The organism is Lysinibacillus sp. NPDC094177, assembly GCF_050279145.1.
Taxonomy (GTDB): Bacteria; Bacillota; Bacilli; order Bacillales_A; family Planococcaceae; genus Lysinibacillus.
The window spans coordinates 288,358-346,028 of record NZ_JBNNTW010000002.1 but is presented as its reverse complement, the minus strand read 5'-3'; the positions used below and the strand labels follow the sequence as shown (position 1 = coordinate 346,028).

The window sequence follows — 57,671 nt, the reverse complement described above, 5'->3', positions numbered from 1 at the left end:
AGCAATATTATTACCAATAACGTCTAGCTTTGTTTGGAAGTTTTTAAGACCTGAAATACCTGAATACATAGAACGTAACATAATGTCGTTCTCCCTTCATTTAAATTGTGTGCCTCTATCAATCAGCACACATAGGCTTCCTTTCAAAGGTCCAGCCCTTATAGCACTATTGTGCCGTCAATATTTGTAAATATTTGTTGTTTTGCTTCCGTGCGGTCCATTGCTGTAATGACAGTTGCGTTTTTAGCACTGACAATTAGAGCTGCTTGATCCATCAAGACTAATGGTTGTTTGACACCTTTTGAGTGCGCTTCAAATACCTTGTCCGATACAGCCTGCCATTCTTGTTCAGAAATCGCTATCTTACGCTCGATAATACGTTCATGTGCATGCTTGCTCACTTTTAATTCTTGTTGACTGGTAGCCTCTTGTAAATGAGCTTTAAACGATTGCTGTGAGTTTATTGGCTTAGGTTGTGTCTGGCGAATAGATGGATGCAATGGTACACGATGAATTGAAAACTTATCCATCATTCTTCTCCACCTTTATTCGCTTATTACAGTAAAATCTTTATCTGTTAATTTTTTGTCATTATCTAATACATAATAAATAAGGCCATCTTTATTCGTTACAGAAACGATTTTTCCTTGCAGTTCTTGTTCGCCATCCTTATACGTAACATTTTTACCAATTAGTTTGCTTGCTTGTGCAAGTGAAGATTCTGGTACTACATTATCACTTGAACCGCCTAATATAGCTGAGATATTACCAGGAGTTAATTCCTTACCATCGGTTAGTACAAACACCGCATTACCGTCGACAAACTTCACCGATTTAATTGTGCCTGTCCCCTCATTAATAACAGGTTTGCCTTCTTCATCTTTCTTATCTGTTACCTCATGCCATTGTACTTCCTTACCAACAAATGTTGAATAACTCATAAGCTGCGTTTGTTGCTGTGAGGCAAGTAATGATTCCATCGCTTTTGTCATATTTTGCATTTGCTCTAAAGAAGAGAATTGTGCCATTTGAGAAATGAATTCACGGTCGTCCATAGGATTTGTTGGATCTTGGTGTTGTAATTGAGTAATTAATAATTTTAGAAATGCATCCTTTCCAAGATCACTATTACCCGTTTGCTTCGTTGGCTTCTTATAGTTGGAATAATAAAAGTCATCTGTTACATTTGCATTTACTGGTTTTGTATTAGTCGTTGCATCTGCCATAGTTACACCTCCTCACTTATTAAATAGTCACTAAACGATTTACCTTCATCATCATCGTCGTTTTTTTGCTCTTGCTCATCTTCCTGTTGTTGCTTAAAGAAATTATTGAAGAAGTTTTGATCGCGTTGTTGGCGATCTGCGTTTTGCAATGATTGGGCAATATCGAGACGATCAATTTGAATATTTTGCTGTACAAAGGCTTGCTTTAATTGATGTGCCTGGCTATCAAGTAATTCACGTCCTTGAGCTGTTGAAGCAAGTAGGCGTGCTGTGAGGACACCATCATTTTGCACAAGCTCGATACGTATTGTTCCTAGATTTTCCGGATACAGTTTCAATGTTAAGCGTGTAATACCTTGTGCATTAGAGATTTGGGCTCTATTGATGATTCCTTGCATCTCTTTCAAAAATGCCTCAGACTGTCCTGGTTTTGCTGCTGGCAATGTAATTTGGAACGTGTCTGCCTTTGTTTGGACTGTATTTGAAGTCACTATTTCATTAGCACTTGTGTCTGTCTGTTTTGTAACTTGAACTTGTTGAACTACCTTCTGAAAACCTGGCAACGGAAGCGTTACTGTTGTTTTAGTTGTTACCTGCTGTTCAGATTGAGTCGTCTCTACTTGTGTTTGTATCGTTGTTAAAAGACTCTTTATGTTAGTTAGCAAGTTTTCCTGTGGTGCTGTTAAGTCCGTTTTTTGCCCAACTAATTGTGCTAACTTTAACACTTGAAGCAATGGCGCTACTTCTTTCGGTGTCACTTGCCCTTCACCTTGTATAGCTGCTGCGACTTGTGCTTGAAGCATTGGTGCCTGAGCATCTACTATTGCTAAAAGCTCCCATACATCTTTTGCTTCTTTATCCTCTCCTAGCAACTGTTGTACTAATTTTTGAAGTTGCTCGGTATCAATCCCTAATGCATCCTTTAGGTTATCAAGATTTAACATCTCATCTAAAGCAACAGCTTTGCCCTCTTCACCAATTTGAAGCATTAACAAGCCATCGTCGTGTGGAATACCCAGTAAGTCTAGTACGTCTTCTATAGAATCAGCATTTAAAACTGCTGTCATATCAGAAGTGTCTTTTATATCTGTTGGCTGTGTTGGCTGCTGTTTTTGATTTGAAGAAGAAATAACCTGTCCAAAAACTGAACCAAACGTTGCTAAATTTTCTTTGCTCGCCGGTCCATTTACTTTAACATTGGAATCGCCTGGTGTTGCAGGTTTTGTAGCTGCTGTTTTAGTTGGTATAGCCTTAGACATCATTTGCATCATTGCCACATCCATCATTTCACCTCCTTTCAGATTTTCTTATTGTTTAGCCATCATTTCTGTATATTTCGCTGCATCTTGTGGATTCATTTTTTCTAGAATCGCTGCTAACTTATCTGGCTTTAAGTTTGTTAAAATACGTAGTGCTTCAGTATCGCTCATTTTAATAAGCACTGGCGCCGCTGCTTTAGGGGACATCTTATCAAATGTTTTTAAAATATCATTAAAGTCACGCTTTACGTCACTTTGCTCTCTATTTAATTTTTCAATTTCAAATTTCAGCTGTTCATTTTCTGTCGTCAACTTTTCTTTATCAGTTGTTGCTGTATCCATTTTCTTTTGCAACTGAGCGATTTCCGCATCTTTTTCTTGTACTTCAGCCTGTAAATTTACAACCTTCGAATCATTATTAACTACAGCATCTTTTGCTTGTTGTTCTTCTGAAGGAACGAATGGTAAGCTTTGAACTGCCTTCTTCCCTAAATCAAAGACATTCGTATTCATTAGGGTTGCAACAACAAGTAGAACTGCCGCCACAAACATGATAGGTATTACAAACCACGTAAAAAACTTTCGAAAGCCACCTGATTTACGTTTAGGCGGTTGTTCTACTAATTCTGTTTTAAGTCGATTGTCTGTTTTTGCCATGAAATCACCTGATTTCTCTCTTGTTATACGTAAGCGATGAAATTTCATCTAAAAAAATGCCTTCGATACGATCCTGTTCCTGCTGAAATACTTTAAAATCTTTTTCTCGCATTTTTTCAAATTTACGTACTTCCAAGTTTTTTTCTAATAATTTTTCTTCGTGCCAATTCATTTTTGCACGAGCTTGAACAACTTTCTGCTGTACATCAACAATTGTTTTTTCGAGGCTATCAATAAATCGTGCATAGTGATGAACCTCCTCTATTGATGAACCTACAGCTAAACGCTCCTGCTGAAACTCTATTAAATCTTCTTTCTTTTTTAACAAATCAAATAGCTTAGTTGCTACTTCTTCAAAAGAACGTACAGATTCTTTATAGGCAATTTCAGTTTCATTTTTTTCCTGTTCTCGAATGGTTAACACTTTTTCAAAACGATATATATAGCTGACCATCCTAGTTTCCACCACCGTTCGATAATGAAATTAACTCATTCATACTTTCCATAAGGGTCACTTTATCTAAATAGCCCTGCTTTAAATATGCGGTAATGAGAGGTTCATAGTAAATTGCTTCATCAATTTCTTTTGATGTACCTTTCTTATAAGCACCGATATTAATTAGATCCTCCGACTTGTCATATGTATAATAGAGCTCCCTTAATCGTTCTGCAGCCTTTTTATGTTCTGGTTCTGCCACATGATTCATCAAACGGCTGACGCTTTTTAATACATTAATAGCTGGATATTGACCTTTATTGGCAAGGTTTCGATCAAGAACTATATGACCATCTAAAATCCCTCGCACAGTATCTGCAATTGGCTCATTCATATCATCACCATCGACTAACACTGTATAAAAGGCAGTTATTGAGCCTTTTTCATTAGTACCTGTGCGCTCTAATAGTTTAGGTAAAATCGCGAATACAGATGGTGTGTATCCTTTTTGAGCTGGTGGTTCACCTGTCGCAAGACCAATTTCACGCTGCGCCATCGCAACACGAGTCACAGAGTCCATCATCAACATGACATTTAAACCGCGATTTCTAAAATATTCAGCAATTGCTGTTGCGGTAAAAGCTCCCTTAATGCGCATGAGTGCAGGCTGATCTGAAGTTGCAGCAACAACTATTGATCGACTTAAACCCTCAGGTCCTAAATCACGCTCTATAAACTCACGGACCTCACGACCACGCTCTCCAATTAGCGCAATTACGTTTAAATCCGCTTGCGTATTTCGCGCAATCATACCGAGCAATGTACTTTTCCCGACCCCAGAACCAGCGAAAATACCTACACGTTGTCCATTACCAACTGTTAGCATGCCATCTATTGCCTTGACACCTACTTCAAGTCTTTCATCAATAGGTGGACGTGTTAGTGGATTTGGTGGGTCCTGCTCTGTCGGAACGGACATTAATCCTTTTGGTAATACAGTTCCATCTATTGGATTTCCCATAGAATCAAGTACCTTGCCGATTAGCTCTGGGCCTACTTTTACCTCGAGTGGTGCCCCTGTACCTTCGACTAGGCAACCAATAGATATTTCTCGAAGAGAGGTAAAAGGCATTAAGACGACAATTTCATCTTTGAAGCCTACAACCTCTGCTAAGATGATTTGATGACCGTTTTTGGAAGTTTCCACATGAATTTTACAGACATCACCAATGGAACTATCTGGACCTTGCGACTCAATCATCAAGCCGACAACTCTAGTTACTCTACCAAATTTTTTAAAGGTTGGTATTTGAGGAATTTGTTCGATTAATTGAGCCGTTTTCATCTAGATCATTCCTTACTTTCTAATATTTCATGTAGCTTCAATCTTAGTTCATTTAATTGCTCATCAATACTTACAACAATACGGCCATAATTTGTTTCAATATAGCACTCTGTTTCATTTTCTAAATCCTCATTTACAAAAATCATAAATGGTACGTCAGTTGGGAACATTTCAGCCAGTTCATCTCGATTAGATGTAATCAGTGCATAGTAGGTAGGTGAAACGTAAATTTTTATTTCTTTCATTTCTCTCGCTTCTTTAAGCCCTCTACGAACGATTGAAACAAATAATTCATTGTCTCGCTCTAAAGATGCATCAATAATTCGTTCTGCTGCGGTTAAGCCTAGTTCTAAAATAATTGATTCCTGATCTTCGATATATTTACGGGCATTCTCCCTCGCATGAATGATTATTTCATTGGCTGTTTGGAGGGATTGTGCCATCGCTTCATTAGCTTTGTTTGTCCCATCCTCATAGCCTTGACCAAATCCTTCATCATAGGCCTCTTGCACTCGATTAGGTCGTTCTTCTTCCCAATCTTGCTTTAAATGCTCAATTTCCTGAAATAACATTTGCTTCTCTTGTTCAAAAGCCTCACGTTCAGCCTGTAAAGTAGCTCTAGCCTCTGCAAGTAAACGATCACGCTCTTCTAGCACTTCTTCTATAGTAATTTGTTTTTGAGGTGAAACTTCTCCATTTTCCACCTCATGCATCTCAAACATGTCACGAATTTGAATCTTTTTGACATGATCGCCATTGGACTGTGTATATACAGAACGGATGATTCTAGACAATGACGTCATCTCCTCCACCACGTGCAATAATAATCTCACCAGCATCCTCTAGGCGACGAATAACCGCAACAATTCGAGATTGCGCTTCCTCTACGTCACGTAAACGTACAGGCCCCATAATTTCCATTTCTTCCTTAAATGTATCAGCCATACGTTGTGACATATTGCGGAAAATAATATCTTTTACTTCTTCACTTGAAACTTTCATTGAAAGCAGTAAGTCTTCATTTTCACAATCACGAATAACACGTTGAATCGAACGGTTGTCGAGTGTAACAATATCCTCAAATACAAACATACGTTTTTTGATTTCTTCTGCAAGCTCTGGATCTTGAATTTCGAGTGCATCGAGAATCGTTTTTTCTGTTTGTCGGTCTACACCATTTAACACTTCAACAACTGCATCAACGCCACCCGTTTCCGTGTAATCCTGTGTCACAGTTGATGATAATTTACGTTCTAAAACAGATTCAATTTCACTAATAACTTCTGGTGAAGTTGATTCCATTACGGCTATACGTTTAGCAATATCCGCCTGTACTTCCTGTGGCAATGAAGATAAAATAACACCCGCTTGCCCTGCTTCTAAATAAGATAGAATAAGGGCAATTGTTTGTGGATGTTCATTTTGAATAAAGTTAAAAATTTGTGCTGGATCAGCTCTACGTGCAAAGTCAAAGGGACGCACTTGTAAAGAAGATGTTAGACGATTAATAATTGTTTGCGCCTGCTCTACACCAAGTGCTTTCTCCAATACTGTCTTCGCGTAACCAATACCACCTTGTGTAATATAATCTTGCGCAAGTGCAATGTTGTGGAATTCTTCAATAATTTCCTCTTTAACATTTGCTTCTACTTTTTTAACGCTTGAAATCTCTAATGTTAAACGTTCAATTTCCTCTTCTGTTAAATGTTTATAAACAGAAGCTGAAACCTCAGGCCCCAATGAAATTAACAAGAGAGCGGCCTTTTGTTTTCCGGTTAATTCTTTATCTTTCTTGGACACAGTCGAACCTCCTAGTTAGTCTTCCGCAATCCAACTACGCAGTAACTTCGCAAAATCGTCTGGCTTATCTTTTGCCATTTTTTCAAGCTGCTTACGACGCATTGTAGCTTCCGTTTCAATTTCTTCATTAATATCTTCAATCATTAGTTCTTCTTGTTCATCTAGGATACTAAGTTCTTCTTCTTCCTGCGCACGTTTACGTGAACGGATAATGAAGAATGCAAGCAATAATATTACAGCTAGTAATATGCCGCCGATTACCCAAACCCACCATGGAATAACAGATTTTTCGCTAGCTGTCTCTGTCGCTTTACCATTTAAAGGATGCACTGATACGGCTACTTTTTCATCGATTTGCTGTTGAGTGAGTTCAGCTGCTACATCTTTAGAAATCGTCGTACGAACAATAGTACTTAAAATTTTCTGGATATCCTCTTGGACCCCATTTGGTAACGTTCCCGCGTCAGTGGCTGTCGGTGGTTCAACAATTACTTGGATACCCATATCTTGAATTTTATATGGTGCCTCTTGAATTTCTTTGTTTATACGGTTTACTTCATTATTAATTGTCTCTTCAGTTTTTTCGTAATCCCCGTTACCATTTGCACCTTCGTTATACGTTGTGAAGTTATCTGTCGTCGTTTCAGCTTCAGGTGTACCAGTAGCTGCAGCTCCTGTACCAGAGTATTGTTCTGAAATACGTTGAGCACTTATAGCTATTCCTGCCATATTCTCTACGTCAACCGGCGTAACTAGTTTTTCTTCACGATTTTCTTTTTTGAAATCGATGTCTGTTGTCACAGAAACTACTACTTTGTCTTGTCCCATAAGTGTACCTAGCATACTCTGAACTTGTCGTTGTAGGTCACGCTCAATCAATTTCTTCGCTTGTAACTGACCTTCTGCTGTCGTTGTTGAAGTTCCATCAGTTGTTGCAGCATGTAGATCAAAGTACTCAGAAAACTGGTTAGAAATAACAATATTATCCGTATTTAAATTTGGAACACTTTTTGCTACTAAATTGTACATAGTCGCAATTTGTTGTTCTGTAAATTTATAGCCGGGGTCAGTATTCAAAACAATAGATGCTGTCGCTTCTTCTTTAACATCCTTTAAGAAAACTCCCTCTTCTGGAACGTTGATCATTACCTTTGCATCTTTTACACCATCTAGATTTTTAATGAGTTTTGCAACTTCTGTTTCAGTTGCTGCTTTTTTCAACAGATTAAATTCATTATCTGTCATACCAAACCCAGAGCTATTTGCAAAAGAGTAATCAATCGATCCTGTTTGCGGATATCCTTCCGATGCCAATTGCACTAACAATGAATCTACTTGATCATCAGGTACTAAAATTGATGTCCCTCCTGGTGCAATTTCATACTTTACACCTTGGGAGTCCAACGCTTCCTTCACTTGACCGATTTCTCTCGTCGATAAATCCTTATAAAGTGGTACATATGTAGTTTTTGTAGCAAAAAGTGTAATAAAGGTAGCAAGTGCTATAACCCCTAATACTGAACCAATCATTACAATTTTTTGTTTTTTACTACGACTTGTCCAAAATTGGCTGGTGTCGTTTTTTATTTTCGTCAATCGTTCATTCATTATGAATCCTCCGGTTATAGTGAATAACCTATCCATCTAATAATTCGCGAAAACAGTGATATCCCATAACATTCATTCATTATCACCATATCACCACCATAACGAGTTGATTTCCGTTCCGACTGGGCGCTTTCCTGGGGCCTCCAAAGAACCGCTTGAGCCAACAGATGTTTTTTGCGCGAAAGCGTAGTGCTAGCGAAGCGGCAGCAACACGATGTTGGTCACGAAGGCGTTATCACAGGACGTGATACTTTTAGCCTTAGTTCCCCTAAGTGCTCGTGCCGGGATCTCATCTGTAACGCTGATCCCCAAGGAGTCGCCCAGCCTTCATTCCAATCAACTTTATATACATGGCATACGTTTTAACAAATGTTATCCCAAACTTTTGGTAATGAACCTTTAAACATTCATTCAAAAAGTTGAAATTATAGGATATATTCTTTACTTCAATAGTGAATGTATCACTTGTTCAAATAAAGTTAGACACTCATTCGCATTATTTCTTGGTAAGCTTCAATCACCTTATTGCGAACTTCAATTGTTGCATTTAATGTAATGCTCGCTTTTTGTGATGCAATCATCACTTCGTGCAACTCTACATCTCCACCATTAATTAACTTTTGAGTAAGATTATCAGAAGTAATTTGTTGATCATTAACTTTCGATATTGCCTCTTTTAACGAGTTCGCAAAGCTTTGTTGTGCTTCATAAGGTGTCGTGTTAAGTTTTTTTGTTTCATTTACAACCTGCATAGGTGTCATTTGTGAAACGGACGAAATTGGCATTATGTATCTTCCTTTCTACTTATTATTTCCCAAGCTCTAAAGCCTTTGTCAGCATTGATTTATTTGCATTCAATACCGTTATGTTTGCCTCGTAAGAACGAGTTGCTGACATTAAATCTACCATTTCTTTCAATGGATCTACATTTGGCATATTTACATAGCCATCTGCGTTTGCATCTGGATGAGTTGGATCATACACAAGTTTGAAAGGTGTTTCTCTATCTTCTTTTATTTGTGTAACTTTTACGCCGTTGCCAACGCCACTTTTTGCGTTTTTACCAAGTGCGACATTAAAGAACTTTGAAAACTGTCCTTCTTGCGCTGATAACGTTACAGACTTCCGGCGGTATGGTTCCCACTCCCCATTCACTTGTCTAGAACGTGTTGAATCCATGTTTGCCATATTTGAAGAAATGACATCCAATCGTAAACGCTGTGCTGTTAAAGCTGAGGCAGTGGTATTCATTCCATGAAAAATAGACATCTATTACCTTCCTCCTTTAATAACCGTATTTAATGTATTTAACTTACCGTTCATACGTTCAACTAGTGCATTATAATAAATTTGATTTTCTGCTAATTTCGTCTGTTCAGCATCCATATCTACGGCGTTACCATTATTTCGATAACGTAAACCATCAATATTATACACACCAGGCGTTGATTGTCGAATCGCGAAATCATAATGTCTATTATCAGTACGATATGCCGAAATTGACATTTGTTTCTCATTCTCCAACATATCTTTAAAACTTACACTTTTCGCCTTATAGTTCGGCGTATCGACATTCGCAATGTTATTAGCGATTGTTTTATGATTCAAAGTTGCATAGGAAAGTCCTTTTTCCAGGCTACTAATAGTTCCTCCAAACAAATCCAAAACCTTCACCTCATTTTATGTACTTCTTATTTTATCCAATAATACAATTGTAATTAAGATGATACGTAGTGTCTATTGTCTTTTGTCACTTTTTACTAGTATATACGCCCTATTTTTCTTCCCAATTAACCAGGACAATACTTCCGCATCCCTTGCGCTGACTGGGTTCGCGGCAATTCATCTTCTTTCTAGTCAATTTACACTATTTCGACAGTGTTTACGATTTTATATTGGTTTTTTTCCTTTTTTTCAACATAATCAGTAGACACACTGTCTAAATTAGAGTTCCTTTTTACTATTTCAATTCAAGCTAGAAATATCCCATGATTTTCCTGAGGGATATTTCAAGACAGTCTTAACAAGTACCAATTGGAGCATACGATTTTTACATTTGTACTAATAGTAGCGCATATTCTAAAAATCTAATTTAGGGAGAAAGCAATAATGATAGCCTCCACGAGGGTTAAAAACTTACCTATCAAAAATAAGGAAAAGAATTAAAACATAGATGAATCCTCCCCCCTATTTAGTACTATATCATAGTTTGACTTAATTGAAGCAATGTAAATCAGCCGTGAACTCCGTCGAATCCTCGTCGAATTACGAAAAAGTTCAAAAAGGCATTTGGAATAAAATTATTCAAGATGCCTTCATGTTACTCATGAAATTTAGAAATCATATTTAATAAAGTATCCCCTTCGACAAAACGAAGAGTAATTCCCATTCCGACTAATCGCACTCCCAGGGGCGTCAGATGAACCGCTCGGACCAAAATGATGTTGGTCACGAAGGCGTTACCACAGGACGAGATGCTTTTAGACTTTGTTCCTTCACCGACTGACTCACTCAAGGATCTCCTTTGTGGCACTGTAATCCCCAAGCAGAAGTTCAGTCTACACAACAATCAACCCACTTGCTTAATTCGTATCTTTCTAGAATATCACTCACTCATATTTATAGTGATAAAATCGAAATTTCAGCAATAATATTTATCTCTGTTTGAAAGTACAATACTAACGTAGGAGGAATGGGCTCAACGCTCACCCACAGGAAAGCAAGAAGCCTGGCAGAGCACAACATTTACAAGGATTTCATTTTTTTGTTTTATTTAACACAAAAAAGGCATCTGGAACAAATTTATTCCAGATGCCTTACGCCGTTCCAAAAGAACGTTTTATTATTATTTCATTTTAATCTCAGCTAATGCATTTAAGAATTTATCGTTCAGTACTTTAATGTAAGTACCTTTCATACCTAAAGAACGAGATTCAATTACACCTGCAGATTCTAGTTTACGTAATGCGTTTACGATTACTGAACGTGTAATACCTACACGGTCTGCAATTTTCGAAGCAACAAGTAAGCCTTCATGTCCATCAAGCTCTTCAAAGATATGTTCAATTGCCTCTAACTCACTGTATGAAAGAGAATTAATTGCCATTTGTACAACAGCTTTGCTACGAGCTTCTTCTTCAATTTCCTCAGATTTTTCACGTAAAATTTCCATACCAACTACTGTTGCACCATACTCAGCTAAAATTAAATCATCATCCTCAAATTGTGAAGATAAACGAGCAAGAATTAATGTACCTAGACGCTCACCACCACCAACAATCGGAACAATCGTTGTTAATGCGTTTTGGAATAGCTCTTTGTTTTCAACTGGGAAAGCAGTATGTTCGTCATTGATATCTAAGTTTGAAGAAGTTTCAGAAATTGTAAACAAGCTATGTGTATATTCTTCTGGGAATTGACGCTCTTCGAACATCTTTTTCATACGTTCGTTTTCAATTTGTTGGTGAATTGAAATGCCTAAAAGCTTCCCTTTACGGCTTACAATATAAACATTACTGTCTATGATATCCCCTAATGTATCTGCCATTTCTTTAAAGTTTACTGGCTTACCAGCAGATGCTTGGAGCATCGAGTTAATTTTACGTGTTTTTTCTAATAAATTCATTATATGTTCCTCCTATAAATAATCCGAAGAGTATTTACTTAATATTCTAAAGGTTTTCACAACTGAATGAAACTATTCAGCCTTATCTTACAATATAAACTGTGACAAATCTTTGTTTTTTACTATACCTGCAAGTTTTTGATCTACATATGCAGCTGTAATCGGAATATTTGCAGGCGCAATTTCAGCAGCCTCAAACGATAACTCTTCCAGCAAGCGTTCTAAAATTGTGTGTAAACGTCGAGCTCCAATATTATCAGTCTCCTGATTGACCTCGGTTGCAATTTCTGCAATTCTTTCAATCGCGTCTTCCGTAAAGCTTATTTCCACACCCTCTGTTTCTAATAATGCTTTGTATTGCAGAATAAGTGATTGGTCTGGCTCTTGCAAAATACGTACAAAATCTTGTTTCGTTAATTTTTCAAGCTCTACTCGAATCGGGAATCGACCTTGCAATTCTGGAATTAAATCTGACGGCTTTGACATATGAAATGCTCCAGCAGCAACGAAAAGCATAAAGTCTGTTTTTACAGCACCATACTTCGTCGTTACAGTAGAGCCTTCAACGATTGGCAGAATATCGCGTTGTACACCCTCACGTGATACATTTGCAGAAGAGTTACCTTCCTTACTAGCGATTTTATCAATTTCATCAATAAAAATAATACCTGACTGTTCGGCTCTTGAAATAGCTTCTTGTGCAACTTCATCTGCATCTATGAGCTTACTTGCTTCCTCGATTGTTAAAATACGGCGCGCATCTTTCACTTGAACACGGCGTTTCTTCTGCTTTTTAGGCATCAAACTAGATAGCATATCTTGCATACCACTGTTTGCAGACATATCCATGCCCGTTCCTTGTAACGCATCAAAAATAGAAGGATTTTGTTCCGTTACTTCAACTGTAACCCATTCATTTTCTAATTTACCGTTACGTAAATCGATAGCGATTTGCGCACGTTTGGAGCGTACTTCAGTTTCTTCTGAGGAATCGTCATTGCCTTGCTGTTCTTTCCCACCAAATAACATTTCAAATGGATTTTGCATGGACTGTTTTTTTCGTAAGGAAGGAACCAATAGTTTAACTATAGCTTCGTTTGCTAATTCTTCCGCTTGGTCCTTCACAGACTCCATCATCTCTTCTTTTACAAGACGATGAGAAGCTTCTACTACATCACGTACCATTGACTCTACGTCACGTCCAACGTACCCTACTTCTGTAAACTTCGTTGCTTCTACTTTCACAAATGGTGCATTCGTTAGCTTTGCAATTCTTCTGGCAATTTCAGTTTTTCCGACACCTGTAGGTCCAATCATCAAAATATTTTTCGGAATTACTTCAGCCTTCATCTCATCACTTAATAGTGAGCGACGATATCGATTACGTAATGCAATAGCTACCGCTCGCTTCGCTTCATTTTGTCCAACGATATAACGATCCAAATGCTCAGTAATTTGTCTTGGCGTTAAATTATTTTGTGTCATTAGTTAAGCGCCTCCACGATAATATTATGATTCGTAAACACACAAATCTCAGCAGCGGTTTCTAATGCTGCTTCTGCAATTTCGCGAGCAGACATTGTATCACCCGCATATTTTTTCAGAGCACGTCCTGCTGATAATGCATAATTACCTCCCGAACCAATTGCCAAAACTCCATCATCCGGTTCAATTACTTCTCCCGTACCCGAAACAAGAAGGAGCGTACTTTTATCCATTACAAGTAGCATGGCCTCTAATTGACGCAGCATTTTATCACCGCGCCATTGTTTGGCAACTTCTACTGCTGCACGTTGTAAGTTGCCATTGTATTCATTTAACTTTCCTTCAAACATTTCAAAAAGTGTAAAAGCATCGGCAACCGATCCTGCAAATCCAGCAAGTACCTGCCCATTAAACAGACGTCTGACCTTCCTTGCTGTGCCCTTCATTACAACCGCATTCCCTAGGGTTACTTGACCATCACCTGCCATAGCGCAACCTCCATTATGATGAACTGCAAATATCGTTGTCGCATGAATTTGTCCCATTTGCCTTCCTCCTTAGCTCTATTATGCCCTTGGATGAGCATTCATATATGTTTGACGAAGATGCTCTTTTGTCACATGTGTATAAACTTGTGTAGAAGTTAAATGAGCGTGGCCTAATAACTCCTGCACCGTACGTAAATCTGCGCCATTATTCAATAAATGTGTGGCAAAAGTATGGCGAAGCATATGTGGATATATTTTCGTATGGAGCGAGGCCTTGTCAATCATTTCAGTTAAAATATGACGTACACCTCGAGGAGTAAGTTCCCCACCGCGCATGTTGACAAACAATTGCTGATGACTTGTTTTTTTCATCAATCGTGGACGAGCTTGTTCTATGTATTCCTGCATAGCTAAGCTCGCAAATTGCCCGAATGGAATAATTCGTTCTTTTCGCCCTTTCCCCATTACCCTAATAATTGAATAATGGAAATCAACATCTTCTACTTGAATTGAGGTGAGCTCGCTTACACGAATACCTGTTGCGTATAACAGCTCTAATATAGCCGTATTTCTTAATGATTTCAAATCATCGCCAACATTTGCATCAAATAGCTGCTTCAATTCCTCTTCGTAGAAAAAACTAGGTAAGCGTGATTCTTTTTTTGGATGATAAAGTGATCGAAACGCCCCATCATCTAATCCGTACTGTCTATTTAGAAAGCGAAAGAAGGAGCGTATTGAGGAGATTTTCCTTGATACAGATGATCTTGCTCTCTTTTCATCGTACAACTTCGTTACATAAAGACGTGCATGTATATACTCAACACTAGCTAAATCATTTACGCCTTCCGACTGCAAAAATGCTAAGAAATCTAGTAAATCCGATTCATATTCTCGCACCGTATGAACAGAGAAGTTTTTTTCAACCTGGATGTAAAGCATGAACTGTTCAAGTGCTTCTTGGGACGAAACTAACATTTAAGGATTCACCACCAACGAATTATTGATAACCTTCTCAAATTACGGCCTATCACCATAACGTGGGGTTGATTTCCGTTCTGACTAGGCGCTTTCCTGTAGGGCGTCCGATGAGCCGCTTGGGCCAAATGATGTTGGTCACGAAGGGGTAATCAGAACGTGATGCATTTAGCCTCCGTTCTTCTACTTGCTCTCTCCAAGGTCTAATCTATGACGCTATTTCCCAAGGAGTCCCTCAGCCAGCACTCCAATCAATTTATATACATGGCATATGTTCTAACAAATGTCATCCTCAACGTTGGGTAATGAGCCCAAATTACTTACACTTGCCATTAAAAGAATGTACTATTTTGTTTATCCCCTTTAGTTTGTCACTTTGGGTATCGTTAATGAAGATAAACATACATACTGACACTATACCTATCTTCATCATATAGCAAGTGAAAATGTTTATATTTTGAGAAAATCTTCATACAAAATAATAAAATACGTGTAAATTAGCATTTTTTATACAAAAAAGAAAAAGCCTCTAAGAGTATATCAACTTTTAGAGGCTTTTTGCAATTAAATTGTTTGTGAATTCACAAAATTACGAATTGCGCTTATTGCGCGTGTAGCATGCATCTCTGCGCGCTCTGGTTTTGAACGACGACCTGGCGGTAGTTCTGGGAAAATTCCGAAGTTGACGTTCATTGGCTGGAAGTTTTTCGATTGTGCTTCTGTTATATAACGCGCCATACTTCCTAACGCCGTTTCAAATGGGAAGATAATTGGTTCTTGTCCTAATACGAATCGAGCTGCATTAATACCAGCAATCAATCCACTACCAGCAGATTCAACATATCCTTCGACACCTGTCATTTGGCCAGCAAAGAAAATATTTTTTTGCTCACGAAGCTGATAAGTTTTCTCTAGAACCTTTGGCGAATTAATGAACGTATTTCTATGCATTACTCCATAACGAACGATTTCAACATTCTCTAATCCCGGAATTAATTGCAATACTTCTTTTTGTGGTCCCCATTTTAAATGTGTTTGGAAGCCAACGATATTGTAAAGAGTTCCTGCTGCATCATCTTGACGTAATTGAACTACAGAATATGGTCGTTTCCCTGTTTTTGGATCTTCTAGACCAACCGGCTTCATCGGTCCAAATAACATTGTTTTCTCCCCGCGAGCAGCCATTACTTCGATAGGCATACAGCCCTCAAAGTAAATTTCCTTTTCAAATTCTTTTAAGGGCACAACCTCCGCTTCAATTAAAGCTTGACGGAAACGATCAAATTCTTCCTTTGTCATAGGACAGTTTAAATAAGCCGCTTCCCCTTTATCGTAACGAGATTTTAAATAAACCTTTTCCATATCAATGCTATCTTTTTCAATAATTGGTGCTGCTGCATCATAGAAATATAGATAGTCTAATCCTGTTAAGCCCTGAATTTTTTCAGCTAACGCTTTCGATGTTAGTGGTCCTGTGGCAATCACAGTAATGCCTTCTGGAATTTCAGTGACTTCTTCATGAATTACTTCCACAAGAGGGTGATTTTTCACTGCGTCAGTCACATAACCTGCAAATTCATGGCGATCTACTGCTAAGGCACCGCCTGCTGGAACTGAACATGCATCTGCTGCTTTCATAATAACAGAATCAAAAATACGCATTTCTTCTTTAATCACACCTACGGCATTTGTTAATCCATTTGCGCGTAGTGAGTTCGAACAAACAAGCTCTGCAAATTTATCAGTATGGTGAGCCGGAGTTTGCTTCACTGGACGCATTTCATAAAGTTTAACTTTCACACCACGTTTAGCAATTTGCCAAGCAGCCTCACTACCTGCAAGACCTGCGCCTATTACATTTACTACTTGTTCAGTCATGTTCTTACCATCTTTCTATCATTGTGTAGGTGTCTCTTCATAGTCACATTTCGTACACTGAATTTGCACACCTTTTTTTATTTTTTTCTCTACTAATAATGAACTACATTTCGGACATGGTCTACTAATTGGCTTGTCCCAAGAAACAAATTCACACTCAGGGTACTGATTGCAACCATAGAATAAACGCTTTGTTTTACTCTTTCTTTCTACAATTTCGCCTGTTTCACAGGAAGGACATTTCACGCCAATAGGTTTCATAATAGCTTTTGTATTACGGCAATCTGGGAAGTTTGAACAAGCCATAAATTTCCCATATCGTCCAAGCTTATAAACCATCGGTGATCCACAAAGCTCACAATCCTCGCCAGCCGGTTCATCTTTTATAACAACCTTTTCCATAGCCTCATCTGCATATTTTACATGGACCTCAAAATCCTTATAAAACTCATGTACAACTTCTTTCCACTGACGATCGCCTTCTTCAATATGATCCAAATCTTGCTCCATTTGTGCTGTGAATTCGATATTTATGATATCAGGGAAAAACTCAAGTACGAGTTGATGCACGATTTCTCCTAGCTCTGTCGGCATAAATCGCTTTGCATCTAATACGACATAGCCACGGCGCTGAATTGTATCGAGGGTCGGTGCATATGTGGACGGGCGCCCTATACCTAACTCTTCCATTGTTTTCACAAGACGCGCCTCTGAATAACGTGGTGGTGGCTGAGTAAAATGTTGCTTTGGTTCAATTTCAAGAGATTTTACTTGATCGCCAACTTCCATTTCAGGTAGAAGCTTGGTTGTTTCTTCTGTTTGATCATCTGTACCCTCAATATATAGCTTCATAAAGCCCGCAAATTTAACTTGTGAGCCGTTTGCACGGAATAAAACATCACCATTTTGTAGATCAACAGCAACTGTATCAAGTACAGCCGGCGCCATCTGGCTCGCGATAAAGCGCTCCCAAATTAAACGATATAAGCGCAATTGGTCGCGACTAAGCACTGCTTTTAATTCCTCTGGAGTTCGCATCGTACTAGTTGGACGAATAGCCTCATGGGCATCTTGTGCATTTGATGCTTTTTTAGCCTGCTTCGTCTCTGTGGAGATGAATTCTTTGCCGTATTTGGATTCAATGTAGGCAATTGCCTCTGTTTTTGCTGTATCCGAAATACGTGTAGAATCGGTACGCATATACGTGATTAAACCGACTGTCCCCTCTTTTTTACCAATATCAATACCTTCATATAATTGTTGCGCAAGCATCATCGTTTTCTTAGCACGGAAATTCAACTTACGTGCGGCCTCTTGCTGTAAAGAAGATGTTGTAAAAGCAGGTGCTGCATTTCGTTTACGTTCTTTCTTAGATACATTGACAACCTCAAAGCTTGTACCTTTAACATTTTTTAATATAGATTTTACTTGTTCTTCATTTGTTAATTTAATTTTTTCTTTGCCATCACCATAATAAAGCGCATCGAACGTTTTCTTACCTTTTTCAAAAGAACCTTCAATTGTCCAATATTCTTCTGGTTGGAAGTTTTTAATTTCATTTTCACGATCAATAATCATGCGTAGTGCTACAGATTGTACTCGTCCTGCTGATAATCCCTTTTTAACCTTTTTCCAAAGAATCGGACTAATGTTATAACCAACAAGTCTATCCAATATACGACGTGTTTGCTGTGCATCTACTAAATCCATATTAATAGGACGTGGATTTTTAAAGGATTCTAAAATCGCATCTTTTGTAATTTCATTAAAAACGACACGACAATCTGAATGAATATCAATATTTAACGCAGTCGCAAGGTGCCAAGCAATCGCTTCTCCCTCGCGGTCTGGATCGGCCGCTAGAAAGACTTTCTTCACTTTTTTAGCCGCAGACTTTAAGTCCTGTAAAACAGGCCCTTTACCACGAATCGTAATATATTTAGGTTCATAATTATTTTCAGGACTAACGCCCATTTGGCTACGTGGTAAATCACGAACATGCCCGATAGACGCCTTTACTTTATATTTTTTTCCTAAATATCGTTCAATTGTTTTTGCTTTCGCTGGTGATTCTACAATCACTAAATAATCCGCCATCTATGTCTCCCCCTTAGCGAGGTCTATTGCTAATTTTTTAAGTTACCTGTTGCAAAATGTATAACAGATTTTAAGATAATGCAACTTTTTTTCAATTTTTGTTAGAAAAGAGAGCAAGTGTTTCAACGATTTCGTGACCATTGCACACTGGAATGGCTCCCTCTATTAGTAGTTTATTTGTACCTTTTGATTGCTCCGCATTAATTGGACCAGGTACAACAAATACATCTTTTCCTTGCTCTAATGCATACTCTGTTGTAATAAGCGTTCCACTTCTTAATGCTGCTTCGGTTACAACTAAAGCTCTGGACAACCCACTAATTATTCGGTTACGCATTGGAAAATGCCATTTCTCAGGCTTCATATATGGAGGATACTCTGTGACAAGTAACTGATGCTCCGCCATATGCTCAGCGAGAGACTGGTTTTCTTTAGGGTATATATAATTAAACCCGTGACCAAGCACTGCAATCGTGGAACCACCAACTTTTATGGTAGTCTCATGAGCTATAGTATCTGCCCCTCTTGCAAGCCCGCTAACAATTGTATATCCGTGTTCAACAAGAGGTGGAACGATTAGGTCCATCGCAGTCTTTGTATAAGCTGTAGCCTTTCTAGAGCCTATAATGGCTACTTGTTTTTCGTTCGTTAATAAAGAATACCGACCTTTCACATACAATACAGTAGGTGGACTGGATATTTCAAATAATTGCGCCGGGTAAAAAGGATGGTGAAAAGGTATAGGGGAAATATCGGCCCGTTCGTAGGCTTCTTCAAACGACAATGTCATAACTTGTCGGAATTTCCTGGATATTTCCAATGCACTGCGCGATGATATTTGCAGGGCTTTTGCAATCTCATAGGGGGGCGCTTCTTCAAAATAACTTAATATATCCACCGGGGACAATAATTGCTGAAGTTTTTGAAGTGGTAAAGGGTAAATATAATGTAAAGCTAGTAATCTCTGTGTATCGACTGAAAAAATCATTTAAAAACCTCCTTTTAATAGAAGAAATTAAATGACCGCATTTTTAATTTTCACAACAATAAACAATATGACACAGCTTTTTTAGGAAGGGTCCTTTTAAAATAGGTAAGTAGGAAGTTAGAAATTTCATCTCTTGAACAAAATTTCATTAGAACCATGTTAAGCAGCGTCTAAATAAGGAAAAAGAAAAGATGTAGCCACAATGTGCTACATCTTCCATTTTAATGGGTTTTACACTTTTCGTATAGCCCTTTTTCTTTTATTACTTTAATTAGCGTATCGCCAATGACAGATGGCGTTTCCGCTACTTCAATACCAGCAGCATTCATTGCCTTAATTTTCTCTGCGGCCGTTCCTTTACCACCAGAAATGATAGCACCAGCGTGACCCATACGTTTACCTGGAGGCGCTGTTTGTCCTCCGATAAAGCCAACGACAGGTTTCGTCATATTCGCTTTAATCCACTCAGCCGCTTCTTCTTCAGCTGTACCACCAATTTCTCCAATCATAACAACCGCATATGTTTCTGGATCGTTGTTGAACGCTTCCAAAACATCGATAAAGTTTGTACCATTTACTGGGTCTCCACCGATACCTACAGCTGTAGTTTGACCAATACCAGCTTGTGTTAATTGGTGTACGGCTTCATATGTTAACGTACCAGAGCGAGAAACAACTCCTACATGCCCTTTCGTATGGATATAACCAGGCATAATACCAATCTTACATTCATCTGCAGTAATAACACCTGGACAGTTTGGACCTACTAGACGTGTGTTTTTACCTTCCATATAACGTTTAACCTTAACCATATCAAGAACAGGAATATGCTCAGTAATACAGATTGTTAATTCTAATTCAGCATCAACAGCCTCTAAAATAGCGTCTGCTGCGAATGGAGCTGGTACATAAATAACTGAAGTTGTCGCACCTGTTGCAGCTACAGCTTCCATAACAGTATTGAACACAGGCACTCCTTCGATTTCAAGACCGCCTTTACCTGGTGTTACTCCAGCTACAATTTTAGTACCATACTCAAGCATTTGCTTCGTATGGAAAAGCGCTGTTTCGCCTGTAATCCCTTGTACAATTACCTTCGTATCTTTATTAATAAATACAGCCATTGTTCTCCCTGCCTTCCTTAGCCTACTAGTCCCACAATTTTTTGTGCACCGTCAGCCATTGAATCCGCTGCAACGATGTTTAAACCAGATGCATTTAAAATCTCTTTTCCAAGTTCTACATTTGTACCTTCTAAACGTACAACTAACGGCACAGCTAAGCCAATTTCTTTGGCAGCTGTTACAACACCCTCAGCAATAATGTTACACTTCATAATTCCGCCAAAAATGTTTACGAAAATGCCTTTTACATGTGGATCAGAAAGGATAATTTTGAAAGCTTCTGTTACTTTTTCAGCCGTTGCACCGCCACCTACATCTAAGAAGTTAGCAGGGCTTCCGCCATAATAGCTAATTGTGTCCATTGTGGCCATCGCAAGACCAGCTCCATTAACCATACAGCCAATGTTACCATCTAGTGAAATATAGCTAAGGTCATATTTTGACGCTTCGATTTCCTTTGCATCTTCTTCATCAAAATCACGTAATTCGACAATATCTTTATGACGATACAACGCATTTGCATCGAAATTAAATTTAGCATCTAATGCCATAACCTCTCCTTGTCCAGTTACAACAAGTGGATTAATTTCTACAATAGAAGCATCTTTGTCGATAAATGCTTGATACAAGCCTAACATTAATTTAACAGCTTTCCCTACTAGGTTAGCTGGAATATTCATATTGAACGCCATGCGACGTGCCTGGAAAGCTGTTAACCCAACAACAGGATCCACAACTTCTTTGAAGATTTTTTCAGGATGTGATTCCGCTACTTCTTCAATATCCATACCGCCCTCTTCAGATCCCATCATCGTTACACGGGATGTTGCGCGGTCTAATACTAAACTTAAATAGTATTCTTTTTGAATATCAGAACCCTCTTCAATATATAAGCGTTTTACTTCTTTTCCTTCAGGACCTGTTTGATGAGTCACTAAAATTTTACCTAATAATTCTTTTGCGTATGTACGCACTTCGTCAAGGTTTTTGGCGATTTTTACCCCACCCGCTTTACCGCGTCCACCTGCATGAATTTGCGCCTTGACTACTGTCACATTAGAGCCAAGTTCCTTCGCTACTTTCACAGCTTCATCAGGGGAAAAAGCAACTTTTCCGTTCGGTACAGCTACACCATATTTTCTAAGAATCTCTTTCCCTTGATATTCATGGATATTCATAATACATCCTCCCATCAAACATTTGCATAAAATTGTTTTACTAACATAATCTATTCTAACTAAAGATTCTGATAAAGTCTACACTTTGTCTTTTATTCATTTTTTATCTTTTAATATGACGTTTTATTCTACTTAGTGTACTAAAACAGAGTTTTGTGAAAATCAGAATTCTCTATCTTTTCTTTATTTTTGCGCATGTTGTTGATCTAATCGATAAATAAATGCAAAAACCTCAGCGACGGCTTCGTACAATTCTTCTGGAATGGACTCATTTAAATCTAATTGTCCAAGTAATTGAACAAGGTTAGGATCCTCATAAATCGGGACATCGTGCTCATTCGCGCGTGCTAATATATTTTCTGCTATTTTCCCTTTTCCTTTTGCTACTACCGTTGGACTATCAAAACGTCCTAACTTATACGTGAGAGCGATAGCCTCTTTTCGAGTAAATTTTTCTTCACTCATATGCGTAAATCCACCCCACTATGTTCCTCCTGCTGTTCTACTACAGGGGTTTTTTCAGGTTGGGCTTTTTCAAATTGTTTAATAAAAACTCCTGAAAGTTGATACTCTTTTTCAGCTAATCCTTTTTTTAAGACTGCTTTTAGAGGTTCTGCAAGCGGAATAATATCATTATTTTCATTAAATACTGTCACAGAAACTACACGATTTTGAACTTGCATATCAATAACCGTCTCTTTCATAGATTCCATTTGTAAATAAAATAATATTCGCGCATAATTGGCATCAATTTTACCATCTTCCTTCATGCGTCCATTCCACTGTAATGTTGCATCCATTTTCTTGCCGAAGAATTCCAATGGTACTTGCATAATAAGCTGGTGCTGATGGCCATTCTCTCCTGATGCTAGCTGCATGCCGTTCATACGTGCCATTAACATTTCCGCAGCTTCCTTCAACTGCGGAGTAACATGTGTTTCCTGCAATAATGTATGCAGCTGTGGTTTTAATTGATGTGCAATCTGCTGTAAATCTGCGGACTTATTACTTAATGCCGCTTCATAGCTAACCCCCAGATTTTTTAATACCGTTTTAAGTGCATGTTCCATTGCTTTATTGTTCATAGAATTTTGCACATGAGCATCCGCTTGCGTAACAATCTGCTGAATCATTGATTGCGGGGATTCAACACTATTTTTCATGAGATTTCGCATGAATGCTTCGTTTTGTAGTGGAGTAGTGGCTTCATGCTTTAAAAGAGATAATAAATGGTCCTTTACTGAAAGAGCATTGGCGTCTTGTGTAAATAGTCGCTCCGAGGAATTTGCTGCAAATGCTTTTATAAGTTGTTCTTGCATCTGTTTTGCAAAAATCTCTAGAGTTTGTTTAGTTGCTGGTAGCTTATTAAATCTATCGATAAATTGATTTATTTGCTGCTTTTGTTCATTCGTTAACAAACTTTGATTTGCTGTCCATAATTTAAGCTGATCGACAAGCTGACTTGTATTGTCAGGTTGTGCCGTTAGAATCGTTTGAATAACTTGTCCAGCCTGTTGAAGCTGATTTGGTTGAATAGACTTTAAAGCGCTGAGACTTGACCAGTTTTGCAAGGTTGCCTGCTGAGGTAGTATGCCTGCCTCCTTTAAGATATTCATGGCTTGAATCTTTTCACTCATAGAAGCCGCATTATTAGTTAATATTTGTATAGACTTAGCGAGTACTAAACCACCAGTTTCTACTTCAAAGGGCTTTGCAATTACCTGTACCTGTTGCATTAGATTTTGTTTAAGGTTTTCGGGTAAAGCTATATCCTTAGCTAAAAGTTGTGTAAAGTTCTCCATTACGGAAGTCATGCCTGTAGTTTTTTGTCCATTAATAAGAGCTTGAAAAACATCATTTGTCATTGGCATTTTAAGCTCTACCATTTTTTGAATGGCTTGCAGGGCATCCATTTTAGTAACACCCTCTGGTAATGCCTTTAACCACATTTCTGCTTGCATTAGCTGCTCTTTTGAAATCGGTAGCTGCTCCTTCATAAAATGAGCTAGAAGTTGCTGCATTTCAGCTGTTTTTGGCAAATTCATTGATTCCAGTAACTGATTGATTTGTTGGCTTTGGGAAGCCGTTTGCGCCATAGGACCCGTAACAACTTTTACTTCTGTTTGTGGGCTTGTACCAGTTACTTGAAAGAAATGGGCATCACCTGCTTTTAGCGGAACTTCAAGTTTAGCAATAAACTTCTGATGACCAACTTGTATTTCTGCCATTTGATCTGGATATAATTGTTTAATTGTTCCTTGAAATACTTGTCCTTGTTTTAAAGTAAGTGGCTGATTATTTGAGGTTAAAGCAGTTTGTTGCATTTGAATCGGATTAAAAGATGTGGCTGTCATATACATACTCCTTTCATCAATTACTCCTTGGCGTAATTGGCTTCTATTTTTATTTGGCTCATCACCATAGCGTAGAGTTGATTTCCGCTTCGCTTTCGCGCAGAGCAGAGCTTCCTGGAGGTGTCTGATGAGCAGCTTGGGGCAACAGGTGTTTTTTGCGCGAAAGCGAAGTGCTAACGTAGCGGCAGCAAAAGGGGGGCATTCTGTGCGAAAGCGTAGTGCAACGAAGCGACAGCAACAGCAGGATGTTGGTCACGAAGGCGTTATCACAGGACATGATGCTCTTAGCTTTCGTTCCTCTATTGCTGATCCCCAAGGAGTCGCCCAGTCTCCGTCCAATCAACTTATCCACATAATATACGTTATAGCAAATATCCTTCCTAACTTTTGGTGATCTGCCTTTTATTTTTTTGTATGCTATTATGTTTTCAAAATGCCTTAAAGCATTGATTTTATTGGCTCAAACGACTTACGATGATGGATGGTTGGACCGAATTCTTCAAGTGCTTTTAAATGCTGCTTTGTACCATACCCTGCATGTTGAGCAAAACCATACATAGGGAACTCTTTGTCCAATTGATCCATATAATCGTCTCGGGCCGTTTTCGCCAATATTGAAGCAGCTGCAATAGCTAAGCTTTTAGCATCCCCTTTAATTATTGAATCCTGCGGAATAGAGATTGGCAGCGTCATAGCATCAACTAGTACATAATTAGGTTTAATAGATAACGATTCTACACTTGTCTTCATCGATTGCTTTGTCGCTTCGTAAATATTTAATTCATCAATTTGTTGTGCTGGTTGAAAATGGATAAAATAACTTAATGCATGCTCTTTTATTAAAACGGCATAGGCATTACGTTTATCCTTTGATAATTGTTTTGAATCATTTAATCCGATTAGAGCCTCACAGTTTGCAGGTAAAATAACAGCAGCTGTTACTACTGGTCCTGCTAACGGTCCACGCCCTGCTTCATCTACCCCTGCAATTAAGGTATCTTCTCCTCCGTAGCTTAGATCGAAATCGACTTTCGCTTGATGTTCTTGTAGTAGCTGTTGTTTTTTTTCTTGACGCTTTTTCCAACTTTGCCAAGCCTTTTGCACACCTGCACGTTCATCAGTTGCTATTCCTGTCATCCAGTCCTGCCATTCCTCCGCTTCCTTCAATGCTGTTGTAATTTCTTTAATCGTTTTCATATATTTGCTCCCTTTTGGTTCTTAACAGTTAATAGCTAATCTTTCGTTCTAATACGTTTCCACGATGCTTCTTTCAAGTAGTTTATCAGTTTTTTGTTAGAGAGCTGAGGATTCGCCTTAACGCTTTGGCATCTCTCCCAATATATATCCCTTTTTATATAAATGGCTCATCACCAAAATATGTACTTGAATGTACATTCATTTCAGGAGAAAGTTTTCCGCGCTTGTGTGATCTGAACCTCCTCGTCGCTCACACTTTGCTCCATATGCTTTTATACTAACAATACTTTTTTATAAAGAACAGGTTTTGAATCACACTAAAATTTAAAATTACATTTAATGGTATTCATTGCACATATATTGGTTGGAGTGAAGGCTGAACGACCCTGGAAAGCGCCCAGTCGGAACGGAAATCAATCCTATGTTATATTGAAAATCTCCGAATTGATTCAAAAATATTTATTGCTTCTTTTTTTCGTTCTATGTCATTTATCGGCAAGAAGAAGTATTCCTAAAAGAAAAACTGTCATGCTCACGATTTATGGCGTGAGTATGACAGTTTTCTTTATTACTGCTCTGTTTCTTTTTCAAGTTGTTCGTCGACAAAGTCAAATGTTAGTTTGCCTAATTGTGACCCACGAATATCTCGAACGATTAGTTGAGCTACTTGATCATAATCAATTTCTCCTCCAGGACCGAAAACACGACGAAGTTTACCGATATGATCGAAGGTATCAACTAAATCTTCATGGATAAACTGGAATCCATAGCGTTCTTCCATTCGTGCTGGATAATGAGTGGATAAAAAGCGTAGACCATATACAGCTAAATCCTCCATATTAGTTATAGTATCCTTTATAGCACCTGTTAAGGCTAATTTGTATCCTACTTCTTGATCTTCAAACTTCGGCCATAAAATACCTGGCGTATCGAGTAATTCAAGCTCTTTACCAACCTTTATCCATTGCTGAGCCTTAGTCACCCCTGGAGTATTTCCTGTTTTTGCTATATTTTTCTTTACTAGTCGATTAATTAGCGTCGATTTCCCTACGTTTGGAATTCCAACAATCATTGCACGAATGGCTCTTGGTTTCATCCCGCGTGCCTTCATACGGTCAAATTTTTCTTTTAATATTTCTTGAGCAGCCTTTGTAACCTGCTGTAATCCTTTGCCTTCAAGAGAATTAATCGCTACTGCCTTATGGCCCCGTTGTGCAAAGTACTCAACCCACTTACGTGTTTCTTGTTCATCTGCCATATCTGATTTATTTAAGATAAGGAGACGTGGTTTTTGATTAATCACTTCATCTATCATCGGATTTCGGGAAGATAGAGGTAAACGTGCATCTATTAATTCAAATATAATATCAACGAGCTTTAATTTTTCTGTTACTTCTCTTCGGGCCTTTGCCATATGCCCTGGAAACCATTGTATAGTCATATCTATACCTCCTAAACTAAAAGAAAAAGGGAGTGTTAACCCTCCCTTTCAAGAACTACTTTACAATTTTAATATCACTAAACGGCCAGAAAATCAGACTTGTATTACCAATAATCTCTTTCTGATCGACAACTCCAATAATACGACTATCCTTACTGTATCGACGATTATCTCCCATTACGAAAACACAGCCTTCTGGAATTACATCTAGGTTTACATCAATATCTTTTAATGTAAAATCCTCTGTTAAAGTGCCTTCTGTAATTTTTGATTTGTAGTCATCTAAATAGGGCTCGTCTATCGGTTCACCGTTAATGTATAATTGATCATTTTTATATTCCAAAGTCTCTCCTGGTAGCCCAATAACACGTTTAATATAGTTTTTCTTCTCAGGAGCATGGAATACAACAATATCAAAGCGTTTTGGTTCACCTATTTTATAACCAATTTTATTCACAATCATACGGTCGCCATTTTCAAGGGTTGGCATCATGGATTGGCCATCTACTGCAATGGGTGTAAATAAAAAATAACGAATAATCGCTGCAATCGCAAATGCAATTAGAAGTGCCTTTGTCCATTCCCATAGTTCATTCTTTTCCTTTACCTGTTTTTCCATCGAGATTTGCCCCCCTTGTCTATCCTCATTTTAGTTGATAGCTATTTAAGATGACAAGCAAAAAGAAAAGGGGCTTGTTACACAAGCCCCTCACTTTTAAGTCATAATTATCGAATTTCTTTAATACGAGCAGCTTTACCACGTAGGTTACGTAGGTAGTAAAGTTTAGCACGACGTACTTTACCACGACGTACAACTTCTAAGTTAGCGATTTTTGGTGTGTGTACAGGGAATGTACGTTCAACACCTACACCATAAGAAATTTTACGAACTGTGAAAGTTTCGCTAATACCGCCACCACGACGTTTAATTACTACACCTTCGTATACTTGGATACGTTCACGAGTACCCTCTACTACTTTCACGTGTACCTTAACAGTATCACCAGGACGGAAAGATGGTAGATCAGTGCGAAGCTGAGCTTTTGTAATTTCTGTAATAATGTTTGACATTGTTTTCTCTCCTTAGACAGATGCTCTTGCACGCAATCTATGCCACAGCGGAACACCGTAATTCAGTACTTCACATAGAAGTACAGATTAGATGTTATCATAAATATAGATAGCAATCAAGCATCTTTATTGTTGTTTTTAAGTTTTTCTAAATACAATTTTTGCTTATCTGTTAATGGATAATTCTCGAGTAAATCCGGACGACGCTCAAATGTTCTTTTCAGGGATTCTTCCTCACGCCATTGTTCAATCTTTGCGTGATTGCCAGATAGTAAAATATCAGGTACTTTCATTCCGCGAAATTCAGCAGGACGTGTATAATGTGGGTGCTCTAGAAGACCTGTTGAGAACGAATCTTGTATGTGAGAATCCTCTTGGCCTAAAACCCCCGGCAGAAGTCGTACAACGCTGTCTATAACCGTCATAGCCCCCAGCTCTCCACCAGTTAATACGAAATCTCCAATTGAAATCTCATCTGTGACAAGATGCTGACGAATGCGTTCATCATAACCTTCGTAATGGCCACATAAAAATACTAGGTCGTTTTCCTGCGCTAGCTCTTCGGCTTTTTTTTGAGTAAAGCGCTCACCTTGTGGACACATCAAAATGATACGTGGATTTTTCCCTTCAGTAATGGCCTCGACAGCGCTAAACATCGGCTCTGGTTTTAACACCATTCCCGCACCACCACCATACGGATAATCGTCTACTTGATTATGCTTATTACCCGAAAATCCACGGATATCAGTTACTTCTATCTTTACAGCACCTTTTTCTTGCGCTTTCTTTAATATCGATGCACCAAAGACGCCTGTAAACATATCAGGAAATAAACTTAACACATGAATATTCATCATAACAGGCCTTCCATTACATGGATCACAATTTTCTTCTCATTAATATCAATTTCCTTGACGATGTCCTCGATATACGGGATGTAATGCTCTTTTTTAGCGCCCTTAACTACCCATACATCGTTAGCACCTGTTTGAAGAATATCGGTAATTGCTCCGATTGTTTCGCCTTCTTCAGATACAATTGTACAGCCAATTATTTCGTGGAAGAAATATTCATTTTCCTCTAATAAATCATCAGTCATTTGATCTTTCGTAATTTTGAGCATTCCTTCTTTGAAAGGCTCAACCAAGTTGATGTTATTCATTCCCTCAAAGGTTAACAAAATAAAGTTTTTATGACGACGCATCGATTCAATTGTTACCCATGTTGGCTTTTTATCGTCTTTTTTAAACGCCGCAAGCTTCATTCCTACTGCGAAGCGTTCTTCCTCGAAATCTGTTGTTGATAATATACGCACTTCACCTCGAATACCGTGCGTATTGACAATACGACCTACATTAAACCATTCCATTTAAAATCTCACCTCGTATCAAAAATGCTAAAACACACCTATCCCCTTCAATTCTCTCACTTTCCTCTAAAGAAGCAGATTAACCTTTGGTGGACGGTGTTATAGCTAAGACGTTGACCAGTCTTCCTCAATGTCATTATGTTCAATTACCTCTCAATGTAATTACGATAATGAAAAAAGGAAGGAACTGGCAAGCTCCTTCCTTTTAGTCCAGATTTTACGCTCTACCTCAAAGCCACTTCGAACCCCTAAGCGCATGTAAACATACCTATCAGGACTCTCCTGTGCTTGTTGCATGTAAAAGAGCGTGAAAATCTTTTCTATCAATCCAATATATCGACGTAGGTCTTTTTTTGATGGTGACTACCCGCCGCTGAATAAACAATTGTACGAATCGCTTTCGCTACTCGCCCTTGCTTGCCTATGACTTTCCCTCGATCCTCTGGATGAACAAAAAGTTTATAAACAATTCGATTTGCATTTTCATCCGTCTCTATACGAACTTCTTCTGGATAATCGACTAACGGTAAAACGATTGCTTCAATCAGCTGCTTCAAAGACGTCGCCCCCGATTATTTACTGAATTTTTGGTTATGGAATTTTTCCATGATACCTTGTTCTGAGAACAAGTTACGTACTGTATCTGATGGTTTTGCACCGTCAGCTAACCATTTAAGAGCTTTCTCTTCATCGATGTTTACAGTAGCTGGTTTAGTTAGTGGGTTGTAAGTACCAACTGTTTCGATTGAACGACCGTCACGTGGTGAACGAGCGTCTGCAACTACGATACGATAGAAAGGAGATTTTTTAGCTCCCATACGTTTTAAGCGAATTTTAACTGCCATTTTAATAGCACCTCCGAATAAGTTTCACACAAGATAGTATATTATCAATGTTTAGGTTGTTTGTAAAGTGTTTTTTCTTAACACCTATAAAATATTATTTAAACAATGAATCGAAGCCTGGTAGTTTCATCTTTTTCTTTCCTTTGCCACTCGCCATGCCTGTCATTTGCTTCATCATTTTTTTCATTTCTTCAAATTGCTTCAATAGACGATTTACCTCTTGAATTGATGTCCCAGAACCCTTCGCTATACGCTTTTTACGGCTACCGTTAATAATTTCTGGATTCGTCTTTTCAGCAGGTGTCATCGAATAAATAATCGCTTCTACGCGACCCATTTGCTTATCATCAACTTTAACATTGTCTAAGCCTTTGATTTTGCCGGCACCTGGTAACATTTTCAAAATTTCGTCAAGAGGACCCATTTTCTTTACTTGTTGCAATTGTTCAACGAAATCATCAAACGTAAAGGTCTGGGATTTAAATTTTTCCTCTAGTTCTTTAGCCTTTGCTTCGTCAACATTTGCCTGAGCCTTTTCAATAAGTGATAAAACGTCACCCATTCCTAATATACGAGACGCCATACGCTCTGGATGGAAAGGTTCTAGCGCATCCATCTTCTCACCCATACCGACAAACTTTATGGGCTTCTGTGTAACGGAACGAATTGATAGCGCCGCACCACCACGTGTATCACCATCGAGCTTTGTTAAAACAACTCCAGTAATACCGACCGCTTCATTAAAGCTTTCTGCCACGTTGACAGCATCCTGACCTGTCATAGCATCTACAACTAGGAATACTTCATCCGGCTCTTTTAACGCACGAATATCTTTTAATTCTTGCATTAAATCTTCATCGATGTGCAAGCGACCAGCTGTATCGATAATAACGACATCATGATGTTCTTCTTTTGCCAATTCAATTGCCTGACGTGCAATTTCTACTGGAGATACATCGGTTCCTAACGCAAAAACAGGTAGGGATAACTGCTTTCCTAATGTTTGTAACTGCTGAACAGCCGCTGGACGATAAACATCTGCAGCAACAAGTAATGGCTTACGATTATATTTTTTACGTAACACATTTGCCAATTTACCAGTAGTTGTCGTTTTACCTGCACCTTGTAAGCCGACCATCATAATAACAGTTGGTGGCTTTGTATTAAATTTAATTGGGCTTTGCTCGCCACCCATTAATTCTGTTAATTCTTCTTGTACGATTTTAATAACTTGCTGACCTGGTGTTAAGCTTTGCATAACATCTACACCGACAGCACGTTCACTGACCTTTTTAACGAATTCTTTGACTACTTTTAAGTTAACATCCGCCTCGATTAAAGCAAATCGGACTTCGCGCATCATTTCTTTAACGTCTTGCTCCGATACTTTACCTTTACCTTTAATCTTTTGGATCGTTCCTTGGAGTCGTTCCGCTAATCCTTCAAAAGCCATTGCTTTCGCCTCCTAATCCCATTCTTTCAACTGTTCTATAAGCGTTAGCTGCTCTTCAACGGTCATACTTTGTTCTGTAATCCCTGTTGTCAGTTGCGCAAGCATTTGTGTACGTTGTTGAAATTTTTCAAGTAAACATAGTTTTTCTTCATATTCTTCAAGCATCGCTTCTGTTCGACGAATATTATCATAAACAGCTTGGCGTGAAACCCCATACGATTCAGCGATTTCTCCAAGTGAGTGATCATCTAAATAATAGAGCTCCATATAACTTCGTTGCTTATCTGTTAATAATGCTTGATAAAAGTCGAAGAGAAAGTTCATGCGTGTTGTTTTTTCAAGTAGCATCGAATGTTTCTCCTCCCGTTATTAGTCATTTGTATCATAACGAAAAGCGCCCGTCTGTGTCAAGGTAATCTCCTTGTCTAAAAGCTTTAATTAACTGCTTTTTAGGCGTTTTTCACCTAAAGCTAGTATTTCTCTTTTAAACAATGCGATTCCCTGTTTACAGACAAGCACTTCAAATTGCTTGTGAGCTATTAGTCCTCACTATTTTGTAATTCTTTATCTAAACCATCAGCAAATAAGCCATACACATAGCGCTCTGCATCAAATGGTTGTAAATCATCCATTTTTTCACCAAGACCAACAAACTTCACAGGAATGTGTAATTTATTACGAATAGCTAGAACAATACCACCTTTTGCAGTGCCGTCAAGCTTTGTTAAAACGATCCCAGTTACATTTGTAACTTCCTTAAATGTTTGTGCTTGAACAAGTGCATTTTGACCTGTTGTTGCATCTAATGCTAAAAGTACTTCATGCGGAGCATTCGGAACCTCTCGAGAGATTACTCGATGAACTTTTTCAAGCTCATTCATTAAGTTTACTTTGTTTTGTAAGCGCCCTGCTGTATCACAAATTAACACATCTGCATTACGGTTTTTCGCTGCACGAATTGCATCATACATAACCGCCGCTGGATCTGAACCTTCCGATTGTTTAATCACTTCACAGCCTACACGGTCTCCCCAAACTTGTAATTGATCGATGGCACCAGCACGGAAAGTATCACCTGCCGCTAAAACAACTGTTTTACCTTGTGATTTTAAACGATGGGCAAGTTTACCGATAGTCGTCGTTTTCCCAACACCATTTACCCCTACGAATAAAATTACCGTAAGATCACCTTTAGGTTGCATATTAAGCTCGATTAAATCCTCTTCTCCTTGCTCATAAATTTCCACAAGTTTTTCAGAAATAATCGTTTGAATACCGCTTGTATCTTTTATATTTTTACGCTGAACCTCGAAGCGTAATTTGTCCATTAACTCCATTACTGTTTCAAAGCCAACGTCCGCCTGTAATAATAAGTCTTCTAATTCTTCAAAGAAATCTTCATCCACTTTTCGATAACGAGCAACTAGGTCGTTTACTTTCGAAGTAAATGAATTACGCGTTTTTTCAAGTCCAGCCTTGAACTTTTGTGTAATAGACCATGCAGAAGGTTTTTTCTCTTTTGCAGGTTCTTCTACTATCACGACCTCTTGATCTTCTTGTTGCGCTTGATCTTCTAATGCTACAGGAATTTCTGTTTCAATTGAGCGTTCTGTTACAGAAACTTCTTCTACTTTTTCAACTTCCTCTACAGATGTTTCAATTTGAGCAGGTTCTGTTGCTTCAATTGGAGTAGGCTCTGTTGCTTCGTCTTGCTTCTGTTCAGCAGCAGCTTCTTCTTCATTAATCGCTCCTATTTTTTCTTCCTCGGCTGGGTTGCCCATTAATTTATCTTTTAAACGTTTAAAAAAACTCATGCTTGTTCGCTCCTTTGCTCCGCAAGTACGGGTTCATCTTCTAATTTTACTGATACAAGTTTAGATACGCCAGATTCCTGCATTGTAATACCATACAACACATCCGCTCCCTCCATCGTTCCTTTACGATGTGTGATCACAATAAATTGCGTATCACGGCTAAATTTCTTCAAATATTGGCTATATCGATCAACATTTGCCTCATCTAAAGCCGCCTCTACCTCATCGAGAATACAAAATGGTACAGGTCGTATATTTAGAATGGAGAATAATAAAGCGATGGCAGTTAGTGCACGTTCACCACCTGAAAGCAAACTTAAATTTTGTAATTTTTTCCCTGGTGGTTGTGCTACAATTTCTATACCTGTTTCAAGCAGGTTTTGAGGGTCCAATAACACTAAATCTGCCTGCCCTCCACCAAACAACTCACGGAATACACGTTTAAATTGCTCTCGAATGGCATAGAAGGTTTCGCTAAATCGTAGCGTCATTTCTTCATCCATTTCTTTAATAGCCTCATGTAATGTTTCCTGTGCAGCAAGTAAATCTTCTCGCTGCTCTGTTAAAAATGAATGGCGTTCAAGTACACGATCGTATTCCTCAATGGCGCTTAAATTAACAGGGCCTAGCTCCTCAATAGATTTCTTCAGTAATTTCACTCGACGTCGCATATGCTCCTCATCTTCAATTGTAAGGGCTAGCTCCTCAGCTTCCTCAAATGTAAGCTGATAGTTTTCTTCTAACTGTTCATTGAAATTATTGATTTCAAATTCTACGCGACTTCGTTTCAATTCATTTGCACGTATCGCTTCAAGGTAGCCTTTATGTGTACGCTGTAATTCTTTCAGCTGTTCTTCTAAAGTAGTAAGCTCTTGTTGTTGTGCTACTTTTTCATCTTTTTTCTGTGAAATAGTATCCTGCAGCGAATCTCTTCTAGTTTTCCACGTAGCAACTTGCTCATCCACTTCTTCATCACTTAAAAGTTTTGTCGATTCATCAGATTGAAGCCAGATTATTTCCTGAGAAATATTGTCGACTTTTTGACGACCTTTGTTTAATTGTAGGGCTAACTCGGCTGTAGCAATTTGTACTTGTGACATTTGTTCCTGCATAACCGCTAACTGCGAGCGTTTTTCTGCTGACTGCTCACGAAGTACATCTTTCTCCGTTTCACTTTGTAACTTTACTTTACTTAGTTGTTCCACGGTTTCGTTTATCTCTAACAGTTCTGTTGTTAGTGCTGTTAAACGCTCTGTAGCCGCTTCCTTTTGAGCTAACAATGCTTCTTCACGAGTTTTTACATCTTGTGTTTCATTAGAAGCAAAAGAAACTCGTGCAGATAAGCTTTTCTCGACAACCTCTAGTTCGCGTATGCGACTCGCCTGCTGCATTTCATCTTTTCGTAGTTGCTCACCATCAAGCTTCAATTGCTCTACTTTGTCACGCAATGTTGCAAGCTTCTCTTTTTCAGTTGAGACAGCCTGTTCAGCACTATAAATAGATGCTTCCAACGATTGTAGCTTTACTATTAAACCATCTAATTCTGCTTTTCTTGTAAAGAGTGAAGATTGCTGCTTCGTTGCACCACCTGTTAATGAACCGCCTGCATTGACGATATCACCTTCAAGTGTTACAACACGATATCGAAACCCACATAATCGAGCAATTTGACTTGCACCTTCTAAACTTGATGCAACGATGACATTGCCAAGGAGGTTCTCAACAATTGTGCGGTTGGCTTCATCGAACGTTACAAGTGCATCAGCCATTTGGACAAATGCTGGGTGCTCAGTGGCTAGCTGAATCGCAGATAGATTGATTTTACGTGACTTGATAACTGTTTTGGGTAAAAATGTTGCGCGCCCAGCTCTCTTTTGTTTTAGCCAATGGATTGCCTGTTGAGCATTTTGTTCATCGGTTGTTACAATATGCTGAGAGGCAGCCCCTAATGCTGTTTCAATAGCTTGAGAATATTTCCCATCCACTTGAATTAACTCAGCAACGGCTCCTTCAATCCCGGCTAATTCACCTTTATCACGTGCTAATAATACTTCTTTTACTCCATGGAAAAACCCAGAGAAATCTGCTTCGAGCTCAGCTAGTGTATCTTTTCTAGCCTTAAGTTGCTGCTGATGTTGATACGCTTTATAAAGCATATCTTGCTTTTCATTAAACGATGCATTGACATTCTTAAGCTGTATTTGCAATGTTTCATATTGCTCAAGTTTTTCCTGCAATTCGTTAGTTGTTGTAGTATGAGCAACTACTAGCTTCTCTTTTTCTGCTAGAATTTGCGCAAGCTCTTGCCCGATTTCATCAGTTTGGTCTGACATTCGTGTCGCCATCGCTTTTTGCTGCGCTAACTGTTGTTCGATATTTTTTAATTCATTTTTAACTGTTGCTTCTTCGTTTAAAGAGTCGATATATCGGTTTTTTTGTTCTTCAATTTCTTGTTCAATTTCAGAAACCGAGCGATTTAAGGATTGCTCTAACTGCTTAATGCTTTGTTTCAGCTCTGATACCTCTTGCTGTTTTTCAGTGAACAATTCTTTTTTCTCTTGCTCTTGAGCTATAAGAGCCTCAACCTCATCTTTAGCTTCTTGTAATGCTGAATTCAATTGAATTAGTTGGTTTGAAGCATTCTGCCGTTTTTCAGCCATTAACGCTTTACGACCATCCCAACGCTCTACCTCCATCGTTGCATTGACAAACTCAGCCTGAGTCGTATCTAGATAGTCATCTAGCTCTTTTAAAAGCTTACGAATACTTGCAGTTTGCTTCTCTATCGATGAAATATTATGAGCTTGTTTTTGCTCTGTTTCATATAGTTCTGTGTATTCAGCTTTCAGAGCATGCAAAGATTGTGCACAATTTTTTAAATCGTGCACAAGGATGGCGATATCAAAATCCTTTAACTCTGTTGACATTTGCACATAATCTCTTGCACTTGATGCCTGAATTTCTAACGGCTCCAGACGACTGTCTAGCTCATGTAGAATATCTAAAACACGATACAAATTTTCATCTGTTTCAACAAGCTTATGCTCTGCCTTTTTCTTTCTTAGTTTATACTTTAACACGCCAGCTGCCTCTTCAAAAATTGAACGTCGGTCATCAGGTCGGCTATTTAAAATTTCATCGACACGGCCTTGTGAAATAATGGAGAAGGCTTCTTTCCCAAGTCCTGAGTCCATAAACAAGTCCGTAATATCCTTCAGGCGACACTGCTGGTTATTTAGTAAATATTCACTATCACCTGAACGGTATACGCGTCTTGTTACGCTGACTTCTGTATAAGAAAAAGCAAGCTGTTCATCTGTGTTATCTAAAATTAATGTTACCTCTGCAAAGTTTAGTGGCTTACGTGAGTCACTGCCAGCAAATATAACATCCTCCATCTTTGCCCCACGTAACGACTTTGCCGATTGCTCCCCTAGTACCCAACGAATGGCATCAGTGACATTACTTTTCCCACTACCATTTGGCCCAACCACCGCTGTAACTCCGGGTACAAAATCAATTCCAATGCGCTCCGCAAAAGATTTAAAGCCAATCACTTCGAGTCGTTTTAGGAACATTTATTAAGCCTCCTCTTTTGCAGTTTGCTTATGCATTGTACGCATTGCACATTGCGCAGCTTGCTGCTCGGCTTCTTTTTTTGATTTCCCACGACCAATACCAAGCTCCTGTCCATTTAATAGTACACTCGATACAAAGGTACGGTTATGTGCAGGACCCTTTTCATCAATAATTTCATAATGAAGAAGACCGTTGCTTGTTTGCTGTACCATTTCTTGCAATTGGCTTTTAAAATCCATCACATGCGAAAAAGCACCGACTTCTACTTTCGGGAATACGATTCGTTCTAAAAATGATACGACCGTTTGTAAGCCTTGATCTAAATAAAGGGCACCTACAAATGATTCAAATACATCTGCAAGTAGCGCTGGGCGTTCCCGTCCACCTGTTAATTCCTCACCTTTTCCGAGTAATACAAAGCGACCAAAGCCTAATTCATTTGCAAAGATAACAAGTGATGGCTCACATACTATGGATGCTCGTAGCTTCGTCAGCTCACCCTCACTCATATTAGTGAATTTCTCAAAAAGGTATTTAGAAACAGACAGTTCAAGTACTGCGTCCCCTAAAAATTCAAGACGCTCATTATCCGTAAACAATTTACGGCGATGCTCATTCACATAAGATGAATGCGTGAATGCTTGATACAATAAATTTTTATTAATAAATGTGATATTTAATTCATGCTGTAACAGCTCGAATTGATTGCGTACTTTTTCAGGAAGCACGCCAGATTTCTGCATAATTCCTTTTCTTTTCATAGCCATTGAACAATCTGCCTTCCTAATAGTTTCTACCGTTTAAGTGTACCTTTTTCAAGGCATTTATGCAAAAGTATTTCGGTTTAAATACAATGTTTTGGAAATTTAATTATTTAATTATTTTCCAAAATAAAAAAAGGGACGCCCACAGTTCGCAAAACGAACCATTTCGTCCCCTTTTTAAATACACCTCAGCATAGTACCTGCTCTTCACACATAAGAAAAACAAAGGTGATTTCTGCCAAATGCTATAACTTTCTTCAATCATAAACACTAATTGTATAATGACTGCATTCATGTTAGAACCTATAGAGGTGATCAATTTCTGCTAATAAAGTTAAACGGATTAGTTTAATTTACTTTCGATGTATGAAATTGCAGAACCAACTGTTGTGATTTTTTCAGCATCTTCATCAGAAATTTCCATATCGAATTCGTCTTCAAGCTCCATTACAAGCTCAACTACGTCTAATGAGTCAGCACCTAAATCATCACGGAAAGAGGCTTCTAGAGTAACTTCACTCTCTTCAACACCTAAACGGTCCACGATTACTTTTGTTACGCGTTCTAATACTGTAGACAAATCATTCACCTCCCCTCAATGATTATACAAAAAATCATTATCTATGACTATTTTAAATTACATTACCATGCCGCCATCTATATGTAACGTTTGGCCTGTCATATAGTTAGCATCATCTGAAGCTAGAAAAGCTACTGCCTTTGCGATATCCTCAGGCTGCCCAAGTTTTGCTAGAGGAATTTGAGTAAGCATACCTTGCTTTAGATCTTCTGGTAGTTGATCAGTCATTTCAGTTTCTATAAAGCCTGGTGCAATCGCGTTTACTAGAATATTACGTGATGCTAATTCCTTGGCAGTCGTTTTAGTTAATCCAATAACGCCTGCTTTTGCAGCTACGTAATTAGCTTGCCCTGCATTACCAGCTACACCAACAATCGATGAAATATTGATGATACGGCCAGCACGTTGCTTCATCATTTGACGTGTTACTGCTTTTGTACAAAGGAAAACACCTTTTAGGTTCGTCTCTAGAACATCGTCCCATTCATCCTCTTTCATACGCATTAACAAGTTATCACGTGTAATACCCGCATTATTTACTAAAATATCAAGCGAGCCGAATGTTTTTACCGCTGCATCCATTAATGCTGTAACTTCCTCTGTTTTTGAAACACTTGCTTGTACAGCTATAGCCTCGCCGCCATTCTCTTGAATCGACGCGACAACTTCTTCTGCCTTCGCCTGTGACCCACTATAGTTAACGACAACTTTAGCACCCTCATCAGCAAGCTTAAAGGCAATAGCGCGTCCTATTCCACGCGAAGCACCAGTTACAACAGCTACTTTACCCTCTAATTTACGCATTAATTGTCCACTCCTTCGCCGCTTCTAGTACAGCCTCTAATGATGCTTCATCATAAACACAATATGTCGCAACAGATCGATCAATTTTCTTCACTAATCCACTTAATACTTTGCCTGGTCCACATTCAATAAAGACATCCACACCTTGTGCAATCATTTCACGCACAGATGCTTCCCATTGCACAGCGCTATATACTTGTTCTACTAACTCATGTTGAATAGCTGGAACATCGTCTAATTCTTTCGCCATTACATTACCGATTACAGGAATTTGTGGAACTGACAATGATATATCAGCCAACGTTTCTTTTAATTTTTCAGATGATGGTCGCATTAGCTCTGAATGGAATGGACCACTAACAACTAAAGGAATTGCTCGTTTTGCACCAGCTTCCTTTGCCGCTAAAGAAGCCTTTTCAACGCCTTCCTTTGTACCAGAAATAACGATTTGCCCTGGACAGTTTACATTCGCTACTTGAACTGGATTACCTGCCGCAGATACTTTTTCAGTTACTTCATGCAGTGCATCAAGCTCCATCCCTAGAATGGCTGCCATAGCACCTTGCCCTGCAGGTACAGCTTCATTCATATAAAGCCCACGCTTATGCACAACAGAAACTGCATCCTCAAACGATAGCACACCAGCGATTACTAATGCACCGTATTCACCAAGTGAATGTCCAGCTGTATAATTTGGCGTAATACCTGCTGCACGTAATTTTTCTGCAACCATCACACCAGTAGTTAAAAGTGCTGGCTGTGCATGATAAGTCAATGTTAGCTCCTCAGCTGGTCCCTCTAACATAAGCTTAGACAATTCAAAGCCAAGTGATTGATTTGCACGATCATAAAATGCTTTACTTTCTGCCGCATTCTCGATAAACTCTTGCCCCATCCCAACTGCTTGAGAACCTTGGCCCGGAAAAACAAATGCTATTTTCGTCATTTTTTATTAATCCCCTTTTTAATCAATTATGCCTCGGCAAAATTTGCGCCCGGAGGCTTTAGGCCAACATGATGTTTTTTGTGCGAAAGCGCAGTGCTAACGTAGCGTCAGCAACATGATGTTTTCTGTGCGAAAGCGCAGTGCTAACGTAGCGTCAGCAACATAATGTTGGTCACTCAGTCGTTGCCACAGGACGTGGCGTTCTTAGACTGAGTTCCTATATTTCAGCGGGTGTTTGGACACCTGCCTGTCGCTACAGAAAACATTACTGAAAGAAGTTAATCAATTTCTAAGTGACGTACTGTATCTGTAATCGTCGAGATGACTGTATGCTCAACCATCGTATTTGCCTGGCGGATTGCACTGTATATTGCTTTGGCATTGGATGAGCCATGTGCCTTAATCACAGGTGCTTGTAAACCAAACAAACCTGCACCACCGTACTCTGTGTAATCCATTTTATTTTTTAGGTCACGCAAATTATTTTTCATAAGTGCTGCCGAAATTTTTGTTTTTGTTGAAGACATGAACGCCTCTTTTAGCATTGAAAATAACGCGCCAGCAGTACCTTCTATCGATTTCAGCACCATATTACCTGTAAAGCCGTCTGTTACAACAACGTCCGCTACCCCTTCAAGTAAATCTCGAGCTTCAACATTACCGATAAAGTTTAAATCTGCTTCTTTTAACAATCCAAAAGTTGCCTTCGTTAAGTCATTTCCTTTTTTATCCTCAGTACCGATATTTAACAAGCCGATACGTGGCTTTTGTAAGCCACCTACCTTTTTCGCATAAATATCGCCCATAATCGCATATTGCAATAAATGCTCAGGTCGTGCATCTGCATTTGCTCCTAAATCAAGCATTAAAAAGCCCTTACCATCTAAAGTAGGAAGTGTAGTGGCTAGAGCAGGTCTAGCAATCCCTTCAATACGCCCTACTTTAAATAAGCCTCCTGCCATTAAAGCACCTGTATTACCTGCTGAAAGACAAGCATCCGCCTTTCCTTCTTCAACCGCATCCATCATTTTTGCCATCGATGAATCCTTTTTACGACGAACAGCGCGTGCTGGATCGTCTGTTCCTTCAACAACTTCATCACAATGTACTACAGTTAATCTATCATGTATTTTTAAAAATGGTTCAAGCTTTTGCTGCTGACCATATAATTGAATTTCTAAATTTGGGATTTGCTCTAATGCTAATAAAGCACCTTCAACAACTGATTTTGGTGCGTTGTCTCCACCCATTCCATCAAGCGCTAATTTCATTGTTATTCACCTTTACCTTTCGTGCGGTACATATCAAATTCACCAACAAAAACTGTTTCACCGTTAACAGTGGACGTTAACTCTACTTTTGTACGATGATTATTGTCATCACGTCCGATAACGATTGCTTTTGTAATAACACGATCTCCAGCTCTAACAGGTTTCACAAAGGTAATGTTAGAATGTACTGTCAATGCTAATTCGTCGTCAATAACTGCTACCGCTAATGAATTTGCCTGCGCAAACAAATGATGTCCACGTGCGATGCCATTGCGCTGAAAAACATGTTCTTCTTTTACGTCAAAGATAGATAATGCACGATTATCCAATTCAATATCAATTATTTCTCCGATTACTTCATCAATCGGTAGTGATTTTACTTCATTTTCATAGGTTTTCGAAGCAACATCTTTAATTCGTTCTCGTAATTCTGGAATCGCTAATTCCATACGATCTAAACGAATTGTTTGGACACTAACCTGAAACTGTGTTGCTAGCTGTTCATCTGTGACGAATGGATTATCAGCTATCGTTTCGGATAATAGTCGCTGTCGCTCTTTTTTCGTTCGTCTCAACATCATTCGCCACCTTTTTTAGTTGTTATTAGCACTTGGTACTAATATCAGTATATAGAGTATAAAAAAAGAATGCAAGACTTGTTTTCAAAACAAGCGCTCACATTCCAAATTAGATATAAAAGTCAGTTAATCAAAGCGTTCTCCCTGTAAAACACCTGAATTTTCAAGCATTTCACGTAAATATTTGTACTCATCATCATGCCAAAAAGCATCAGTCTTAATCATATCCGTTGCATCATTTCTCGCAGTTTCAAGTATCCGATAATCGTGCACTAAATCCGCTACTTTAAAATCAGGCAAACCACTTTGTTTACGACCAAAGAAATCACCTGGTCCACGTAGTTCCAAATCCTTTTCAGCTAGGCGGAAACCATCATTCGTTTCCGTCATCGACTGCATTCGCTCTTTGCCTTCATCAGATTTCGGATCGGCTAGCAACACACAATATGACTGATGTTCGCCTCGTCCAACACGCCCACGCAGCTGATGCAACTGAGCTAAGCCGAAGCGTTCAGCGTCATAAATAATCATAAAAGTTGCATTCGGTACGTTAACCCCAACCTCAACAACTGTTGTAGACACGAGCACATGAATAGTTCCCTCACTAAAGGCTCGCATGACAGCATCTTTCTCATCCGCGGATAAGCGACCATGCATTAATCCGACATTGTAACGCCCAGTAAAATATGCTGCAAGCTGTTCATAGATTTCTACTGCATTTTGTACATCCAGCTTGTCTGACTCCTCGATTAGAGGACAAATAGCATAAGCTTGTCTACCAGCAGCAAGCTCTAATTCCAGCTTTGACATTACAGAGCCAAACTGCTCCTTTTTCATCCAATGTGTTTCAATTTGCTTACGCCCCGCTGGCATTTCATCAATCATTGAAACGTCCATTTCTCCAAATGCTGTTATCGCGAGCGTTCGCGGTATTGGTGTCGCCGTCATAAAGAGCACATCTGGATTTTCTCCTTTATCACGCAATACTCGACGCTGCTCAACACCAAAACGATGCTGTTCATCTGTTATAACAAAACCCAGTTTTAAAAAAACGACATCAGGCTGAATTAGTGCATGCGTACCAATTAAAATATCTATGTCTCCGTTTGCCAGTTCTTCTAAAAGTAAACGACGTTCCTTCGCTTTCGTCGATCCCGATAGTAATGCTACACGTACACCAAATGGCTCAAACCATTCCTTCAAATTCTCAGCATGCTGCTCAGCTAAAATTTCCGTTGGCGCCATCAATGCTCCCTGAAAACCAGCCGTTACAGCTGCATATAAACATATTGCCGCAACAACGGTTTTCCCCGACCCTACATCACCTTGAAGTAAGCGGTTCATACGATGTGGCTCTTTCAAATCTTTGCAAATCTCATTGACGACGCGTTTTTGAGCACCTGTTAATTCATATGGTAAAGACGCAATAAAGTCACGTAACTTTTGCAAATCAAACTGTATAACTGTACCGTGCTCACTGTCTTTTCGAATTTTACGTAACGCTTGAATACGTAGTTGAAAGTTAAGTAACTCTTCATAGGCAAAGCGTCTTCTAGCCTGCTTTGCATGTCCTGCATCAATAGGGAAATGAATTCCCTCAAGCCCATCACGCATTGTAGCAAGCTTATAATCTTCCCGTAAGTGCTGCGGAACAGCATCTGGTATCTCTGTACCAAACTCGTCTAGCACTTGTCGCATATATTTACGAAAACGTTTTTGCGGAATCAAACCTTTTAGACTATAAACAGGTTCGAAGTCGACCTGGTCTGTCTTAGGACCAAACGTTACAGACGTTCCATTAATAACTTGTCTGCCGCGGTCCCATTTACCCGTAACGGTTATAATAGCTCCAGGTACAAGCTTCTGCTTCAAATAGCCTTGATTAAAAAAAACAACCTTAACTAAATGTCGGCCTGCCAGCACTGTGACTTGTAATCGTGATTTATTGCGACCTAAGAACAATATTGTCGCTTCACGTTCCACCTTACACTCAACAGTGACACGTTCATTATGTGGTGTTTGTGCCAAATCCTTTAAACGAAAATCCTCATGTCGATGCGGGAACGTCCATAGTAAATCCGCTATCGTCTCGATACCCAATGCCTCTAAATGTCCTGCTGTTTCTTTCCCGATTCCCTTTAAATCAGTAACGGGATTCGTTAAATCAGTCACCTTGCACGACAGCTCCTCCAAAGTTTTTCACCACAAGTACTTTACCTGCAATCATTCGTATAACTATACTATTTTTCAGCATATGAGTTTTCCCCTTTCTTACGATTACTCTTAGCTTTCATAATATCGTTGCTTGTGTTAACACTTCTGAACAATTCATGATGTACATTTTTATATTCAATATTATTATATAACTTTTCATTTTCACTATGATAGCAATTCAATTCATTAATAATTGATTGATAGTTATTAGGTGTGTAGATTAACCATTTTTATTCTCCCTAGGCAATTAAAAGGCTCTGATTCCACTACGGGCTACTCGCTTTCCCGCGGGAAGCTTTGCTCTGCGGCTAAAGCGAAGCGACAGGAGCACTCGAGTAGCCCTACGCTACAATCAGTTAAAAATGAGAATATATTAGCAAAATAGCAACAAAAAAATCCTATAATCGCTCAATAATAAACCTATTTTTTTCCTAATCAACACGCCTGGTATAGTTATATCTTTAAGTAGCGTACATAAAGAACTTAAAGAACATAAACTTTTTGACCCTTATCAAATAAAGAAGCAATCACCTCAATGCCTTCTTTTGTGTTTCGAGCTTCAACTAAAGCCCACCGTTAATTGAAATACATAGCTTCACAATCTTTAGGTTTTTACTAGTCCGGTTAAATAAATGCATTTATTCCTTCTCAGCATATAATGTTGAAAAAAGGAGTGAAATCACTTGGGATTTTTTCCACCTCAAGGGACAATGCGACCACAAACACCTCCACCAAACGTCAGACCATCAAAACCTTCTGTGTCCTACATTATTGATTGTGTATATCAAAATACTTATGTATGGCTTAGAAACGGGAGAGAATTTTGGTTTTATCCTACTCGTATAGAAGTGGGTGAAGTATCTGGATATAGATGGAACGGTGCCTACTGGGCGTTCTACGGATTTGAGGAAGGATTGATCGATGCCGTTGCCTGTTATCCTACCCCTACCCTTTACTAAAATTCCAAAAGGCTTTTTCTTTTTTATTGGCTGTGATAGGGCTCATCACCAAAAGTAAGGGATGAGATTTATTCAAACGTATGCCATGTATATAGGTTGATTGAAGCGTCACAGATGAGAACCTGGAGCGCAAGCGAAGCGGCTCATCGTGACGCCCCTTAAAAGATCCAGTCGGAACGGAAATCAACCACACGTTATGGTGATGAATCTAGAATAGGAGTATCACCAGAAAATATATCCACTTTGCCCAAACTACCCTCTCATACTATTTCACCATTATTCTTTTCATTTTCACCGATAAAACACCTTTCCCATGTAGAACCTCAAAAAAACACGCTCCCTTAGGAAGCGTGTTTAATACTTTTATTTTTGCAGTGATTGGATACTCTCTAAATTGCCATTGTCAAATATAGCTTTGCTAATAGCTTGTCCTGTTGGTGTTGCAGCAAGGCCTCCACGTGCAGTTTCTTTCAAATTCGGACTCATAGATTGTCCAATTCGATACATCGCACCAATCACTTCATCACACGGGATGCGACTTGTAACCCCTGCAAGTGCCATATCCGCTGCCACAAGTGAATTTGCCGCTCCCATAGCATTTCGCTTAACACAAGGAACCTCTACTAATCCAGCTACCGGGTCACAAACAAGCCCTAGCATATTTTTGAGTGTAATGGCAAATGCTTCTGAACATTGCTGCGGAGTACCACCAGCCATCTCTACAATCGCTGCCGCTGCCATACCAGCAGCTGAGCCAACCTCAGCTTGACAACCTCCAGCAGCACCTGAAATCGAAGCATTATTGGCAACAACGAAGCCGAAAGCACCCGATGTGAATAAATAGCGAATCATTTGTTCACGTGTAGGATTTAGCTTGTTTTTCACCGCAAACAGTGTTCCTGGTACAACACCAGCTGAGCCTGCAGTTGGGGTAGCACAAATTGTACCCATAGCCGCATTAACTTCATTTGTTGCAACCGCTTTACTCACAGCGTCTAATAATAAATCCCCTGACAATGAATTGCCTTGCGCAATGTAGTTTTGAAGCAATACTGCGTCACCACCTGTTAAGCCCGTTACAGATTTCACACCATTTAGGCCTCTTTCAACAGCTTCCTCCATCACCGTTAAATTAACGTCCATTTGCTGTATAATTTCTTCTCTTGTGCGTCCAGTTATTAACATTTCCTGCTCAATCATAATTTCAGAAATTAGTTTTCCTTCTTGCTCCGCTCGTTCAACTAGCTCACGAACATTATGAAACAATACGTCCATATTGGGGCACCTCCTTAGTTATTAATTTTAGAAACCTTCGAAATATGTGGTATTAAAGAAATTTGTTGTAGTACTTTATCCTCGATGTTTTGATCGACTTCTATCACCATAAGGGCAGTTAAACCACGTTCAATACGTGAAACCTCCATATGTCCAATGTTGACTGCATGCATCGCTAAGCAATTTGCCACATTGGCAATACAGCCAGCACGATCATCATGTACAACAAGGATTGCTGGCATGCCACCTGTTAGACGAAGCTTGAAGCCATTAACTTCACTCACTTCAATTTTACCGCCACCGATAGAAATACCAACAACAGACATTTCTCCTTCATCATCGCCAATCACAAGGCGAGCTGTATTCGGATGCTCCATATTTGCTGTTTCTGGGATAAATTCATAAACTAACCCTGCCTTTTCTGCATCGGCAAAAGCTGTTTTAATCCGCTCATCGAATGTATCGTAATTTAATAGGCCCCCTACCAAAGCTACATCTGTTCCATGTCCTTTATACGTTTCAGCAAACGAACCATATAAGTGGATTTTCGCCCACTTTGGTTGTCTTCCAAATAAATCTCTGGCAACGCGCCCAATTCGTGCGGCACCTGCCGTATGCGATGAAGAAGGTCCAATCATCACTGGTCCGATAATATCAAATACTGAAGTAAACTTCATAATAACACCCCTTTATCCTATCCATATAATAATATCGATTTTTTATTTATATCATGCTTGATAGTTACTATAAAAGTAAAGCACTTCTTTATCAACTTTCAGAAAATTTACACGACTATAATTTACTCAATAGATTTACTGATTATCTATTGTCTACTCCAAAAATACAATGATTTCAAAACGCTGTAATTCCAGTATATTGAAGTGCATTGTCCTATGGATACATACATCGAATCATTTAATTTTAGCCAATTTACATACCTTATTATCCCCAATTCTCCTTGTACTATAAACAAAAGCAGTACACGGCGTGTGCACTGCTTTCTCTACTTATACGCAAAGAGTATTGAATTATTCTACTGAAATAATATATGGATATAATCCTTGTTTACCATTAAATAACTCTACTTCTACCTCTGGATATTTCTCTTCAATAAATTCCACTAATTCAGAGGCGTTTTCTTCCGTTGTATCCTCACCATAGATGACTGTTACAATTTCTGCATCTTCATCCACTAAATCAATAATTACCTTCTCAGCAGCATCTTTTAATGCTGGAGTAGATAATACAATTTTACCTTCCGCAAGAGCCATGAAATCATCCTTATGAATTTCCACACCGTCAATAGATGTATCTCGAACTGCATAAGTTACTTGACCTGTTTTAACATTTGCAAAGGCTTCTGTCATTGTTGCTTGGTTCATTTCAACTGCCGCCTCTGGATTAAACGATAGAATCGCTGCCATACCTTGAGGGATTGTTTTCGTTGGAACTACAGCCGCTTCAATATCTAAAAGCTCTACTGCTTGCTCTGCTGCCATGACGATATTTTTGTTATTTGGTAAAATCAATACTTTTTCAGCACCAATTTCTTGTACCGCCTTCACAATATCTTCAGTTGAAGGGTTCATTGTCTGACCGCCTTCAATAACATAAGAGGCACCAATTGAACGAAGTAATTCAGCAACTCCCTCGCCCATTGCAATCGTTACAATTGCATATGGATGCTTTTCTGCTTTTTTGGCTGAAGAAGGTGCTTTATGATCCTCACCAACAATAGCAGAATGCTGTTCACGCATATTGTCGACCTTTATTTTAATAAGACTACCATATTTTTGACCCATTGCTAAAACAGCGCCTGGTTGCTCAGAATGAATATGCACTTTGGCAATCTCTTCATCCGAAATAACGAGTAAAGAATCACCTAGAGGGTTTAATTCATTGCGGAATTGTTCCTCGCTAAATGGCTCTTTTCCTTCTTCAAAACGTACCATGATCTCTGTACAATAGCCAAACTCAATATCCGCAGTATCCATGAAATCTTGTGCTCTATGATGTTCCGCATTAATTAAATCATCTAAAGTTGCTTCGTTTTTCACAGGTAATGGCTCGCCCTTTAAGGATGCTAAAAATCCTTCATACACAAATTGGAGGCCCTGACCACCACTATCTACAACTCCGACTTCTTTTAGAACAGGTAGAAGTTCAGGTGTACGTTCCAACGAAGCCTGTGCTTCAGCAGTAAATGCTTCCATCACCGCAATGATATCGGTTTCAGTTTCTGCCACTTCTACACCTTTTTTCGCCGCTTCACGTGCAACCGTTAAAATCGTTCCTTCAACCGGCTTCATTACTGCTTTATAGGCAGTTTCTACGCCTGCTTGGAAGGCACCTGCAAAGCCCTTGGCATCAATTGTCGCTTCTTTTTCAATAAATTTACCAAAGCCACGGAATAACTGCGATAAAATAACGCCTGAATTTCCGCGTGCTCCCATAAGTAAACCTTTTGATAAAGCTTGGGCTGTTTTGCCGATATGTTCTGAAGCATTAAGCTCCGTTTCCTTTGCCCCAGATGTCATCGATAAGTTCATATTCGTTCCTGTATCACCATCTGGTACTGGAAATACATTTAATGAATCAACATAATTTGCATTTTGGAATAGGTGATGGGCACCCATTTGCACCATTTCAGCAAACTTTATTCCGTCTAAAGACTGCATTCGATTTAGTTCCTCCTCTTAATCATTCGCTACACGAACGCCCTGCACAAAGATATTGACAGATTTCACGCTCATACCTAATGTTTTATCAACTGTATATTTCACTTTCGATTGTACTTGATAAGCAACTTCCGAAATTTTTGTCCCGTAACTAACAATAATGTACATATCGATATGTAAATCGTCGTCCTGTTTTCGAATAACAACACCTTTTGCAAAATTTTCTTTACGTAAAATATCAGTTAGACCATCACGAATTTGATGTTTAGATGCCATGCCAACAATACCGTAGCATTCTACAGCAGCGCCACCAGCTATTTGTGCAAGTACATCTGTTGAAATATCAATTTGGCCGAATTCATTGTTTAATTCAATTGACATAGAAATGCCCCCTTGGCTCTTTTTGACTAAATTATATTGTAACACTTTCGTTACACATTAAGCAACCTTGGAAAGCCTAAAAGCGCACTGTATCAACGTTTTACTGACATTATAAAGATACATCTTCATCGAAATTTCCACTTTTGCTGTAAAAGTTGTTTCGACCTTTTTGTTTTGCTGTATATAATGCTTGATCGGCTAATTCACAGCATGTTTTCAATTGCTTGTTATTTGAGATCTTCGCATGACACATCCCGACGCTGACTGCCGCTAAAAAAATTTGTCTAAATGAAGATGCTAATTTGTCCTATTTTTATCGTCTACATAATAAAAAATACAAATAGTCTTTTGCAAAATTGTAGAAAAATGAGCGGAATTTGATCCACCTTTTAAAAAAGATCAAAAAACCTACCATATTGCTTGGCAGGTTTCGTAGTCAAGAACAAACTTCTATAGCAGGCATTTCACTTCGTTTCATAAAATATTTTCTAAAAAAAATAAAAAAGCTGATTCTTTATTATCAAAGATCAGCTTTCATGTTTTTGAAAAACTTTTGTGTCAATGAAATGAAGGTGTCATGTTAAAAAATATGATTCTTCGGCAAGCGATGGGTTGATTTCCGTTCCGACTGGGCACTTTTTTGCTGTCGCTTCGCTTTTTATGTCTTAAATTAAAATAGGCTTTTTATAAGCGTATCAATCATCACTGGCATTTCTTTAAATGCGCTATCCACATGTAACCTTTCAGTCTTTTGGTGGGCATCCTTGCCAAAAGGTCCAACGTTTAAAACAGGGCCTTGTAGTGCGGACATTGCTTCAAATGGAATACTGTAAGTGTCTCCCCAAACCGGTGTGTTGCGCTCGAATGCTGTCCATTCATTAGAGTCATCCGAATAATTGACATAGCTCAAATCACAAATACCATTAAAATAGTGAATTTGCTCCACTTCAATATCAAATGTTTTTGCTGTTTTCTTCATTAATTCAATCGATTGAATGACAAGCGGATGATCGGATGAATTGATCGCTGGATAATAAGGTGGTGCATATAATAGCACTGTCGCCGGTGTTAGCTCCTGGCAACGAATCATTAGCTGATCCACGATGCGAATAGATTTCTCTCGATCATCCCATGTACTATTTTCAAGAACTTGACTTTTTATTAAATTTACTTCCTCAGCGCCTAATTTCTTGATCGCATGCTCTAAAAGTGCCTCATACCGAAGTACTTTTACTTCACCTACGCCATGTACCTTTTCTCTTTCACAAATCCGCTTATATTGTTCATTACAAGCTGCCATAGCTTCCATTGCAACTTGTTCAAAAATATCCATTACTTCCGATGCTGTGCGCTTTAATAAAAACACATTATAAAGGGCTGCTGCACGATATGGTGTTTGTGTAGAATACTCCATTTTCAAATCTTTTAATTGTAAGGATACAGGTAATGGTGTACTTTCACCAAGGTCTGTTTCACGGAATATTGGATTCCACTCCATATGTTGTGTCATGTATGAAGCAATAAAATTTGCTGTCATTCCTTTTAATGGTTCACCTACATGTGTCTCTTTTCCGTAAAATAAGGTAGCCGGCATAATTTTACCGATCGTTCCTGAATAAATATATTCATTGGTATCAGCTGGGCCTTGTGAAAAAGAAGGCTCACTATTTAAAAATAGTTTATAAGATAATCCATACTGTTCACGAAGTCTTACAAGCTCAACAACTGCTGCACGCATTCCAGCAGAGTTTACTTCTTCATCTGGCACAGCCGTTAAAATAAGATTGATTGGCCATTCTTCGATACTTGCCTTTTCAATCAACTGCATATGCAAAGCTAACCCCATTTTCATATCCATCGTCCCACGTCCAAATAAATAGTTACCTGATTCTAAATCAATCCTTGCCGCTTCAGGTAAATCCTTTTTGTATTTAGGTTCCATTAGCTTTTTTGTCAACTCTTCTGGGAAGAAAGCTAATGGTTCCAGTTCACCATATTCTTCAGTATGGACAGTATCAAAATGACTAATTAGCACAACCGTTTCTGTTGCAGACGGGTGCTTATACAAGGCAGTCACAGCATTGCGTTCAAGGCTCGCATCATGTAATTCAATAAATTCCGGATTTTCCTTAAAATAAGAAAGCGTTTGCAATTTATTTTTTAGTTTATAGGCAAATTCATGTTCACCTTTTGTTAATGTCCTACTTTCCCAACTAACAATTTCACATAATAATGCACGTAGTTTTTCAGGTGTATTCCAAAGATAATCATTCATAAAAATTCTCCTTTATCCGATCTTCTCAACACCGAATACATATCAATGTATATCAAGTGATTCCTCATTTTTCATTTTAATCTCAGAAGAAACTATATTTGTTTTACTCAATTTTACTTTATAGAAAATCATGCAAGCAATAAAGAATCCAATACCATATAGTAAACCAACTCTTTGTGTTGGATCGAATGCTAAAAAGACAAGAATTAGCGTACAAAAACTAATACAGAACACTGGAATCAATGGATAAAATGGCGTCTTAAATTTCAATTCAGCCACATCCCCTCCTGCTTTCACATAACGATATCGGAACATCAATTGAGATGCGCAAATTCCCATCCATGAAATTGTTACAGAAATTCCGGCAATAGACATGAGTAAAACAAATACTGCATCTGCTTCCATCACGCTCGTTAATAAAGAAAGCAACGAGAAAAGCATTGTGAAAATGAGTGCATTTAATGGCACTTTATTTTTCGTTAGTCGTCCGAATAATTTAGGAGCCATTCCCTCTTTTGACATCGACCATAATAAACGTGTTGAAGCATATAGACATGAGTTACCTACTGATAATATCGCTGTTAAAATAACAAAGTTCATGATGCCAGCAGCATATGGAACGCCAGCTAAATTCATCAATGTGACAAACGGGCTTTCCAGTAGTCCAAGCTCCGATGAAGGGAATATGGCAGATAAAACAATAATAGAAGCAATATAAAAAACTATTATTCTAAAAAGAATTGTCTTTATTGCCCGAGGAATATTTTTCTCTGGATTTTCAGTTTCTCCTGCTGCAATACCGACAAGTTCAGAACCTTGATAAGAAAAGATAACATTCATCATTGTGACAAATATAATTGCAATACCTGCTGGGAATAAACCAGACGGTGCTAAATTCGTAAAATGTGGTGTTGGACGATCAGCTAACGGAATCAATCCAAAGATTGCTGCCACCCCTATTACGATAAATGCAATCACTGCAATGACTTTAATGCTTGCAAACCAGAATTCTGCTTCTGCAAAGCCCTTAGTTGTTAATGCATTTAAAGTAAATAACAAGACCATAAATACGGCACACCATATCCATATAGGGACATGTGGAAACCAATGTTGCATCAAAATGCCCGCTGCAGTAAATTCTACCCCTGCTGTGGCAGCTGACCCAACAAAATACATCCATCCTAAAGAAAATCCTGCTGAAGGACTAATAAAACGTGTTGCATAGGTTTGGAAAGAACCAGTTACTGGCATGTAAACAGCTAATTCTCCAAGACAATTCATGACCATATACAATATTAAACCACCAAATAAATAACCAATTAATGCGCCTCCGGGACCTGCTTGATTAATTGTGTAGCCGACATTTAAAAATAGGCCTGTTCCAATAACTCCACCGAGCGAAAGCATTAATAAATGGCGACTTTTCATAGAACGGTTTAATTGATTATCTTGCCGTTGTTCCCCTTTACTCAACATCCATCCCCACTCTCTAGTTGTTATTAATATGCTGAAAATTCTGATATTTTTTATTAAAGGACCCAATCAATTTATCTCCTATAAATTGATTGGGTATTGAATTAAAAACGTAATGACAGGCAGCTTAGCCCACCATCATGTTTCCTAAATTCAGACATTTCAAGCTCAATTGTTTGGTAGCCTAAATCATTTAATTTACGATTTGTTTCTGGATAGCCAGCTGGAATAATGACATAATCATTTACTTGAATACAGTTTGCTGAATACTCATCCTCTTTTGGAATAATAATTTTTTCATAGGTTTCGAATGCAGGGTGTTCGATAAACTCTCCTGCTACCACCATACGATTTTCGCCAACATATGCGATGCCTGTTTTTAAATGGAAAAATTCCTTTAGTGGAATAATCGTTGCCTCATAGCCTTCTTTTTCAACGATTTCTTTGAATTGTTGAGCTCCTGCTTCATTAGTACGATCAGAGATGCCGACATAAAATTTCTTTTCTGCCTGTAATACATCTCCGCCATCAAGTGTTCCTGGACCTTCGATATAATATAATTTTCCATAGAACTTTTTAACAGCTGGTTCGATTTCTTCAATCTCACGATTACGAGCTTCTGCCCCTGGATTTGAAATAATGGCAAATTCAGGTGTTAAAACAGCTGTATCCTCTACGAATGTTGAATCTGGGAAGGCTTCATTTGCTGGAAGCTGTGTAACCTCTACGCCACATCTCTTTAAAGCTTCAACATATTTTTCATGCTGCTCAAATAATACTTCTAAAATTGGTTTTCCTAAGTCACTTGTCGTTAAACCATTGACATAACTATTCCCTGGATTTTTTACAATAACGTTTTTAAACATTTAACTTCGTCTCCTTTTATCCTCTTATGACTGGGCAAGTTAGACATGTTGGTCCACCTGTCCCTTTTACCGTGATTTCATTTCCTTTATATTCATAAACTGTTACGCCTGCATTAAGTAATTGTTGTTTTGTAATTGGATTTCCATTTGGAACAAGACATACTCTAGGTGCAAGTGCTAAAACGTTACAGCCTAGCGCATCATACTCATCTTTCGGGACTTCAATTAATTGAATACCTCGCTCGATTAGAAGCTGTCGAAAAAAAACTGGCATTAATGGTGAATGTACAACCGCTAAATCCTTATCAACCATACTAATGAAGGACATTAAGTGTAAACATTCTGCTTCACCTAAATCGTGCGGTAGCTGTACTACAATGAATTCATCGACAATATCCGCAGTCATGTCCTTTAGCTGACGAATAGCTTCATCATTCGTTCGATAGCCTCGACCTACAACAAGTGTACGATCATCAAGCCAAACAATATCTCCACCATCTGATACTGCCTCTCCAGTCAATTCTCCGATAACTGGAATGCCCTTTTCTTGTAAAAATACTTTATAAACAGCGGCCTCTGGCTGTCTTAATTTTTTACCAGATTTTAAGATAATGGCACCATTTGGTGTGAATTTTACAGGGTCATGCGCATACAACGAATCTAACCCTACTTCATCTGATTGTGGTAAAAAATCAATTTTTTCAACATACTTTTCTAGAATACTCATAAATTCAGCATATTCTGTAAGAGCCTCATCATAGTTAGGCTCTGATAAGTAGTTAAATGTTTTCCATTTATCGCTAAGATGCTCTTGGTTTCGGAACGCATCTTTTGGATGTTTTACTATTACGTGTTTCAAAGGTGCAAACATTGATGAACAATAATGCATTCCCTTCACCCCCTTTTCCGTGTAGTGGAAAACGTTTCCGCATAGAGGAAAGTTTATATGAAAAATATATGCGTTTTAAGGTATACTGTCAATATATTTAGAAAAGTTTTTATATTCATTCTGTTCTGGATAAAAAGCGTAATTAAACAAAATCCGCCATTATGTAGCTAGACGTAGACCACGAATAAAAATAAAATAAATGAAGGAGAGGTGGGACAGGAATGCAATTATTAGAACGAGCTATGACAATCGCTAAAGTTTTGGCTTCTGATGCAAGTGAAAATAGCTTGTCCATTTCAGAGCTTTCAGCAAAATGCAATTTACCACTAAGTACATTACATAGAATTTTAAAAGCGATGATTAAAGAAGGAATGATTGAACAAGACGATCAAACTAAGCAATATCGACTAGGTACAATATGGATGGAACTTGGTTTACAAGTGTATGATACGATGGACTACATTAGTAAAATTAGGCCAGAATTAGAGCGTTTAGCAAGAGAAGTCGAGGAAAGTGTCTATTTAAGTAAGCCCGCTGGTTTAGATACAATTATTATCGAAAGAATAGACAGCCCAGCTAATCCAATTCGTATTTACGATCAGTTAGGAATTCGCATACCGATGCATATCGGGGCTGCAAATAAGGCCATTTTAGCCACAATGCCTGTTTCTCAGGCAAGGGAAATTATTCAACAGCTTATTCCTCATGAAGAAATCGCTGAATTAGAGGCACAGCTTGAGAAAATAAAACTACAAGGATTTGCCATTAGTCATGGGGAAAGAACTGCAGGAACATCCTCAATCGCAGTTTCCATTTTAAATGGTTTTAATGAAGTAGTCGGTGCAGTAAGTATAGGTTTTGTTAGCTTTAATGTTTCAACAGAACATATTAATACCCTTACAGAGCGTTTAATTGAAACTGGTAAACACGTTTCTATGAAGCTTGGCTACCGAGGAAAATAATATTGCAGGCGTGTTGAATGGGAAAAAACAGCTTTATTATGAAGCGATAAAAGGATTTTTTATTGCTATTTTGCTAATAAGTTCCTATTTCAACTGATTGTAGCGTAGGGCACACGAGTGCTCCTATCGCTGCTTTTGTCGTAGAACAAAGCTTCCCGCGGGAAAGCGAGACAGACGAGACCATGCACGAAGCAGATTTTTTCTGTGCGAAAGCGTAGCGGCAGCGACAAAGCGAGTAGCCCGTAACGGAATTCAGAGCCTTCTAATTAATCAAAGTGGATAAAAATGGTTAATTAACACGCCTTATATTATTGCAAACTTTTTAATTATATTAGCCTATATCTGCTGTATCTAGAAATTGATTCCCTCTTATCTGACAATTATTTATGTCTGTAAAGGTTTTTTTCTTGAAAGGTTATGTGAAAACTGTTGCACTGAACGTCATCGTATGTTAAATTATTATGGTATGTGAAATACCGAACTGAAATAATAATCTTTCAGCATTAACAGTAAGGAGGGAATACAACATGCCAAAACAATGTGTAATCACTGGACGTAAAGCTCGTACTGGTAACAACCGTTCCCACGCTATGAACGCTAATAAACGTACTTGGGGTGCTAACCTTCAAAAAGTTCGTATCTTAGTAAACGGTAAACCTAAACGTGTATGGGTTTCTGCACGTGCATTAAAATCAGGTAAAATCGAGCGCGTTTAATCGTTGCTTCCAAAAAATCGATTTCGCATTTGGCGCAAATCGATTTTTTTCTTTCTTAATTAACTGGGCAAACTACCAACCGCCTTTGTGAATATTTAGATAAAAGTAGAAGTTGTATTTAATCATTCGTTCTAGTGAGCGACCTTAAATACAATGAAATGACTAAGCCGCTAGTAATTACGTCTCATTGTAATTACTAGCGGCTTTCTTTACATATAACAGCCTCAATTCAGCATAACAATCGCCTTTTATCTATAAAAACCGCAGTTACATGGCTCTCCTGCAAAACAAAGGGTTGATTTCAGTTCCGACTGGGGGCGTCCGATGAGCCGCTTCGCTTCGCTGCAGGGTCACATCTGTGACGCTGATCCCCGAGGAGTCGCCCAGTCTCCACTTCAATCAACCATTTCACATAGTGTGTATCTTCTGACATAGCACTCTAATTTATAGTGATAGAAATGGAACTTCAGCGGCAAATGTTTTCTGTGCGAAAGCGTAGTGTTAACGTAGCTGTAGCAACAATTGTTCTCTGTGCGAAAGTGTAGTGTTAACGTAGCATTGTTTTCTGCGCGAAAACGAAGTGTCAGCGGCAACAGGTATACAATCACATCATTTTGTTTTTCAACACTAAAAGAAAAATCCGACTAGTGTTAGTCGGATTTTTTTACTTTCTTTTCTTTTTTAAACATGTTGATACACGTACGCGTAATACTACTTACAAATTTAGGTAGCTGGAACGTATATA

56 protein-coding genes (2 of these 56 only partly in view) are annotated in these 57,671 nt (G+C 38.6%); 3 read left to right on the top strand and 53 right to left on the bottom strand.

The window, feature by feature from the left end:
• From ACQKNC_RS05185 to ACQKNC_RS05070, 24 genes are all read right to left on the bottom strand, one after another.
• Positions 1–81, bottom strand: the 5' portion of a protein-coding gene (locus ACQKNC_RS05185; protein WP_427423795.1) for a flagellar hook-basal body complex protein. 888 nt of this gene lie to the left of the window's left edge; only the first 81 of its 969 coding nucleotides appear in the window; its start codon is at positions 79–81; its stop codon lies off the left edge, out of view.
• Between the two features lie 77 nt (positions 82–158).
• Positions 159–530 (bottom strand): TIGR02530 family flagellar biosynthesis protein, encoded by a 372-nt coding sequence (locus tag ACQKNC_RS05180; RefSeq protein ID WP_427423794.1) that lies wholly within the window; start codon positions 528–530, stop codon positions 159–161.
• Positions 531–545: 15 nt separating this feature from the next.
• Positions 546–1,226 carry a flagellar hook assembly protein FlgD gene (gene flgD, locus ACQKNC_RS05175; RefSeq protein WP_427423793.1) on the bottom strand — a complete coding sequence of 227 codons (681 nt, stop codon included), beginning with the start codon at positions 1,224–1,226 and terminating at the stop codon, positions 546–548.
• 2 nt (positions 1,227–1,228) lie between these two features.
• Positions 1,229–2,509, bottom strand: coding sequence for a flagellar hook-length control protein FliK (locus ACQKNC_RS05170; RefSeq protein WP_427423792.1), 1,281 nt, complete (start codon positions 2,507–2,509; stop codon positions 1,229–1,231).
• A 24-nt stretch (positions 2,510–2,533) separates the two neighbouring features.
• Positions 2,534–3,142, bottom strand: a complete 609-nt coding sequence (locus ACQKNC_RS05165) for a MotE family protein (RefSeq protein WP_427423932.1) — start codon at positions 3,140–3,142, stop codon at positions 2,534–2,536.
• A 4-nt stretch (positions 3,143–3,146) separates the two neighbouring features.
• Positions 3,147–3,596 carry a flagellar export protein FliJ gene (gene fliJ / locus ACQKNC_RS05160; protein WP_427423790.1) on the bottom strand — a complete coding sequence of 150 codons (450 nt, stop codon included), beginning with the start codon at positions 3,594–3,596 and terminating at the stop codon, positions 3,147–3,149.
• 1 nt (position 3,597) lies between these two features.
• Positions 3,598–4,923 carry a flagellar protein export ATPase FliI gene (gene fliI / locus ACQKNC_RS05155; protein ID WP_427423789.1) on the bottom strand — a complete coding sequence of 442 codons (1,326 nt, stop codon included), beginning with the start codon at positions 4,921–4,923 and terminating at the stop codon, positions 3,598–3,600.
• Positions 4,924–4,928: 5 nt separating this feature from the next.
• Entirely contained in the window at positions 4,929–5,717 is a 789-nt protein-coding gene (gene fliH / locus ACQKNC_RS05150; RefSeq protein WP_427423788.1) for a flagellar assembly protein FliH, read from the bottom strand.
• The gene (fliG, locus tag ACQKNC_RS05145) at positions 5,710–6,723 is read right to left on the bottom strand and encodes a flagellar motor switch protein FliG (protein WP_427423787.1); all 1,014 of its coding nucleotides are present in this window, start codon (positions 6,721–6,723) and stop codon (positions 5,710–5,712) included. Before fliG ends, fliH begins: the two co-directional genes overlap by 8 nt.
• A 15-nt stretch (positions 6,724–6,738) precedes the next feature.
• Positions 6,739–8,331: a flagellar basal-body MS-ring/collar protein FliF gene (fliF, locus tag ACQKNC_RS05140; RefSeq protein ID WP_427423786.1), complete on the bottom strand. Its 1,593-nt coding sequence runs from the start codon at positions 8,329–8,331 to the stop codon at positions 6,739–6,741.
• A 479-nt stretch (positions 8,332–8,810) separates the two neighbouring features.
• On the bottom strand, positions 8,811–9,116 hold the full coding sequence (fliE, locus tag ACQKNC_RS05135) for a flagellar hook-basal body complex protein FliE (RefSeq protein ID WP_427423785.1): 306 nt from the start codon (positions 9,114–9,116) through the stop codon (positions 8,811–8,813).
• A 22-nt stretch (positions 9,117–9,138) separates the two neighbouring features.
• Positions 9,139–9,600 (bottom strand): flagellar basal body rod protein FlgC, encoded by a 462-nt coding sequence (flgC, locus tag ACQKNC_RS05130; RefSeq protein WP_427423784.1) that lies wholly within the window; start codon positions 9,598–9,600, stop codon positions 9,139–9,141.
• 3 nt (positions 9,601–9,603) lie between these two features.
• On the bottom strand, positions 9,604–9,996 hold the full coding sequence (gene flgB, locus ACQKNC_RS05125) for a flagellar basal body rod protein FlgB (protein WP_427423783.1): 393 nt from the start codon (positions 9,994–9,996) through the stop codon (positions 9,604–9,606).
• A gap of 1,180 nt (positions 9,997–11,176) precedes the next feature.
• Positions 11,177–11,956 carry a GTP-sensing pleiotropic transcriptional regulator CodY gene (codY, locus tag ACQKNC_RS05120; protein WP_049668434.1) on the bottom strand — a complete coding sequence of 260 codons (780 nt, stop codon included), beginning with the start codon at positions 11,954–11,956 and terminating at the stop codon, positions 11,177–11,179.
• A gap of 87 nt (positions 11,957–12,043) precedes the next feature.
• On the bottom strand, positions 12,044–13,441 hold the full coding sequence (gene hslU / locus ACQKNC_RS05115) for an ATP-dependent protease ATPase subunit HslU (protein WP_427423782.1): 1,398 nt from the start codon (positions 13,439–13,441) through the stop codon (positions 12,044–12,046).
• Complete coding sequence (hslV, locus tag ACQKNC_RS05110) at positions 13,441–13,986, bottom strand: ATP-dependent protease subunit HslV (protein WP_049668432.1); 546 nt, start codon at positions 13,984–13,986, stop codon at positions 13,441–13,443. The genes hslU and hslV overlap by 1 nt, the downstream gene beginning before the upstream one ends.
• A 21-nt stretch (positions 13,987–14,007) precedes the next feature.
• Positions 14,008–14,907 (bottom strand): tyrosine recombinase XerC, encoded by a 900-nt coding sequence (xerC, locus tag ACQKNC_RS05105; protein WP_427423781.1) that lies wholly within the window; start codon positions 14,905–14,907, stop codon positions 14,008–14,010.
• 564 nt (positions 14,908–15,471) lie between these two features.
• Positions 15,472–16,785, bottom strand: a complete 1,314-nt coding sequence (gene trmFO / locus ACQKNC_RS05100; protein ID WP_427423780.1) for an FADH(2)-oxidizing methylenetetrahydrofolate--tRNA-(uracil(54)-C(5))-methyltransferase TrmFO — start codon at positions 16,783–16,785, stop codon at positions 15,472–15,474.
• An 18-nt stretch (positions 16,786–16,803) separates the two neighbouring features.
• A complete protein-coding gene (topA, locus tag ACQKNC_RS05095) occupies positions 16,804–18,882 on the bottom strand; it encodes a type I DNA topoisomerase (protein WP_427423779.1) in 2,079 nt (692 codons plus the stop codon).
• 91 nt (positions 18,883–18,973) lie between these two features.
• Complete coding sequence (gene dprA, locus ACQKNC_RS05090; protein ID WP_427423778.1) at positions 18,974–19,870, bottom strand: DNA-processing protein DprA; 897 nt, start codon at positions 19,868–19,870, stop codon at positions 18,974–18,976.
• A gap of 221 nt (positions 19,871–20,091) precedes the next feature.
• Entirely contained in the window at positions 20,092–20,994 is a 903-nt protein-coding gene (gene sucD, locus ACQKNC_RS05085; RefSeq protein ID WP_427423777.1) for a succinate--CoA ligase subunit alpha, read from the bottom strand.
• A gap of 17 nt (positions 20,995–21,011) precedes the next feature.
• Positions 21,012–22,172 carry an ADP-forming succinate--CoA ligase subunit beta gene (sucC, locus tag ACQKNC_RS05080; protein WP_427423776.1) on the bottom strand — a complete coding sequence of 387 codons (1,161 nt, stop codon included), beginning with the start codon at positions 22,170–22,172 and terminating at the stop codon, positions 21,012–21,014.
• Positions 22,173–22,355: 183 nt separating this feature from the next.
• Positions 22,356–22,637 (bottom strand): EscU/YscU/HrcU family type III secretion system export apparatus switch protein, encoded by a 282-nt coding sequence (locus ACQKNC_RS05075; RefSeq protein ID WP_427423775.1) that lies wholly within the window; start codon positions 22,635–22,637, stop codon positions 22,356–22,358.
• Entirely contained in the window at positions 22,634–24,526 is a 1,893-nt protein-coding gene (locus ACQKNC_RS05070) for a hypothetical protein (RefSeq protein ID WP_427423774.1), read from the bottom strand. The genes ACQKNC_RS05075 and ACQKNC_RS05070 overlap by 4 nt, the downstream gene beginning before the upstream one ends.
• 127 nt (positions 24,527–24,653) lie before the next feature.
• On the opposite strand from ACQKNC_RS05070, the gene ACQKNC_RS05065 reads away from it, so the two are divergent.
• Entirely contained in the window at positions 24,654–24,920 is a 267-nt protein-coding gene (locus ACQKNC_RS05065) for a hypothetical protein (RefSeq protein ID WP_427423773.1), read from the top strand.
• Between the two features lie 44 nt (positions 24,921–24,964).
• On the opposite strand, the gene ACQKNC_RS05060 is transcribed toward ACQKNC_RS05065, so the two are convergent.
• The 28 genes from ACQKNC_RS05060 to ACQKNC_RS04925 form a co-directional block, all read right to left on the bottom strand.
• Positions 24,965–25,723, bottom strand: a complete 759-nt coding sequence (locus ACQKNC_RS05060) for a ribonuclease HII (RefSeq protein ID WP_427423772.1) — start codon at positions 25,721–25,723, stop codon at positions 24,965–24,967.
• 568 nt (positions 25,724–26,291) lie between these two features.
• Positions 26,292–27,164 (bottom strand): ribosome biogenesis GTPase YlqF, encoded by an 873-nt coding sequence (gene ylqF / locus ACQKNC_RS05055; RefSeq protein ID WP_427423771.1) that lies wholly within the window; start codon positions 27,162–27,164, stop codon positions 26,292–26,294.
• A 55-nt stretch (positions 27,165–27,219) separates the two neighbouring features.
• Positions 27,220–27,783 (bottom strand): signal peptidase I, encoded by a 564-nt coding sequence (gene lepB, locus ACQKNC_RS05050; RefSeq protein ID WP_427423770.1) that lies wholly within the window; start codon positions 27,781–27,783, stop codon positions 27,220–27,222.
• 107 nt (positions 27,784–27,890) lie between these two features.
• Positions 27,891–28,235 (bottom strand): 50S ribosomal protein L19, encoded by a 345-nt coding sequence (rplS, locus tag ACQKNC_RS05045; RefSeq protein ID WP_402777889.1) that lies wholly within the window; start codon positions 28,233–28,235, stop codon positions 27,891–27,893.
• 116 nt (positions 28,236–28,351) lie between these two features.
• Positions 28,352–29,089 carry a tRNA (guanosine(37)-N1)-methyltransferase TrmD gene (gene trmD, locus ACQKNC_RS05040; RefSeq protein WP_427423931.1) on the bottom strand — a complete coding sequence of 246 codons (738 nt, stop codon included), beginning with the start codon at positions 29,087–29,089 and terminating at the stop codon, positions 28,352–28,354.
• On the bottom strand, positions 29,089–29,604 hold the full coding sequence (gene rimM, locus ACQKNC_RS05035) for a ribosome maturation factor RimM (protein WP_427423769.1): 516 nt from the start codon (positions 29,602–29,604) through the stop codon (positions 29,089–29,091). Before rimM ends, trmD begins: the two co-directional genes overlap by 1 nt.
• Positions 29,605–29,927: 323 nt before the next feature.
• Positions 29,928–30,161: a KH domain-containing protein gene (locus ACQKNC_RS05030; RefSeq protein WP_004269410.1), complete on the bottom strand. Its 234-nt coding sequence runs from the start codon at positions 30,159–30,161 to the stop codon at positions 29,928–29,930.
• A 15-nt stretch (positions 30,162–30,176) separates the two neighbouring features.
• Positions 30,177–30,449 carry a 30S ribosomal protein S16 gene (gene rpsP, locus ACQKNC_RS05025; protein WP_427423768.1) on the bottom strand — a complete coding sequence of 91 codons (273 nt, stop codon included), beginning with the start codon at positions 30,447–30,449 and terminating at the stop codon, positions 30,177–30,179.
• Between the two features lie 94 nt (positions 30,450–30,543).
• On the bottom strand, positions 30,544–31,902 hold the full coding sequence (gene ffh, locus ACQKNC_RS05020; RefSeq protein ID WP_142507489.1) for a signal recognition particle protein: 1,359 nt from the start codon (positions 31,900–31,902) through the stop codon (positions 30,544–30,546).
• Positions 31,903–31,914: 12 nt separating this feature from the next.
• Entirely contained in the window at positions 31,915–32,250 is a 336-nt protein-coding gene (locus ACQKNC_RS05015) for a putative DNA-binding protein (protein ID WP_134018987.1), read from the bottom strand.
• 191 nt (positions 32,251–32,441) lie between these two features.
• A complete protein-coding gene (gene ftsY / locus ACQKNC_RS05010; RefSeq protein ID WP_427423767.1) occupies positions 32,442–33,716 on the bottom strand; it encodes a signal recognition particle-docking protein FtsY in 1,275 nt (424 codons plus the stop codon).
• Complete coding sequence (smc, locus tag ACQKNC_RS05005; protein WP_427423766.1) at positions 33,713–37,294, bottom strand: chromosome segregation protein SMC; 3,582 nt, start codon at positions 37,292–37,294, stop codon at positions 33,713–33,715. Before smc ends, ftsY begins: the two co-directional genes overlap by 4 nt.
• Positions 37,295–37,297: 3 nt before the next feature.
• A complete protein-coding gene (gene rnc, locus ACQKNC_RS05000; RefSeq protein ID WP_427423765.1) occupies positions 37,298–38,062 on the bottom strand; it encodes a ribonuclease III in 765 nt (254 codons plus the stop codon).
• 340 nt (positions 38,063–38,402) lie between these two features.
• The gene (gene acpP, locus ACQKNC_RS04995; RefSeq protein WP_427423764.1) at positions 38,403–38,639 is read right to left on the bottom strand and encodes an acyl carrier protein; all 237 of its coding nucleotides are present in this window, start codon (positions 38,637–38,639) and stop codon (positions 38,403–38,405) included.
• 57 nt (positions 38,640–38,696) lie between these two features.
• Positions 38,697–39,443: a 3-oxoacyl-[acyl-carrier-protein] reductase gene (gene fabG / locus ACQKNC_RS04990; RefSeq protein WP_427423763.1), complete on the bottom strand. Its 747-nt coding sequence runs from the start codon at positions 39,441–39,443 to the stop codon at positions 38,697–38,699.
• Entirely contained in the window at positions 39,436–40,389 is a 954-nt protein-coding gene (fabD, locus tag ACQKNC_RS04985; RefSeq protein ID WP_427423762.1) for an ACP S-malonyltransferase, read from the bottom strand. The genes fabG and fabD overlap by 8 nt, the downstream gene beginning before the upstream one ends.
• Positions 40,390–40,667: 278 nt before the next feature.
• Positions 40,668–41,660: a phosphate acyltransferase PlsX gene (gene plsX / locus ACQKNC_RS04980; RefSeq protein ID WP_427423761.1), complete on the bottom strand. Its 993-nt coding sequence runs from the start codon at positions 41,658–41,660 to the stop codon at positions 40,668–40,670.
• A gap of 2 nt (positions 41,661–41,662) precedes the next feature.
• A complete protein-coding gene (gene fapR / locus ACQKNC_RS04975; RefSeq protein WP_427423760.1) occupies positions 41,663–42,235 on the bottom strand; it encodes a transcription factor FapR in 573 nt (190 codons plus the stop codon).
• A gap of 129 nt (positions 42,236–42,364) precedes the next feature.
• Positions 42,365–44,410, bottom strand: a complete 2,046-nt coding sequence (recG, locus tag ACQKNC_RS04970; protein WP_427423759.1) for an ATP-dependent DNA helicase RecG — start codon at positions 44,408–44,410, stop codon at positions 42,365–42,367.
• Between the two features lie 1,364 nt (positions 44,411–45,774).
• On the bottom strand, positions 45,775–46,686 hold the full coding sequence (gene sdaAA, locus ACQKNC_RS04965; protein WP_427423758.1) for an L-serine ammonia-lyase, iron-sulfur-dependent, subunit alpha: 912 nt from the start codon (positions 46,684–46,686) through the stop codon (positions 45,775–45,777).
• Positions 46,687–46,700: 14 nt separating this feature from the next.
• Positions 46,701–47,363, bottom strand: coding sequence for an L-serine ammonia-lyase, iron-sulfur-dependent subunit beta (sdaAB, locus tag ACQKNC_RS04960; protein ID WP_427423757.1), 663 nt, complete (start codon positions 47,361–47,363; stop codon positions 46,701–46,703).
• A gap of 351 nt (positions 47,364–47,714) precedes the next feature.
• Complete coding sequence (locus ACQKNC_RS04955) at positions 47,715–49,364, bottom strand: DAK2 domain-containing protein (RefSeq protein WP_427423756.1); 1,650 nt, start codon at positions 49,362–49,364, stop codon at positions 47,715–47,717.
• Between the two features lie 18 nt (positions 49,365–49,382).
• Complete coding sequence (locus ACQKNC_RS04950) at positions 49,383–49,745, bottom strand: Asp23/Gls24 family envelope stress response protein (protein WP_053594173.1); 363 nt, start codon at positions 49,743–49,745, stop codon at positions 49,383–49,385.
• 109 nt (positions 49,746–49,854) lie between these two features.
• Complete coding sequence (locus tag ACQKNC_RS04945; protein WP_427423930.1) at positions 49,855–50,025, bottom strand: diguanylate cyclase domain-containing protein; 171 nt, start codon at positions 50,023–50,025, stop codon at positions 49,855–49,857.
• A 390-nt stretch (positions 50,026–50,415) separates the two neighbouring features.
• Positions 50,416–52,020, bottom strand: a complete 1,605-nt coding sequence (locus tag ACQKNC_RS04940; RefSeq protein WP_427423755.1) for a M20/M25/M40 family metallo-hydrolase — start codon at positions 52,018–52,020, stop codon at positions 50,416–50,418.
• A 42-nt stretch (positions 52,021–52,062) separates the two neighbouring features.
• Positions 52,063–53,496, bottom strand: coding sequence for an amino acid permease (locus tag ACQKNC_RS04935; protein ID WP_427423754.1), 1,434 nt, complete (start codon positions 53,494–53,496; stop codon positions 52,063–52,065).
• Positions 53,497–53,597: 101 nt separating this feature from the next.
• A complete protein-coding gene (locus ACQKNC_RS04930) occupies positions 53,598–54,359 on the bottom strand; it encodes a dimethylarginine dimethylaminohydrolase family protein (RefSeq protein WP_427423753.1) in 762 nt (253 codons plus the stop codon).
• A gap of 16 nt (positions 54,360–54,375) precedes the next feature.
• Entirely contained in the window at positions 54,376–55,248 is an 873-nt protein-coding gene (locus ACQKNC_RS04925) for a dimethylarginine dimethylaminohydrolase family protein (protein WP_427423752.1), read from the bottom strand.
• A gap of 221 nt (positions 55,249–55,469) precedes the next feature.
• Between ACQKNC_RS04925 and ACQKNC_RS04920 the strand changes: the two genes are divergently transcribed.
• Both ACQKNC_RS04920 and rpmB read left to right on the top strand, forming a co-directional pair.
• Positions 55,470–56,210: an IclR family transcriptional regulator gene (locus ACQKNC_RS04920; protein ID WP_427423751.1), complete on the top strand. Its 741-nt coding sequence runs from the start codon at positions 55,470–55,472 to the stop codon at positions 56,208–56,210.
• Positions 56,211–56,737: 527 nt separating this feature from the next.
• Positions 56,738–56,926, top strand: a complete 189-nt coding sequence (rpmB, locus tag ACQKNC_RS04915; protein ID WP_024362078.1) for a 50S ribosomal protein L28 — start codon at positions 56,738–56,740, stop codon at positions 56,924–56,926.
• A gap of 650 nt (positions 56,927–57,576) precedes the next feature.
• On the opposite strand, the gene spoVM is transcribed toward rpmB, so the two are convergent.
• On the bottom strand, positions 57,577–57,671 hold the 3' portion of the coding sequence (gene spoVM / locus ACQKNC_RS04910; protein ID WP_156304606.1) for a stage V sporulation protein SpoVM. Its footprint extends 7 nt past the window's final position; only the last 95 of its 102 coding nucleotides appear in the window; the start codon falls outside the window, past its right edge; it ends in the stop codon at positions 57,577–57,579.

What these genes read in the sequence shown, in the direction of transcription:
- rimM (WP_427423769.1), bottom strand. Translation starts at nt 29,604, where the DNA reads ATGGAATGGTTTAATGTAGGTCGTATTGTCAATACGCACGGTATTCGA.
- flgC (WP_427423784.1), bottom strand. Translation starts at nt 9,600, where the DNA reads ATGTCTATTTTTCATGGAATGAATACCACTGCCTCAGCTTTAACAGCA.
- fabG (WP_427423763.1), bottom strand. Translation starts at nt 39,443, where the DNA reads ATGCGTAAATTAGAGGGTAAAGTAGCTGTTGTAACTGGTGCTTCGCGT.
- fliE (WP_427423785.1), bottom strand. Translation starts at nt 9,116, where the DNA reads ATGCCAATTTCGTCCGTTTCACAAATGACACCTATGCAGGTTGTAAAT.
- ftsY (WP_427423767.1), bottom strand. Translation starts at nt 33,716, where the DNA reads ATGAGTTTTTTTAAACGTTTAAAAGATAAATTAATGGGCAACCCAGCC.
- ACQKNC_RS04920 (WP_427423751.1), top strand. Translation starts at nt 55,470, where the DNA reads ATGCAATTATTAGAACGAGCTATGACAATCGCTAAAGTTTTGGCTTCT.
- trmFO (WP_427423780.1), bottom strand. Translation starts at nt 16,785, where the DNA reads ATGACTGAACAAGTAGTAAATGTAATAGGCGCAGGTCTTGCAGGTAGT.
- sucC (WP_427423776.1), bottom strand. Translation starts at nt 22,172, where the DNA reads ATGAATATCCATGAATATCAAGGGAAAGAGATTCTTAGAAAATATGGT.
- rnc (WP_427423765.1), bottom strand. Translation starts at nt 38,062, where the DNA reads ATGGCTATGAAAAGAAAAGGAATTATGCAGAAATCTGGCGTGCTTCCT.
- fliI (WP_427423789.1), bottom strand. Translation starts at nt 4,923, where the DNA reads ATGAAAACGGCTCAATTAATCGAACAAATTCCTCAAATACCAACCTTT.
- ylqF (WP_427423771.1), bottom strand. Translation starts at nt 27,164, where the DNA reads ATGACTATACAATGGTTTCCAGGGCATATGGCAAAGGCCCGAAGAGAA.
- rplS (WP_402777889.1), bottom strand. Translation starts at nt 28,235, where the DNA reads ATGTCAAACATTATTACAGAAATTACAAAAGCTCAGCTTCGCACTGAT.
- ffh (WP_142507489.1), bottom strand. Translation starts at nt 31,902, where the DNA reads ATGGCTTTTGAAGGATTAGCGGAACGACTCCAAGGAACGATCCAAAAG.
- ACQKNC_RS05015 (WP_134018987.1), bottom strand. Translation starts at nt 32,250, where the DNA reads ATGCTACTTGAAAAAACAACACGCATGAACTTTCTCTTCGACTTTTAT.
- ACQKNC_RS04955 (WP_427423756.1), bottom strand. Translation starts at nt 49,364, where the DNA reads ATGCAGTCTTTAGACGGAATAAAGTTTGCTGAAATGGTGCAAATGGGT.
- ACQKNC_RS05170 (WP_427423792.1), bottom strand. Translation starts at nt 2,509, where the DNA reads ATGGATGTGGCAATGATGCAAATGATGTCTAAGGCTATACCAACTAAA.
- sdaAB (WP_427423757.1), bottom strand. Translation starts at nt 47,363, where the DNA reads ATGAAGTTTACTTCAGTATTTGATATTATCGGACCAGTGATGATTGGA.
- ACQKNC_RS04950 (WP_053594173.1), bottom strand. Translation starts at nt 49,745, where the DNA reads ATGTCAATTGAATTAAACAATGAATTCGGCCAAATTGATATTTCAACA.
- ACQKNC_RS04925 (WP_427423752.1), bottom strand. Translation starts at nt 55,248, where the DNA reads ATGCATTATTGTTCATCAATGTTTGCACCTTTGAAACACGTAATAGTA.
- rpmB (WP_024362078.1), top strand. Translation starts at nt 56,738, where the DNA reads ATGCCAAAACAATGTGTAATCACTGGACGTAAAGCTCGTACTGGTAAC.
- hslV (WP_049668432.1), bottom strand. Translation starts at nt 13,986, where the DNA reads ATGGGACAAATTCATGCGACAACGATATTTGCAGTTCATCATAATGGA.
- fliF (WP_427423786.1), bottom strand. Translation starts at nt 8,331, where the DNA reads ATGAATGAACGATTGACGAAAATAAAAAACGACACCAGCCAATTTTGG.
- ACQKNC_RS05065 (WP_427423773.1), top strand. Translation starts at nt 24,654, where the DNA reads ATGAGCAGCTTGGGGCAACAGGTGTTTTTTGCGCGAAAGCGAAGTGCT.
- xerC (WP_427423781.1), bottom strand. Translation starts at nt 14,907, where the DNA reads ATGTTAGTTTCGTCCCAAGAAGCACTTGAACAGTTCATGCTTTACATC.
- trmD (WP_427423931.1), bottom strand. Translation starts at nt 29,089, where the DNA reads ATGAATATTCATGTGTTAAGTTTATTTCCTGATATGTTTACAGGCGTC.
- fliJ (WP_427423790.1), bottom strand. Translation starts at nt 3,596, where the DNA reads ATGGTCAGCTATATATATCGTTTTGAAAAAGTGTTAACCATTCGAGAA.
- ACQKNC_RS04930 (WP_427423753.1), bottom strand. Translation starts at nt 54,359, where the DNA reads ATGTTTAAAAACGTTATTGTAAAAAATCCAGGGAATAGTTATGTCAAT.
- ACQKNC_RS05070 (WP_427423774.1), bottom strand. Translation starts at nt 24,526, where the DNA reads ATGACAGCCACATCTTTTAATCCGATTCAAATGCAACAAACTGCTTTA.
- ACQKNC_RS05060 (WP_427423772.1), bottom strand. Translation starts at nt 25,723, where the DNA reads ATGAAAACGATTAAAGAAATTACAACAGCATTGAAGGAAGCGGAGGAA.
- codY (WP_049668434.1), bottom strand. Translation starts at nt 11,956, where the DNA reads ATGAATTTATTAGAAAAAACACGTAAAATTAACTCGATGCTCCAAGCA.
- sucD (WP_427423777.1), bottom strand. Translation starts at nt 20,994, where the DNA reads ATGGCTGTATTTATTAATAAAGATACGAAGGTAATTGTACAAGGGATT.
- lepB (WP_427423770.1), bottom strand. Translation starts at nt 27,783, where the DNA reads ATGGAAAAACAGGTAAAGGAAAAGAATGAACTATGGGAATGGACAAAG.
- smc (WP_427423766.1), bottom strand. Translation starts at nt 37,294, where the DNA reads ATGTTCCTAAAACGACTCGAAGTGATTGGCTTTAAATCTTTTGCGGAG.
- hslU (WP_427423782.1), bottom strand. Translation starts at nt 13,441, where the DNA reads ATGACACAAAATAATTTAACGCCAAGACAAATTACTGAGCATTTGGAT.
- flgD (WP_427423793.1), bottom strand. Translation starts at nt 1,226, where the DNA reads ATGGCAGATGCAACGACTAATACAAAACCAGTAAATGCAAATGTAACA.
- ACQKNC_RS04940 (WP_427423755.1), bottom strand. Translation starts at nt 52,020, where the DNA reads ATGAATGATTATCTTTGGAATACACCTGAAAAACTACGTGCATTATTA.
- rpsP (WP_427423768.1), bottom strand. Translation starts at nt 30,449, where the DNA reads ATGGCAGTTAAAATTCGCTTAAAACGTATGGGAGCTAAAAAATCTCCT.
- ACQKNC_RS05075 (WP_427423775.1), bottom strand. Translation starts at nt 22,637, where the DNA reads ATGAGTGAAGAAAAATTTACTCGAAAAGAGGCTATCGCTCTCACGTAT.
- ACQKNC_RS05180 (WP_427423794.1), bottom strand. Translation starts at nt 530, where the DNA reads ATGGATAAGTTTTCAATTCATCGTGTACCATTGCATCCATCTATTCGC.
- ACQKNC_RS04935 (WP_427423754.1), bottom strand. Translation starts at nt 53,496, where the DNA reads ATGTTGAGTAAAGGGGAACAACGGCAAGATAATCAATTAAACCGTTCT.
- dprA (WP_427423778.1), bottom strand. Translation starts at nt 19,870, where the DNA reads ATGATTTTTTCAGTCGATACACAGAGATTACTAGCTTTACATTATATT.
- topA (WP_427423779.1), bottom strand. Translation starts at nt 18,882, where the DNA reads ATGGCGGATTATTTAGTGATTGTAGAATCACCAGCGAAAGCAAAAACA.
- sdaAA (WP_427423758.1), bottom strand. Translation starts at nt 46,686, where the DNA reads ATGGACGTATTGTTTCATAATGTTCGTGAGCTAGTTGAACGAGCGGAG.
- plsX (WP_427423761.1), bottom strand. Translation starts at nt 41,660, where the DNA reads ATGAAATTAGCGCTTGATGGAATGGGTGGAGACAACGCACCAAAATCA.
- fabD (WP_427423762.1), bottom strand. Translation starts at nt 40,389, where the DNA reads ATGACGAAAATAGCATTTGTTTTTCCGGGCCAAGGTTCTCAAGCAGTT.
- ACQKNC_RS05165 (WP_427423932.1), bottom strand. Translation starts at nt 3,142, where the DNA reads ATGGCAAAAACAGACAATCGACTTAAAACAGAATTAGTAGAACAACCG.